General features: G+C 37.3%; 26 protein-coding genes and 1 pseudogene. 17 read left to right on the top strand and 10 right to left on the bottom strand.

Going from position 1 to position 40,473, the window contains the following annotated elements; translation table 11 throughout:
- The 7 genes from AWW78_RS01525 to AWW78_RS01495 all read left to right on the top strand — a co-directional run.
- On the top strand, positions 1 to 970 hold a 970-nt coding region (locus AWW78_RS01525; RefSeq protein ID WP_047133937.1), incomplete at its 5' end, for a carbon starvation CstA family protein.
- A 46-nt stretch (positions 971 to 1,016) separates the two neighbouring features.
- Positions 1,017 to 2,417 carry a tRNA (N6-isopentenyl adenosine(37)-C2)-methylthiotransferase MiaB gene (miaB, locus tag AWW78_RS01520; protein WP_047133936.1) on the top strand — a complete coding sequence of 467 codons (1,401 nt, stop codon included), beginning with the start codon at positions 1,017 to 1,019 and terminating at the stop codon, positions 2,415 to 2,417.
- Complete coding sequence (locus AWW78_RS01515) at positions 2,371 to 3,072, top strand: SPOR domain-containing protein (RefSeq protein WP_047133935.1); 702 nt, start codon at positions 2,371 to 2,373, stop codon at positions 3,070 to 3,072. Before miaB ends, AWW78_RS01515 begins: the two co-directional genes overlap by 47 nt.
- The gene (locus tag AWW78_RS01510; protein ID WP_047133934.1) at positions 3,069 to 3,845 is read left to right on the top strand and encodes an MBL fold metallo-hydrolase; all 777 of its coding nucleotides are present in this window, start codon (positions 3,069 to 3,071) and stop codon (positions 3,843 to 3,845) included. Before AWW78_RS01515 ends, AWW78_RS01510 begins: the two co-directional genes overlap by 4 nt.
- A 7-nt stretch (positions 3,846 to 3,852) precedes the next feature.
- Positions 3,853 to 5,022, top strand: coding sequence for a sigma-54 interaction domain-containing protein (locus AWW78_RS01505; RefSeq protein ID WP_047133933.1), 1,170 nt, complete (start codon positions 3,853 to 3,855; stop codon positions 5,020 to 5,022).
- Positions 4,997 to 5,524 (top strand): LptE family protein, encoded by a 528-nt coding sequence (locus tag AWW78_RS01500; RefSeq protein WP_075426811.1) that lies wholly within the window; start codon positions 4,997 to 4,999, stop codon positions 5,522 to 5,524. Before AWW78_RS01505 ends, AWW78_RS01500 begins: the two co-directional genes overlap by 26 nt.
- A gap of 29 nt (positions 5,525 to 5,553) precedes the next feature.
- Complete coding sequence (locus AWW78_RS01495; RefSeq protein WP_047133932.1) at positions 5,554 to 7,122, top strand: cellulose synthase family protein; 1,569 nt, start codon at positions 5,554 to 5,556, stop codon at positions 7,120 to 7,122.
- Between the two features lie 136 nt (positions 7,123 to 7,258).
- Here AWW78_RS01495 and AWW78_RS01490 read toward each other — a convergent pair whose 3' ends face one another.
- The 4 genes and pseudogenes from AWW78_RS01490 to waaF form a co-directional block, all read right to left on the bottom strand.
- Complete coding sequence (locus AWW78_RS01490; RefSeq protein WP_075426017.1) at positions 7,259 to 11,506, bottom strand: T9SS type A sorting domain-containing protein; 4,248 nt, start codon at positions 11,504 to 11,506, stop codon at positions 7,259 to 7,261.
- A gap of 243 nt (positions 11,507 to 11,749) precedes the next feature.
- Positions 11,750 to 13,536 (bottom strand): annotated as a pseudogene (locus AWW78_RS01480) (glycoside hydrolase family 9 protein).
- A gap of 196 nt (positions 13,537 to 13,732) precedes the next feature.
- The gene (locus tag AWW78_RS01475; protein ID WP_075426014.1) at positions 13,733 to 16,390 is read right to left on the bottom strand and encodes a T9SS type A sorting domain-containing protein; all 2,658 of its coding nucleotides are present in this window, start codon (positions 16,388 to 16,390) and stop codon (positions 13,733 to 13,735) included.
- Between the two features lie 197 nt (positions 16,391 to 16,587).
- Complete coding sequence (gene waaF / locus AWW78_RS01470) at positions 16,588 to 17,601, bottom strand: lipopolysaccharide heptosyltransferase II (protein WP_047133931.1); 1,014 nt, start codon at positions 17,599 to 17,601, stop codon at positions 16,588 to 16,590.
- 56 nt (positions 17,602 to 17,657) lie between these two features.
- Between waaF and AWW78_RS01465 the strand changes: the two genes are divergently transcribed.
- From AWW78_RS01465 to AWW78_RS01450, 4 genes are read left to right on the top strand one after another with little or no spacing between them, the layout of a single operon-like run.
- The gene (locus tag AWW78_RS01465; protein ID WP_047133930.1) at positions 17,658 to 19,172 is read left to right on the top strand and encodes a sigma 54-interacting transcriptional regulator; all 1,515 of its coding nucleotides are present in this window, start codon (positions 17,658 to 17,660) and stop codon (positions 19,170 to 19,172) included.
- 18 nt (positions 19,173 to 19,190) lie between these two features.
- Positions 19,191 to 19,826, top strand: a complete 636-nt coding sequence (locus AWW78_RS01460) for an MBL fold metallo-hydrolase (protein ID WP_047133929.1) — start codon at positions 19,191 to 19,193, stop codon at positions 19,824 to 19,826.
- A gap of 21 nt (positions 19,827 to 19,847) precedes the next feature.
- Positions 19,848 to 20,483 (top strand): flavin reductase family protein, encoded by a 636-nt coding sequence (locus AWW78_RS01455; protein WP_047133928.1) that lies wholly within the window; start codon positions 19,848 to 19,850, stop codon positions 20,481 to 20,483.
- Positions 20,484 to 20,507: 24 nt separating this feature from the next.
- The gene (locus AWW78_RS01450) at positions 20,508 to 21,614 is read left to right on the top strand and encodes a vWA domain-containing protein (RefSeq protein ID WP_047133927.1); all 1,107 of its coding nucleotides are present in this window, start codon (positions 20,508 to 20,510) and stop codon (positions 21,612 to 21,614) included.
- Between the two features lie 3 nt (positions 21,615 to 21,617).
- On the opposite strand, the gene AWW78_RS01445 is transcribed toward AWW78_RS01450, so the two are convergent.
- A complete protein-coding gene (locus AWW78_RS01445; protein WP_047133926.1) occupies positions 21,618 to 22,325 on the bottom strand; it encodes a metallophosphoesterase family protein in 708 nt (235 codons plus the stop codon).
- 63 nt (positions 22,326 to 22,388) lie between these two features.
- Complete coding sequence (ggt, locus tag AWW78_RS01440; protein WP_047133925.1) at positions 22,389 to 24,083, bottom strand: gamma-glutamyltransferase; 1,695 nt, start codon at positions 24,081 to 24,083, stop codon at positions 22,389 to 22,391.
- A gap of 267 nt (positions 24,084 to 24,350) precedes the next feature.
- Here ggt and AWW78_RS01435 point away from each other — a divergent pair, with 267 nt between their 5' ends.
- The 4 genes from AWW78_RS01435 (at position 24,351) to AWW78_RS01420 (ending at position 30,350) form a co-directional block, all read left to right on the top strand.
- A complete protein-coding gene (locus AWW78_RS01435; RefSeq protein ID WP_082357565.1) occupies positions 24,351 to 25,325 on the top strand; it encodes an amidohydrolase family protein in 975 nt (324 codons plus the stop codon).
- 61 nt (positions 25,326 to 25,386) lie between these two features.
- Positions 25,387 to 25,710, top strand: coding sequence for a hypothetical protein (locus AWW78_RS01430; protein ID WP_075458869.1), 324 nt, complete (start codon positions 25,387 to 25,389; stop codon positions 25,708 to 25,710).
- 75 nt (positions 25,711 to 25,785) lie between these two features.
- Positions 25,786 to 27,957: a TonB-dependent receptor gene (locus tag AWW78_RS01425; protein WP_047133923.1), complete on the top strand. Its 2,172-nt coding sequence runs from the start codon at positions 25,786 to 25,788 to the stop codon at positions 27,955 to 27,957.
- Between the two features lie 179 nt (positions 27,958 to 28,136).
- A complete protein-coding gene (locus tag AWW78_RS01420) occupies positions 28,137 to 30,350 on the top strand; it encodes a carbohydrate binding family 9 domain-containing protein (RefSeq protein ID WP_047133922.1) in 2,214 nt (737 codons plus the stop codon).
- A 4-nt stretch (positions 30,351 to 30,354) separates the two neighbouring features.
- On the opposite strand, the gene AWW78_RS01415 is transcribed toward AWW78_RS01420, so the two are convergent.
- The 4 genes from AWW78_RS01415 to AWW78_RS01400 are packed head-to-tail and all read right to left on the bottom strand — an operon-like array spanning position 30,355 to position 37,313.
- A complete protein-coding gene (locus AWW78_RS01415) occupies positions 30,355 to 31,494 on the bottom strand; it encodes a galactokinase (RefSeq protein ID WP_047133921.1) in 1,140 nt (379 codons plus the stop codon).
- Positions 31,487 to 32,509 (bottom strand): GTPase ObgE, encoded by a 1,023-nt coding sequence (obgE, locus tag AWW78_RS01410; protein ID WP_047133920.1) that lies wholly within the window; start codon positions 32,507 to 32,509, stop codon positions 31,487 to 31,489. The genes AWW78_RS01415 and obgE overlap by 8 nt, the downstream gene beginning before the upstream one ends.
- A 1-nt stretch (position 32,510) precedes the next feature.
- Positions 32,511 to 33,644, bottom strand: coding sequence for a hypothetical protein (locus tag AWW78_RS01405; protein WP_047133919.1), 1,134 nt, complete (start codon positions 33,642 to 33,644; stop codon positions 32,511 to 32,513).
- 15 nt (positions 33,645 to 33,659) lie between these two features.
- Positions 33,660 to 37,313 (bottom strand): tetratricopeptide repeat protein, encoded by a 3,654-nt coding sequence (locus tag AWW78_RS01400; RefSeq protein ID WP_047133918.1) that lies wholly within the window; start codon positions 37,311 to 37,313, stop codon positions 33,660 to 33,662.
- 505 nt (positions 37,314 to 37,818) lie between these two features.
- Between AWW78_RS01400 and AWW78_RS01395 the strand changes: the two genes are divergently transcribed.
- Complete coding sequence (locus AWW78_RS01395) at positions 37,819 to 38,184, top strand: response regulator (RefSeq protein ID WP_159421009.1); 366 nt, start codon at positions 37,819 to 37,821, stop codon at positions 38,182 to 38,184.
- A gap of 36 nt (positions 38,185 to 38,220) precedes the next feature.
- The coding region (locus tag AWW78_RS01390) for a cytochrome c3 family protein (RefSeq protein WP_141653874.1) at positions 38,221 to 40,473 on the top strand (2,253 nt) is incomplete at its 3' end.

Raw genomic sequence — 40,473 nt, 5'->3', positions numbered from 1 at the left:
TTTTACAAATGTTCATTTTCTGTATATTGGTCTTGCTAGTTTAGTTTTGGGAATCGTTGGAAGTGGTTTTGCTGGGGTGAGGATTCAGGCTCCATCTTTCAATATAAATTATGAGTCGATGGAGGCTCTTGGATTTGTCTGGCCATTTTTATTTGTGACCATCGCCTGTGGTGCTGTTTCAGGTGCTCATTCATTGATCGCAACTGGGACAACATCGAAACAGCTTGCTAATGAAAAACATGCTCATCTTATTGGATACGGTGCGATGCTTCTTGAATCTTTGCTTGGGTTAGCCGTTGCTTTTACGATACTTGGTGCACTCGATTTTGAGCATTATAAAGAGCTTGTATGGCCTATGCAGGGTGGTCATTTGAAACAAGGAAACGCTCCGCTTGCTTTTGCAGTAAGCGTTGGGAAAATACTTAGCACAGGAATTGGGATTCCCATCTCTTATGGAACCATATTTGGAATCTTAATGCTTGAAGGATTTTTGATAACGACAATTGACACTCTTTTCAGGTTGATGCGATACTTTTTTGAAGAGTTATGGAATGTTCTATTCAAAAAGAAACCAGCGATTTTAGACTCAAGAGTTTTCAACTCAATTCTTGGTATAACTTTAACTGCGTTGCTTGCTTTTACAAATGGATATCAAAGAATTTGGCCAATATTTGGCTCGGCAAATCAACTTTTAGCAGCTCTTACGCTCGTTGCTGTGACAGCATGGTTTGCGCATAAATCAATTAAAGCGTATTTCGCTGCTATCCCAGCTGGATTTATGATTTTGACAACAATAACTTCGCTTTTAATTCTTTTGAAAAGATATATAGAGTCGAAAAATTTAACATTGATGATAACCGATGTGCTGTTGTTATCTCTCGCAATTGGGGTTGTATTTTTAACCTTTAAGTACTTTTTCAAACTTAGAGAGGAGTTGACAAAAGAAAAAGTTCCAGAGCCAGTGAAATGAGAATCCTTGTTTTTCGAGCTATGTTTTTGTAAATTTACATACAAAGATGACTCATCAAAAACCAATAAATTTTCTTCAAGAAATGGCTGAGACAAGGAAAATTTACATAGAGACATACGGTTGTCAGATGAATCTTGCGGATTCTGAAATCGTTCTTGGGATTATGAAAAACCACGGTTATACGCTCACCGATGATGCTTCAAGGGCTGATGTAATTCTTGTGAACACTTGCAGCGTAAGAGAACATGCCGAACAAAGGGTGATAGGTAGGTTAAGTTCCTTTTTAAGATATAAAAAGCGAAACCCGAATTTGGTCATTGGAGTTTTAGGTTGTATGGCGGAAAGATTGAAGAAAAGATTGATAGAAGAAGAAAACCTTGCGGATATAGTCGTTGGTCCAGATGAGTATAGAAAGCTTCCACAACTTGTAAACGATGCGTTCGCTGGTCATAAAGGGATTGCGGTGAGATTATCGAAAGTTGAAACTTATGATGATATAACTCCGCTTAGGACAGAAGGTATAAGCGCTTGGATTACAGTTATGAGGGGATGCGATAAATTCTGCACTTTTTGCGTTGTTCCATTTACGAGGGGAAGGGAAAGGAGCAGACCACTTAAGAGCATAGTTAAAGAGGTTGAGATGCTCTCAGCTCGAGGTTATAGGGAAGTTACGCTACTTGGACAAAATGTTAACTCCTATAGAGATGGAGATTATGACTTTGCAGATTTACTTTCCGCTGTCGCACAAGTTGATAGAAATATGAGAGTTAGATTCACAACATCTCATCCGAAAGATATGTCGGATAAATTAATTAAAACGATCGCTGAACATCCAAACATTTGCAACTATATCCATCTCCCAGTGCAATCAGGTTCGGATAGAATACTTCAGTTGATGAATAGAACTTACGATAGAAAGCACTATCTTGAGCTTGTTAAAAAGATAAGAGAGACGATTCCGGGGGTTAGTTTGTCAACTGATATAATTGCTGGTTTTCCAACCGAAACGGAGGAAGATCACAAGATGACGCTGAGCTTACTTGAGGAAGTTAGATTTGATGGTGCTTTTATGTTTAAGTATTCGCCAAGAGAGGGAACAAAAGCATATGAAATGGGTGATGATGTTCCTGACGAGGTGAAGATAAGAAGATTAAACGAGATAATTGAACTTCAACAGAGGATTTCGCACGAAATTAATCAAGGTATGATAGGAAGTGAGGTTGAAGTTCTTGTCGAAGGTGAAAGCAAACGCTCATCCGAACAATGGATGGGCAGAACGGACACAAACAAAGTTGTCATCTTTCCACGAAGTGATGAAATAAAACCGGGCGATTATATTATTGTCCGCATAAACAAAGCGACATCTGCAACTTTATTTGGCGATATAGTTAAAATTCTCCATGAAAAAAACAATCCTAAAAATATTCCTGCTCTCTCTAATAATTAGTTTTGCTTTCGCTCAGGAGGTTGACATAAGTGGCTACCTTTATCTTTTAAGGGTTGGAAATGTCGACGCAGTTAAAACTGCTTTGGACAGTTTGAAAAAAGTTTATCCTAATTCTGTTAATTTGAAATATCTTGAGGCGAATTTGAATCAAGATGGGGAGCAGGCGATAAAAATTTATTATGACATTGTGCTAAATCATCCTGATAATGAGTATTCTGATGATGCGCTTTTTAAAATTGTTCAATTTTTTTATGCAAAGGGTGATTATAAGCAAGCAAAGAATGAACTTGAAAGATTGAAGACTCTTTACCCAGCGTCCCCTTATGCCAGGGTCAGTTTTCGTTTTCCGGAAGGTGAAACTGTCCCATTTGCCAATAAGCCAAGTGTGAAACCGGCTGATTCAAAGATCAATTGCAATTATTCTTTGCAAGTTGGGGCTTTCGTTGATAGAAAAAATGCTGAGAAGGAGAAAGATTTTTTTGAAAGTAAAGGGTACGGGGCGGAACTTCGCACAAAGTTTAAAGATGGAAAGTTGTTTTACCTTGTCTGGGTTGGATGCTTTTATAATAGAAATGAAGCGGAAGCAGTAAGAATGGAAATTAAAAGACGATTTGGAAGAGAAAGTTTTATCATCTCAACATTAGAAGTAAGATGAGAATTACAATTTTTGGGAGTGGCTCTGGAATACCTGAGATAGGGAAAGTTCAAACTTGTGTTGGGGTTGAACTTGATGGAAAAATGATTTTGTTAGATGTCGGCGAAGGTGCATCATCTTCAATTGCTGGAAGCGGGATTGATGTCAATATGATTGAGAAAATTTTTATTTCTCATACACACGCTGACCATTTCATTGGGTTACCAAGATTACTTCAATATTTCAAGTGGAGAAACAGAACTAAGCCGATAGAAATTTATCTACCTGCAAAACATATTGATGCGGTTGAGAAATTTTTGGCATTTTTATATATTTTCAGGGATAGGTTTGATTTTGAGTATAAGTTTTTGCCTTTGCCAGAAGGAGAATTTTTTGCTATTGAGAATTTGAAGATGAAACTTTTCCCGACGAAGCATTTAAAGAAATATAAAAAATACACTGAACTTTACGGCATTGAGACAGTCTCATATGGTTATTTAATTGAAGAAGTTACAAACGATGGTGTCAACCTGAAAAGCTTTCTTTTCTCATCGGATCTCCATTCTGTGGATGAAGTTAAAGATTATCTTGATGGACTTGATCTTTTGCTTATTGAGTGTTCCCACATTGAAATTGAGGATATAATTGATGTCGTATCTGATTTTTATATCCCAAGGATAATCTTGACGCATGTTTCTCCAGATAAAGATTTAACGACGATGACTGAATATGCTCGAGCAAAGTTTGATATGAATATCCAACTTGCTTATGACGGAATGAAAATAGAGCTATAAATTCGTGATGGTTTTGAAAGAAGACATACAAGAGAAATACGGGATTTATGGAGAGTCGCAGGCTGTAAGAGAAATCATCGCTGTTATAAAGCAAGTTGCTCCAACGGATATCACTGTTTTAATCACTGGCGAGAGCGGTGTTGGTAAGGAGCTTGTTGCTCGTGCGATTCATGGGGAAAGCAAGAGGGCGGATGGTCCATTTGTAATTGTTAACTCAGGCGCTATACCTGAGGGAATCCTTGAGTCAGAGTTGTTTGGACATGAGAAGGGAGCGTTTACTGGAGCAATCGAGACGAGAAAGGGTTATTTTGAGATGGCAGATGGTGGAACAATTTTCCTTGATGAGATTGGTGATATGCCGATCGCAACTCAAGTTAAGATTTTGAGGGTTATTGAGACTGGCGAATTTATGAGGGTTGGTTCATCACAACTAAGGAAGGTGGATGTTAGAGTTATAGCTGCGACAAATAAAAATCTCGATGAAGAAGTAAAGCGTGGCAATTTTCGGGAAGACCTTTACTATCGTCTAAGGACGGTCAACATTTATATTCCACCGCTTCGTGAGAGAAGGGAGGATATACCTGTATTGTTTGAAAAGTTTGTCGCTCAGTTTTGTGAGAGAAATAAAGTTGCTTTTGCAGGGATAACAGATGACGCAATGCAAATTTTGATAAGTTATCACTGGCCTGGAAATGTGCGCGAGTTGAAAAATTTTGTCGAAAGCATACTTGTTCTCGAAAGTGGGAAAGTTATAGATGCGAATATGGTTAGAAAGTATTTGAGGTATGGTTTTAATCAGTTTGATTATAGCAGGAATTTGCCGATAAGATATGGGAAATCGGGTGAACAGGCGGATAGGGAATTGATTTATAGGGCTTTGGTTGATATAAAAAGTGATTTGATCGAAATCAGAAATCTACTTGGCAATTTTATTGAGTTTTTCGCAAGGCAAGTTTCATCACCCCTTGCTTTGCCAGAGGCTAAAATTGATTTAAAAACTGGTACAGTAGTCGAGAACTTTTCACTTGTTGATATGGAAAAGAGAATGATAAAGGCAGCGCTTGAAAGATTTAATTGGAACAAACGACTTGCAGCAAGGGCTTTGAAAATAAGCGAGAGAACACTTTACAGAAAAATAAAAGAGTATGGGCTTGAAGAGGAAAGGCAAAAAAGATAGTTTTCGTTTTAGAATCAAACTTATTATATTTGCTGTTGTTTTAATATATGGTTGTAGGTATTCTTTTACAGGTGCATCTGTTCCGCCACATTTGAAGACGATAGCTATACCTGTTTTTGATGACCAGAGTGGTTATGGCAGAGCAACTCTTAGAGAGGAATTGACAAATAAAATCGTTGAAAGATTTATTTTGGATAATACATTAAAAATTGCCGATAAAAGCACGGCAAGTTCACTTCTTGAAGGAGTTATAGTAAGCGTTCAAGATAACCCAGTTGTCGTCGGCACTGGAGAGAGAGTAGTGAAGTCAAGGATAACTATAACCGTTAGAGTAGGTTTTTATGATATGGTCAAGCGCACGAAGGTTTGGGAAAGAACTTTCTCAAATTGGGGAGAATATGAGCTTGAAGGAAATATACAGAACAATTTGCAACTTGGAATTAAACAGGCTATAGAAAAACTTTCTGAGGATATCTTGTTGGCAACGGTAGCAAATTGGTAAAGGTAGAATTAATTTAAAAGGAGTGATTTATGGAAGCACTTGTCCTTGCAATTTATTTTATTTCGATCTTTGTCCTTTCAATTTTCGGTTCTCATGGCTTCGTGCTTGTTTATTATTACTTTAAAAACAAGAAGGACGAGATTGAGGGTCGGAAGAAAAAATTAAAGCCTAAAACGCTTGAGGAGCTTTTCGGAAGCGAAGAAAATTATCCAAATGTTACGATTCAACTTCCGATTTATAATGAACTTTATGTTGCTCCCCGCTTGCTTGATGCTGTAAGTAGGATTGATTACCCAAAGGAAAAAATGCAAATTCAGGTTCTTGATGACTCAACGGATGAAACGGTTCAAGTTGTTGCTTTAAAAGTGATGGAGTTGAAGGCTAAAGGTTTTGATATTGAACATATACGAAGGGGAACAAGGGAAGGTTTTAAAGCGGGCGCCTTAAAGTATGGGATGAAGTTTGCAAAGGGTGATTTCATCGCTATCTTTGACGCTGATTTCGTCCCGAAGCCAGACTTTTTGAAGAAGACATTGCCCTATTTTTATCTTGATGGAAACATTGGGATGGTGCAAACCAGATGGGAACATTTGAATGAAAATTATTCGCTTTTGACCCAAGCGCAAGCGCTTGCATTAAATGGACATTTCATAATGGAGCAGTATGTAAAAAATGAATCTGGTTTTTTTATAACTTTTAACGGAACAGGTGGAATATGGAGAAGGTCATGCATAGAAGACGCTGGAAATTGGCAAGGTGATACGCTTGCGGAGGATATGGACTTGAGCTATAGAGCTCAACTTAAAAAATGGAAGTTTGTATTTTTAAAAGATGTCGTCTCACCTGCTGAACTGCCATCTGAGATAAATGCTTTAAAGTCTCAACAATTTCGGTGGACTAAGGGCGCGATTGAAGTGGGATTAAAATATCTTGGTGAAATTTGGAGAGAAAATTTGCCTTTGAAAGTAAAGCTTGAAGCGACCTTCCATCTAACAAACAATTTGGTTTTTCCATTTATCTTGTTGACCGCTTTACTCAACCCACTTGTTGTGATGATAAAAGAAAGAGGCGATTACGATTGGTATTATTTCGTCATGGGCGTTTTTGTGTTGCCGTTCTTCGGACCTTTTCTTGTTTACACGCTTGCGCAAAGAGAGATTTACAGCAATTGGAAAGATAAGATAATTTTATTTCCATTATTTCTCGCTGGAAGCATGGGACTTGCAGTTAACAACACAAGGGCTGTTATCTTAGCATTGTTGAGGGAGAAAACTGAATTTGTTAGAACACCAAAATATGGGCTTATAGGGACGGAGGAAAAATGGGAAACGAAAAGATATGTTGCTTCACGAGTTGAATGGGTGACTTATGTCGAAATTTTACTTGCGATATATATGCTCATTGGGATGATGATAAGCGTGTATTATCTTGAACTTGCTGCGTTACCTTTTCAAATGATGTTTTTTGCTGGATTTTCTTTCATCGGAGTTCTATCAGTAAGGCATTCAAGAATTTGGAATGAGTATGTTGGGAAGGTGAAACTAGCATTGAACATAATCAAGAACAAATTTGCGTATAGAACTTTAAACTTGAAATAAAAAACTCACCTTTAGTTCCCCACTCTTTAAGCTTTTATAGAGGGAATGAGGAGTTAGTCAGAAAAAAAACAAACTCACCCCCTTCAATTCCCCCTCTCTAAATTTAGAGAGAGGGCAGGGGGTGAGTTCATATTCATTACTTGATCAAAACCATCTTTCGTTTAAATATTCTATCGTTGGCTTTCAACATGTAGAAATATATGCCTGAGGAAAGCTCGCCAGCATCAAAGTTTACTTTGTACCTTCCAGCTTTTAATTCCCCGTTCAGTAAAACCTTAATTTCCTGACCAATTATGTTATAAACAGAAAGTTTAACTTGAGATTCCTCAGGCAATCCAAATTCAATAGTCGTAACAGGATTAAATGGATTTGGATAGTTTTGAGCGAGATAATAATCAGATGGTATCTCGTTTGGTTGTTCAACTACAGGTGTTGGTCGCTTTATCAATCTTAATCTGCGTATCTCACTCTTTCCGTAACCTTCTCCATCGAATGGAAACACCGCCCAAAAGATATCGATCGTGTCAATATTTACCGGGAACATCGCTCTGAAGATGTAATGATAAATGCTTATCGTTGTATCAGAGGGTGAAAGTGTATCGCTGTACAAAACCGTAACAAAGGTTGGCAGTGATGAAATCTTGAAAACAACATGCGTTATCGTATCAGGTGGGACATTTAGATCATATGGTTTCGACCATGTAAATGTAATCGTGGCGCTATCATGAACAATCCCAAATGCTTGCCTATCATCAGGGGATGTTAAATGTGCAACTGGAAGGAGATTAATCTTTGTAATATCTGTCATAAACCTAGGAATGAGTTGATAGCCAGTATCTTTTCTAGTTGTATGAAATTGTCCTGCAATGCCAACTACGCTTATTGGATATCGTGGCTCAGGGCTTCCATCTATATCTGTATCAGCATCTATTCTTAGAACAATAGGTAGATTCGAATCTTTATCATAGACAATTATGTTTGCATTTGAACCTGCACCGGGCCATGTTCCAGACTTTTTCCACAGTGTGTCTATTTTGATTAACATTCCTTCATATTTTTCAGGGTTTGAAAGGAATTGTGCTATTGAAATTTTAACGGGATTAGGTGGGACGCTATCTGGTTTTAATATGGTTATATTTCCGAATGGATCTAAACTATCTGGAATAATTTCAGTTAAGCCATTGTACTGGAATATCTTTCCTTTAACTTTAACTAAATTTCCGATGTTAAGTTTCAAAGTATCAGGTAGACCATCTCGAAAAACATTAATTCCTCCTGTCTCGTCTTGTATGTAATATGAAATCGCTGGTTTACCTGAGGCAATCGGAACAAAATTAGGAGATGTTACGATTCCAGTGACTGTGACAGTTGAGTCAAGGAGGTCAGGGATGAAATTGTTATCAAGGTCGCGTTTCGCTTGAGCAATTTCCCATGAGACTGGAATCTCAGGTATATTACCCCAGAAAATTGCATATAGATGAACAATTGTATCACCTTTTATCTCGCTAAAGACCACGGAAACATACGATGTATCAAGGTCAGCTGATGGTGTGCTTTTCTGTTTGTAGTGAGTCCATTCACCTGAATAAGGATTCCATTTGGCAACAAACGCGAGGGATTGGGTAAATCCTGCTTGTCTTATCGACTTTGGATAATAGAACCATATCTTTACAGAGTCATAAACTTGATCGGGCGCATCTCCTATTTTGAAATACCAAGTATTTAAAAGCGGATTCTTAGCTCTCCCGGCTCTTCCCAAAGTCGGGTTTTTACCATCAACTCTGAAAGCAACCTTATAAAGACTCGGTGAGTTTAAATCTTTAACCGCCACAGGCAAATATACCGATTTCGTTCCAATTGGTGCAAAAACGGAATCCGGAATTGATATACCAAACTCTAATTCACCTGAGCTGTCGGCAACGACATAACGGTCTTTATTATGTCCCGTTATATTGGGGAAATAGAGATAGAAGTCTTTGTCGTTCAAATATAATTTCCCCTTGACAAATTCAAGCTCGTTGGACGATATATCCTTTGATAAGCTTAGACCCGCAGAATTATTTACAACTAGTTTGCCAATGATATTAGGGATCAAGATGCCGGTTTTTTGTGAAGTTGTCCCATTGAATTCCCATATCGTATTCCATTCAGCCAGGGAAATTTGTGAAGTGGTTATTGTGCTATCAACACCATATGGATTTGCTGTTTTAAATGTAGCATTTGCGTAAAGTGAGAATCCACCAGCTCCAGTAACTTTATTCAAACCAGCATTGAATATTTTGTATACCGTTATCCTAAATGATTCATTTGGAACAGATAAATTACCCGATGTCAATATCAGTGTATCCACATCATGGGAATGGCTTAGTGTAACCCCAGCTGGATTGTTTATCTCAAGATAACTTATAGTAACAGGTAATGAATCGCCTGTTATCTGCGGGCTTGCGCCATTGAAAATATACCTTGCTAAAGAGCTCAAACTCCATGAACCAGTATGAATCAAAGTTCCATTTACACCATTGGGATGTTTTGTTTTAAATACAGCATTATCTGAGAGAACGAAACTACCAACACCTTTGACATAGCCGGTGTCTCCTCCAACTATTGTGCCATTAATCGTAGCTGTTATAGTGCTGTCAAGGTTTAAAACGCCGTTTAAGTAAAGTGTTTTATCGGATTTTATATCAAAGCTTCTTCTGGTATTAAATGTTCCGTCCAAGATAAAGTCACCATTAATATTTAACGCCCCGGTAAATCCGGAGGTCAGCGTCCATGTAACTCCACGGCCAATTGTAAATGTTCCATTAACTGTAAATGGGCTTGAACCAACTGAATTTGTATATGAGTAAGTTGAGTCGCTTGTAAATTTCAAGTTCCAGTATGTTCTACCAGAGATAGTTGGTGTTCCTGAGTCGCGAAATTCAATAGTACTATTTGTATCAATAACGGCATAATTTAACGGTGTTGCAAGCCCTGTTGTTGTGTTATGTATGTAAGTTCCACCGATGCGCCAAACCTTGATCGTCGTGGGCAACCCGGAAACAACTGAAATTGTACCTTTATAATTGTGTAAAGTTCCATTGATATCAAGGTCATAAGTTGCAGGTCCATTTGCTATAGTAAGTGTCTTAGCCGAATCAATCTTTACAACAGCTCCACTTTCAATTGTCGTTTGAGCAATTGTCACATTTATATCAACGTTTACGGTGTGTCCAGACCTTACAATTACATCTCGGCTGAAAAACGAAGGATAGCGTATAGCAGAAGTCCAACCTGAACCTGTGTTCATTTCCCATATGCTCAAATTGCTCCATGAACCACTGCTTACTGTCCTATAATACTCATTTTTAATTGCATAACTTGATGTTATTTTCTCAAATACTCCAGCTGTTGCACTTCTGCTCCCAACTGCAAAAAATATTGAATCGTTATAAGCAACGCCTACAGCTGCATTATCAAGAGCCTCTCCACTAACACCAAAGTTTATTCCAGCATATCTTACGCCAGTTTCAGCATCAAGAATATTAAATGTCCTATTGCTACCATCACCTGCTATTATAAAATTACCCGTGGAGTCTATAAAGTTGAGGCCCATTAATTGTGACACTGTAAAATTATGCGGAATAAAATTGGCATCTTTAACCCAACTCCCGTCAACATAATCAAATTTCTCCATGTACGGGGAACCATTGTAACTCACATAAATTGTATTTGCACCCGGGCGTTTTAGCACAGTCTGAATTGCTATTGAAGAGGTAAACGAAACATTGAACAAAAGCGAATCTTTCCATCCAGCTCCACTTCTAAAAATTACATATACACCACGAGTACCTGTTTTTGAAACCCCATCACCATAGTAGATTTTAGCGTTTTCCCCAGCACCTTCAACTCTTATAAATCTTGGGCTTGCCTGAAGCACAAGATCAGTAGTACCAGTGATATCTTTCAAAATGATCCCGCTTGTTGCTTCTTCACCAACTTTATAACGCGCTATTTTTTTATTGCCGTAAGAGGCAACATAGATATATCCGCTATCATCAATTGCTATTCCATAGGGAGATGCTGTTCCCCAAGAACTACCATCAGGCATTGTTGATGCAAATGAACCATCTGGGGTTGTACTTGGTGTTGTTTCCCTGTCAACTGTGTTTGCTTTATCATAGTAAATTATGCCTATTGTTGTTGCTGAGCTCGTGATGTAAACTCTTCCATCGTATGTGCCACCTTTTACAATGGCTGCATCTCTAAATCTGTAGGATGTCCATTTTTGACCTGCGCCAGTTGTTGGGTTCCATATATTTGATAAGGTCGGCGCTTGTGCCTCAAGGATTGCTGTAATTAAAATTGTAAAGAGAAATATCCCCAAAAGTAACCGAGGTTTCATAACTACCTCCGCAATTTTATTTTTTATTTTGTCAAATTAACCCTTGTCTACAATTGCCCCTCTATTCACGACACATTCGTTCCTCAAAGATTTGCTCAAACTCTCCAAAGTAAATTCACCACCTTCAATTTAATGATCAAAATGGTATTTGTCAAGAATTTTTTATGTTTTTTAAGAAAGGATGAAAAACTATTTAATCAAGCTTAATTGAGGGAAATAGTTAGCCTTTTCAAGGTCGTATAATCAGCGTTGATTGACTTTTCGCTCTACCTCAGGGTTATATAGAAAGGAAAGATACATCACAAGACTTGCTGTGCCATCTAAGGTTGGTTCATTTGTTGAGTAATCTCCGTAATCGTCGTGGTAAACGATGTAATCAGTTTGAAATTCCCCATATTCATCGGGGCGATGTAAAGCAATGCCGATTAAACTTTTATATATCGATGTGTAAACTGGTCCATCGACAAGTCCGCCATTTATGGGGTATCCATAAATTGCTGTGAAAGCCGAATGCGGTTCTTCTGGAAAATCACCCCATTCGGGAAAACCAACGATCATGCTTGTTCCCCAGGGTTGCATCCAAAAAGCCAATCCCGATGAGATGCTTCAAGTTCAAGAAATCTTTTATCTCCGGTTAACTGATGATAAAGTCTAAATTGTGTTAAGATACTTGCAATCAAATTATTTGAACACCAGATGAAAGGTACCCTGATCCTAAAGGGGTTATTTTTTGATTTTGTCTCAATTAGTTCTAATCCAGATTTAATGTAATTTAAAATTTCCTGTTTTTGTCTTCCACGAGAATTTTCAATTAGAAAGAAATGGGCAAGATTAATAAATGGATACCATTGATAGTGGCGTGCTGTGTCCTTCCCAATCCATGGGACGATGGGTTCAGCTCTTAAGTAGTTAATCGCTTCATTGTAATAAGTAGAACCATCCAATACTTTCGCAAGCACGCTTGCTGCTAAAGCCATGTCATCTACATAATTTTCCTCTTCATAGAAATAGGGCGCTCTGCAGGGGGCAGTTTGACAAACGCCCGGTTTTGATTTGGCAAATTCATAAGCATCATTTGACTTTTCAATAAGCGTTGATTTTAATTCATCTGTAAAATACTTAAAAACCACTGTTGCGAAGGCAAAAACGGAGGCGAATTTTGCAGCGGTTGATGCAACGCCAGTAGTTCTGTTCTTATATTTGAATAATCCTTGTGGTTCCCCCGTTACAAAATAAACAGGCCGTTCAAGTCTCTTTCCATAACTAACGGTATCTTTGGTGGGCAAGCGAAATCCTCGATGATCTCGATCGTCGGCAATTTGATGATACATCTCACCCTTTGATGGATTCATCTTCAACAACCAGTCAAGCCCCCATTTTGCGGAATTTAAAACATCTGGAATTCCATCAGGAATTGAATCTCCGTTTGCATCAAATTTATCCCCGAATGCGTTTGGATTTTTGTAATATGCAAACATCAATTGAAAAGTTGCGGTTGCTGAGGTTGTCACATATCTCAAATAATCAGATGCGTCGTGCCAGCCACCGACGACATCTATATGTTCTCCTTCCTTCTCTGGGTGATAAACTATAAAACCATCATGGGTATGGCAGGAATCTTTCAAGAAGGGATTATACCCACATTGCTGTTGTCTGATATGTTGCAGTAAGAAATCGGGAGATCCGTTATAAATTCCTTTGGCAATTCTAAAAATTGGTGATCTTGAGTTCCCCGCCCGAATGTAATACAATCCTTCTTTCTTAAAATTGCTGAAATTTAATCTAAAAGTAGATTTAAATTTTTGCCATGCCCCGGTTCTTTCGATTTTTGATGAGCGATATAAAACTTTATCAGAAATAGCATCAACAATTTCAAATGATTTTATCTTTAAGTTTTCTTCACTTATCAGCACTGCAATTTTAACTGCATCGGGTTCATATCCAAGTTGATTAATTCGAATCCAAGAATCTGAAACCAGTTTGCCAACAAAGCTAAAGCTTGCTAAAAGTAATAGTAGCAAAATTCTCATGATAGATTTTATTATTTTGAAGTCCAAAACTCACCCCCTTAAATTTCCCTCTCTAAAACTTGGAAAAAGGTTAGGGGAGTTAGTCAGAAAAAAAAACAAACTCACCCCTTTAGTTCCCCCTCTCTAAATTTAGAGAGGGGGTTAGGGGGTGAGTTCATGATTCCTTTCTAAAACTTAGAGAAGTCGAAAGGTAAGTTTACTTCACCAACACCATCTTCTTAACATCGACAAAATTACCAGCCCTCAAAATATAGAGATAAACACCGCTTGACAAATCTCGTCCATCAACTGTAAATTTGTGGTAACCCGCTGGCAACTCACCAACAAATATTTCCTTCACTTTCTGACCAGCTGTATTGTAAATTTCGAGTCTGACATGGCTATCAACAGGCAATTCAAAAGCAATTGTCGTCGAAGGATTGAATGGATTTGGATAATTTTGATATAAGACATATTTCTTTGGAACCTCAATGTTGACCTCAATTATATCTAAGTCTCTTCGATCATTTTTGCCCACTGCCTCAATTCTATAATAATACTTGCCCGACTTGCTTAAACCTTTATCTACAAAAACATACTCCGCACCAAATGCAGATGAACCTTTGGCTTTCAATTCAGCATTGCTACTATATGAACCTACGAGAACATATTTGATCCCATCATCACTCCTATAAATGTTGAAGCCAAGAAATTCATTGCTTTCAACCTGAGTCCTTATTCTCAACTTAACGGTGGCACCGCTTACCTCATAGGAAATTCCGACGACCTGAACAGGCAATGAAATATCTTGTTGATTTTGTAATGGATAATTCGTTGAGCTTTTCTCAGCGGGTGAAGTCACATTAACATCACTTGGACTTTCAACTCTCAAAGCTACCCAATGCGATGGATCAGCACTTGGATCTACATCAATTGTGAGAAGAATTCTTAATCCAGGACCAGGCGTGATAGTTTGAGAAGTTGAAAAATTAATCGTTGCCACATTACTACTAAATGTTCCGCTTCCTAACTCCTCCCCGGAGTCTGCTTGGTTATTTCCATTTACATCATTCCATGCTTCAACACTTACCTCAGCGTCACCTGCTAAAGTTCCGCCCGCATTCAAAAACTTTCTAACTGTTAAACCCGCAAGTCTTGCATACCCATCATCAACCGTGAAGTTAATTGCAAGAACTGGATAATTTTGTGCACCTGGATTTGTGCTTGTTCCACCATTATCAAAAACCTTTTGCGCACTTACAATTGGAAGTTGGCCTTCATCTGCGCCTTTAAATGGATAAGTTGAGTGTCTTGTATTGCCATCAATATCTGTTGTTATCCCACTTATCGGCGTACCAACAAGGTCCGGATCTTTGATTGAACTGCCAGAGAGGTGCAAATCTGTGCCCGAGACAAATGTTACATTTTTTGAAACAGAATTTGCGTCTTTACCAGAAGCACTCTGCCAATCGGCTAAAGTTTTTTGATTTGTATTATTCCAAAAACCTGTAAAATTACTGTCGCTAGGTACAAAATAAATATTATTGTAGTCGGAATTAAAAGTTCCGCTAGTTCCAACCCTCCTAATTCCCCAAGTTTTCATAGAGGTTTCATTAGAAATGATAATATTATTTTTAATATTTACTGTTCCTGATGGAGAAGCTTCTGGTGTAGCTGCCGTTGCAAAAGCAATTCCGGCAATAAAAGATGAACCAAAATTTGACATGTCCACCATTTCGGGAAGTACAATTGTATTAAAGTAAATATTAGATGTAGAAGTGCTTATATGTCTTATACCATAAATTTTTGAATTAGAAACCGCAGATGTAGTAACAAACCCGGTTATAAAGTTATTGTAAATATTAACAACTTTGGGTGAGGCTAATTGATTATCAATCGCTATATAACCATTGCTTACGCCAGCGGTATTGTTAAGAAATCTGAGATTTGTGAATCTGTTATTATATATGTTAAACGTACCAGAGGCAGATGTGCCTGTTGATAACCAAATTCCAGCGCCAGCAGCAGATGCCATTTGCATATCAGCACTAATTGTATTTCCATATATGTTAGCATCATTAACATAATTGCACATTATTCCGCGAGTACCCCTATGAGAAATAATGTTATTTGATATTGTAACGCCGGTCATGCCTACTGTTGGAGTTCCAGAATTGCTTAGAAATAACCCTAACCCTCCATTTCCGCTCAAACTTTCTAAAGTATTATTATCAATGGTGTAATAATCTGGAGTGTAATTATTTGTTCCATCATTTCTATTTGTAAATTGTATAGGGGCTGTCGAACTTGCAGATGAACTGCGATTAATGATTATACAATTTTTTATTGTTATGTAATCATTATTTCCAAAAACTCTGATAACAGATTTTTGACCTGAAGTTGCTCCCCCCAAAATAGTTAAATCTTTCGAAGTTCCACCATCACTGTTTGAACCATCTATAGTAACATAATGAGTTGGTATTAATGATGTTTGAACGTTATAATTATTTGTTCCTATAACCCAATGTCCATCAATACCGCTGGATCTTATCTGAGTACTTGTAAAAGATAAAGTACATACTACTCCGTAATAGGGTTTAAAGGTTATCGTGTTAGTTGAGCTTGTTCCATTAACACCTAAGTAAACATCGGTAGGTTCTATATAGGTTTTTGATTGAGTAAAATACATAATTACGGGACCATTAATTCCATTTGCGGTCAGTGTAGAACAAGCGGCAAATAATGTTGTGAATTCTGGGTCACCGCCCCCCGGTTTAGTTCCTGGATCCCCAATGTAATATGTACCACTCATTGGAGTTTGTGTGAAAGAAATTGTGTACAAGAAAAGCGTTAGAAACAAAATAGCTTTTCTCATGGCTACCTCCGTAAATTTTGTTTTTTACTTTTTGCTTGCCCGATTGACCCTCGTTGCTCTCTCCCTAACATCTATACCGATTCTCAAGGCTTGTCAAATGCTCTTCCCTCAAATAAATCCATAATCTCAAAACTAATTTAATAACTAAAATTTTATTTGTCAAGAGAAAAATGCATTTTTTGCCCCCTTCAATAAAATCACTTCATCAGCTCAACGCAGGCGTTGAAAACATCTTCTACTTCTATATCCCTCATACATTTGAAATGTCCCTTTGGGCATTTCTCCCGTCCAATGTGCGAGCAGGGTCGGCATGGGATGTTTTTTTCAACTACGATACTTTGAGTACCGTATGGAAAGAAGCCGAATTCTTTGACGGTTGAACCGAAAATTGCAACTATCTTCGTTTTCATGGCTGAGCCAATGTGCATCAAGCCCGAATCATTTGTGATGAGAAGTTTACACAAAGATAAAACTGCGGATGATTCAAGAAGCGTGGTTTGTCCGCATAGATTTATAGGTTTGTTCTTCATCAAATGTTCAACAATTTCGCATCTTGCTTTGTCCTCTTTTCCTCCGAGCAAGATGATCTTTGCGTTAAACTTTTCTACAAGTTCATCTCCAAGTTGTGCAAATCTTTCAGGCAACCATCTTTTCGTCTCGTGCTTCGCTGATGGAGCAATTGCTATGTAAAGGTCTCGCTCGGAAAAATTAATTTTCTTTTTCATCTTGTCAATCGTATCTTCAGGAACAAATACCTCAAGACCCTGGTTATCATTTTTGATAGAAAACTTTGAAACAGGCTCAATGTATTTTTCTACAGTGTGAATTGCATTTTTGTATAGATTAACTTTAAATTTTACCAAAAGGAACCTTTTGAAAATTCGCTTGTTAATTTTGACTACCTTCGCACCTGATAGAGTTCTCAAAAATAGGCTTCTCAAATTATTGTGAATGTCGATAATTAAATCGTATCTTTCTTTTAAAATCAGTATCTTTAATTTTAATAGTTCTTTGAAACCATTTTTTGAATCGAACTCGATCAAATTTGTCAGATTTGGGTTGAACTTTAAAAGTTCGGAGAATTCTTTTTTTACTATAAAGTCAATTTGAGATGCGGTGAATTTATTTCTTAACACTCTTATAAGCGGAGTTGCTAAAACGATGTCGCCAATGGAACTTAACCTGATTATTAAGATTTTTTGAGGATTCATTTAATCTGTATTTTCGTTTTGTTAAAAAAATTTACAACAAAATTTAACTTCTAAAAATGAAATTTGCGAAAACGATAGGTGAGCTGAAACGCTCTGGATATAAAGTCCTTCCTGTCAAGGAAGAATTGAGAAAGAATGTGATTCAAAAACTCAAAAATAATGAGGTTCTTTTCCCGGGGATAATCGGCTACGATAAAACCGTGATCCCAGCGATAGTAAATGCGATACTTTCAAAGCATGATATAATCCTGTTGGGTTTAAGGGGACAGGCGAAGACAAAAATTGCAAGAATGTTTGTGAACCTTCTCGATGAGTATATCCCGATAATTAAAGGGTGTGAGATAAACGATAACCCTTATAAGCCACTTTGCAAAAGATGTGTTGACCTTGTGAAAGAGTATGGTGATGATGTTGAAATTGAATGGCTTCCAAGGGAAAGAAGATATGGTGAAAAGCTTGCCACGCCTGATGTCACGATAGCAGATTTGATCGGGGATATAGACCCGATAAAAGCAGCAACGCAAAAACTTTATTATTCGCATGAAGGTGTAATCCATTGGGGTATAATCCCAAGAACAAATCGTGGTATATTCGTCATAAACGAACTCCCAGACCTTCAGCCGAGAATCCAAGTTGGTTTATTTAACATAATGCAAGAGCGAGATATTCAAATAAGGGGATTTAACATAAGAATTCCACTTGATATTATGATAATTTTCACCGCAAACCCAGAAGATTATACGAACCGTGGAAATATAATAACGCCTTTGAAAGATAGAATTGGGTCGCAGATATTGACTCACTATCCAAGAACAATTGAAGATGGGATTAAAATTACAGAACAAGAGGCGTGGCTAAATAGGGATTCAGGTAAAAAGGTGATAATTCCATACTATTTTAAAGAGATAATCGAGCAAGTGGCGTTTCAAGCAAGGACAAGTGAGTTTGTCGATCAAAAGTCGGGAGTGAGCGCAAGGTTGACGATTTCATGTATGGAAAATCTTATAAGCAATGCCGAAAGAAGAGCTATAAGGCTTAATGAAGATGTTATTTACCCGAGAATTTGTGATTTAAATTTCATCTTGCCAGGTATAACGGGGAAGGTTGAACTTGTTTTTGAAGGTGAGCAAGAGGGAAGTGTGAAGGTAAGTAAGGCTTTGATTGGCAAAGCGATAAGAGAAGTGTTTAAAAAGTATTTCCCCGATCCATTACCAAAGTCAAGATACCACTCTTACGAGGAAAAAGGGAGGACGCAAGCTCAATCAAGTCATCAAGAATACGCTCAAATAATTGCTTGGTTTGAGAGCGGAAATAAAATAGAAATTTCAGATGAGATGCCAATTGATGCTTTCTATGCTGAGCTTTGTAAAGTAAAGGGTTTAAAAGAAATTGCGAAAAAGTATCTTAAAGTTGATGAAAATGATAAATATGCGATGGCGACGGCGATGGAATTTGTGCTTGATGGTTTGCATCAATTTTCAAGGATAGCAAAGGATGAAGTTGATAACATCAGTTCTTATAAAGATATGGTCGTAAGCATTTTTTCAAGTAGAACAAGGGAAGAATTTTAAAACAAAATTTGGTTCGGGATGATAGTTAAAGCTTTTGAATCAGGTCCACTTTTGACCATTGGTTATCTCGTAATTGATGAGAAAAGTAATTATGCTGTTGTGATCGATGCTCCGAAAGATTCAGCAAGAGAAATTGTAGATGAGGCGAAGAAGCAAGGTTGTGAAATTCTTTGTTTAATTAACACGCATGGGCATTGGGATCATATTGCCGATGATTCTGAAATTGTGCATTTGACTGCAGCTAAGGTTGCTATCCATCGAAGAGATGTTCATTTGCTTGAAGATCCTAAGTCCGTAATTTATGACCTTCCATTTAAGATTGAGGCAATTAGACCGGATATAATTTTAAACGACGGAGATGTGATTGAGGTTGGCAATTTAAGGTTAAGGGTAATTCACACCCCGGGTCATACGCTTGGCAGCATTTGTCTTTATGAGGAGAATGAAAAGGTTTTGTTTAGTGGTGACACATTGTTTGCAGGGACAATTGGGAGAACCGACCTTCCGGGTGGCTCTTATGATGAGATAATAAAATCAATTCAGGAAAAACTTTTTGTTCTTGATGACGATGTTGTGGTTTATCCGGGACACGGTCCCTCAACCACGATCGGAAAGGAAAAACAAACTAATCCTTTTTTAACTCAATTATTGTGAAACAAAGGTAACATAGTTCAAATGAAAATTGAACCGGGAGAACTTTCAAAATCTCAAGCGTATAAACTTTTGATAAGCGCTCTTATACCAAGACCAATTGCCCTTGTTTCAACGGTAAATGAATCGGGAGTTGTCAATGTCGCCCCATTTAGTTTCTTTGGGGGCGTAAGTTCAAAGCCACCTATAATTTACATCTCCATAGACAGGAAAAGAGATGGTGATAAAAAAGATACCTTGAAAAACATTGAACTTAATGGTGATTTTGTTGTTAACATCGTCACTGAAGAGATAGCGGAAAAGATGAATATATGCGCCGTTGATTTCCCATATGGAATGAGCGAAGCCAAAATAGCAGAGCTTACGCCAATTGATAGTGATATTGTTAGGTCCCCAAGAATACTTGAGTCGCCGATAAATTTTGAGTGTAAAGTTATCAAAATTATTGAGATAGGTGAAGCCCCCAATTCTGTTGTGTTTGGTGAAGTTGTGATGTTTCACATTAGGGATGAGCTTCTTGAAGATGGTGTTGTTAATCCAAAAAAATTAAAAGTTGTTGGGAGGCTTGGGGGCAATTTATACACGCTTGTTGACAATATCTTTGAATTGAAGAGATTAAGTTATGAAGAGTTTAAGAAAATTTACGGTCTGAACGATTGAAAATTAAAAGTGAGGTTTAAAAATATGTTCATTCGATATTCTAAATGGACGGATCAGTCGATGACAGATGAACAAAGGTTGCAGCAGTTGCTTTCTCTTTTTAGTTATCTTCTGCTTAAGACGAGCGGGGATGTGAAAGAAGCTCTTGAATGGATGAAGATGATAGGTGAAGAGAATGATTTGTTTGATGAGAAATTTACATTTGATGACTTTGTGCAAAAATTAAAAGAGATAGGCTACATTGATGAGGCGAAGGATATGTTGATTTTGACGACGAAGGGTGTTCAGAGGATAAGACAAGATGCGCTAAATGAAATTTTTAACAGTTTAAAGAAGGGACCTATATCCGGATTTCATGAAACCCCGCACTCAGGTGAAGGTATTGATAGATTAAGCGAGACAAGGCCATATCAATTTGGAGATCAACCGGCAAATATTGATTTGACATCAACCGTTACAAATGCTTTGATAAGGGATGGGGTTGATGACTTTACGATAAGGGAAGAGGATTTACAAGTTTATGAGACTGAGTTTATGACATCATGCGCAACGGTTATTTTACTTGACATAAGTCACAGCATGATTTTGTATGGCGAGGATAGAATAACCCCGGCGAAGCAAGTTTCGCTTGCCCTTGCGGAACTTATAAAGACCAGATTTCCAAAGGATAAACTTTACATCGTCGTCTTTGGTGATGACGCAAAACTTATAACCTTGTCCGAGCTTCCTTTCGTAAGTGCCGGACCTTATCATACAAACACGAAAGCAGCTCTTCAACTCGCCAGACATCTTTTGAGGAAGGAGGGGAATGTGAATAAGCAAATTTTTCTCGTAACGGATGGAAAACCTTCTGCGATTTTTGAGCCGGACGGGAGATTGTATAAAAATTCTTTTGGGCTTGATCCAAAGATAGTTAATAAAACTCTTGATGAAGCAGTCGCATGTAGAAGGGAGAAAATAACGATATGCACATTTATGGTTGCGAGGGATCCGTATTTGATAAATTTTGTCGAAGAATTGACAAAATCAAATCGCGGGCGTGCTTATTATTCCTCGCTTGATAAACTCGGCGAGTTTGTGTTTGTCGATTACATCAGAAACAGAAGGAAAAAGATAAAATACAATCTATAAATTTTACCATCCCACCAGTATCCTTTTCGCAAGCACCTTCGGCAAACCATTTTGAATGATTTTGTTTGAGGCTTTTTCAACATCGTATTCCGCACGAATCTCTTCATATGTCCAGGTATTTGTGTCAAATATACCAAAACATAATCTCCAATCCCCGTCCCTGGGTTGACCTACGCTTCCAACATTAATTATGTATCTTGTGTTTCTGTCAAGTTTTCCGTTGTATGAACCCGTCTCCGGAAAAACTCCAGGCAAATGAGAATGACCGATGAAACAAATTTTTTCCTTGAAATACGGGAATTGAACCTTTGCTTGCACTTCTGTGAAAATATATTCCCATTCCCTGGGCTGAGCTGGAGATGAATGAACGAAAAGCAAGTCTTTAAAAGATATCGTAAATGGAAGCGACTTTAAAAAGTCAAGATTTTCTTTTGTTAAAACATCCCTTGTCCACAGATCTGACTCCCGAGCGTGTGCGCTAAAATACAAGAGTTCATTTGGGTCAACTGCAACTGCATAATCATGATTTCCAATCACAACATATTTGACTCGCTTTTTTATCAGTTCAACACACTCATTAGGATTTGCACCGTATCCAACTATATCGCCGAGGCAAACGATTTCATCAACATTTTTTGTGTCGATTATTTCGAAGGCTTTCGTTAGCGCTTCAAGATTTGAATGTATGTCAGAAATAATCGCAATTCTCAATGTTGTTCAAAAGTTTACCCAATTTTTTTAGTAATTTACGAAAAGATGGAAAAATAAAGAAATTTAATATCCCATTGCGAAACCGTAACCCCTTGGGTCAGCAGCGCCATATTTAACTCCATTTTCATCAATTAAAATTGCTTGAACTTCACCTTGAAATCCGCGCCTTTCTACAAGTTTATGCCCGCGCTTTCCCAAGTTCTCAATCACATCAAGAGGCAATCCTCGTTTTTCATAGTAAACAACATCGGGATACCATTGATGGTGAATTCTTGGCGCGTCAACTGCTTCCTGTATGTTCATTCCAAAATCAATTACATTTAAAATCACCTGTAGGACAGAGGTTATAATTGTTGAACCGCCGGGTGAGCCGAGTATAAGGAATGGTTTTCCATTTTTTAAAACTATCGTTGGGGTCATTGAACTTAACATTCTTTTGCCCGGTTGGATTGAATTTGCTTTATTGCCAAGCAGTCCGAATTGATTTGGGGTTCCTGGCTTTGCGCTGAAATCATCCATTTCATTGTTGAGAAAGAAACCAGCACCGTCAACTGCAACCATTGAGCCGAAATAACTGTTTATCGTCGTCGTAACGCTTACAACATTTCCCCATTTGTCAACAACTGAGTAGTGTGTCGTATGTGAACCTTCTTCAGGTGGTGAAACCGACCGAACTATTTTTGAGCTTGGGGTTGCAAAAAGTGTGTCTATTTCGTTTGCGATCGTTTTAGCATATTCTTTTGATAAAAGTTTTTCAAGTGGAATCTCGACAAAATCTGGGTCACCAAGATATTCGGCTCTATCTGCATAAACTCTTTTCATCGCCTCGACGAGATAGTGAATTGTGTAAGATGAGCCAAATCCGTATTTTTTCAGATCGAAGTTTTCAAGAATGTTAAGAAGTTCAATCAAGCAAACGCCCCCTGAGCTCGGTGGGCCCATCGAGATGATTTCATATCCACGGTAAGTTCCAATAACTGGTTTTCTTATCACGGGTTGATAATTTTCGAGATCTTCATGAGTTATTATTCCACCACCCCTTTTCATTTCAGCAACGATCAAGTCCGCAACTTTACCTTTGTAAAATCCATCTCTACCTTTATCTCTTATCAATTTTAAAACTTTTGCAAGGTCTTTTTGAATGAGTTTATCTCCCTCTTTATATGGTTCTCCATTTTTTGAAAAGTATTTCATCGTGCTTGGAAATTTTTTAAAATGTTCAAAAGCATTTTTAAAAGCATTTGCAAGACCTTCGTTTACAATAAAACCTTTTTCAGCAAGTTTGATCGCCGGATTTAAAACTTCCTTTCTTGACATAGTTCCGTATTTTTCAAGTGCGAGCAACAGTCCAGCAACTGAGCCGGGGACCCCAACGGATAGATGTCCAATTTGGCTTTTTTCAGGTATGAAATTACCATTTTCATCTAAGAACATATCTTCGTGTGCTTTTAGCGGTGCTTTTTCTCTATAATCAATTGTGACTGTTTCACCGTTTGCCATTCTTATGACCATAAATCCTCCGCCTCCGATATTTCCAGCCTGTGGATATGTCACGGCGAGTGCAAAACCAACTGCAACTGCTGCATCGACAGCATTTCCACCCTTTTTTAAAATTTCAATTCCAACCTTTGTCGCAAGTGAGTCGGAAGAAACAACCATTCCGTTGAAAGCTTTGACGGGCTTTTTTGAAGCTGATTCAAGCAATGTTATTTGAGCAAGGAGCAATGAGAAAATTACGATAAGATTAAGTTTTCTCATTTTGCCATGAAATTAGTTTTAAATGTTTTTAATTAAATTTTACGCATTATTTTCTCACTAGTCAAGAGTAAAAGCGAAGGCATCAGGGGTGTAAAGAGGTAATTTTTTATTTCTCTGAAATTAATGTTGAAAACACTTGACAAATAGTTTTGAAATTGTTATATTAAAACTGCATAATCATCCCCGTTTCCTTTCCCGCCGAGATCGCTGGCGTGTGTCCCCGAGCGCCAGCGGTCTTTTTTATTTTTGGGGTCTTGTTGAAAAGAAATGAGAATTTTGGTATTTTTAATTGGATATGAAATTTATTGCAGGAAAGAAATAATGACCGAAAAATTTGAAGTTTGGGATGCACATGTTCACTTCTTTTCATTCAGTTTTTTTAAAACATTGATAAAGATGAAAGGTGGTGAAACATCTGTAAGCGATGAATTCGTTTTACTTAAGGAAAGATATGGTATAGAGACACCGCCAATCAGTCCCGTTCAACTTGCGAAACGCTGGATTGAGGAGATGGAGAAATACGGAATTTCAAAACTTGTCTTGTTTTCAAGCGTCCCTGAAGATACGCTCTCGGTGTCTACAGCCGTAACAGCGTTTCCAGATAAATTTATTGGCTTCTTCATGCTCAATCCACTTGCTGAAAAGATAGATTTAGAGATAAAGCACGCCGTTGAAAATATGGGGATGAGGGGAATGATTTTATTTCCTGCGCTTTACCATATTCATGTTTATGATGAATTGCTTGAACGGGTTTACCTCCTTGCTGAGGAATATCGTTTGGTTGTTTTTGTACATTTTGGAATTTTAAAGATACCAATTCGTGAGATGATCGGCGTTAAAGATCAAATAGATGGAACTTATAGCAATCCCACGGATCTCCACAGAGTTGCTGTAAGACATCCGAATGTTAACTTCATAATCCCGCATTTCGGGGCTGGATATTTTAGAGAACTTTTAATGCTTGGTGCTCAATGTAAAAATATTTATGTTGACACATCAAGTTCAAACTCTTGGGTTAAAATTCTGCCATACAAAATTGACCTTAAAACTGTATTTGAGAAAACGATAGAGATATTCGGCGTTGACAGAGTTGTATTTGGAACGGATAGCGGCGTTTTCCCTCGGGGATACAGGATTGATATACTGAATCAACAACTTGAGATATTAAATGAAATCGGTTTGTCTTCCGACGAAATTCAGAAGATACTCTCGGGGAACATAAAGCGTTTGCTCGGCTTTTAGGGAACAAGGGGTAGTGGTTCCTTTGTTTTTTAATTTTGAGAAACTATTTAAAAGGTTGACATTGAGAAGAAAAATTTACATAGTGTTAACGCTTTTAGTTTATCTCGTTGGAGTTGTTTACATCTGGATTCATTGGCATTTTCACTTAAATTTAGGTGAGAAGCAGTTCGCTGAACACAAATGCATTGGTCATAAATTTCATCCCGATTTAAAATCTGAGTTAGCCTGCGTTATCTCCCGTTTAAATTTGAATCATGTTTTTGTAAAAGGATATAATTTAAGTTCATTCGCTATTTCATCAAGTTCGTTTGCCCTTGGAGATTTAATTTTACCTAAATCCCAATTTTTCTCTCTTGTCTCAAATAGAGCCCCGCCAGTTTCATAATTTCCACACTTGTTTTTTTCACCTGCTTAAAAACATTTAAAAAAATTTTTTAAAAACTAAATTTTGAGCTGTGGAATGCGCATTGCTGTGATTGTTGCATTTGTTTTAGGGCTTTTTACAATTTCGTTTTCCCAAGGGACAACGATAAAAGGTAAAGTCATAGATAAATTAACCCGAGAGCCACTTCCATATGCTGATGTTCACCTGGTAGAACTTAAAAAAGGAACAATTACAAAACCAGATGGGACATTTATCATTAGTGGGGTTCCTGATGGGGAATATACGCTGGAGGTAAGTTATGTTGGCTATAGGAAATTTCATAAGAAGGTAGATGTTAAAGACAATGGAACGACCGAAGTTAACATTGAGCTTGAGCAAACGGTCATTTCTCTTCCGGGGGTTATCGTCACAGGTTCAATATATGAAAAAAGCCCTTTTGAAATTTATCAACCAGTAGCTGTACTTGATGAGGATAGGCTCGGATTAAGACTGAGTGATAATATCGCAAAGACCCTTTCCTATGAGCCAGGCATAAATCTTGAGTATAACGGCTCAGCAGTTGGAAGGCCCGTGGTTCGGGGTTTGACGGGGACAAGGGTTCTTATTCTTGACAATGGGGTGAGAATTGGAGATGCTTCCGATTTGTCGCCAGATCATGCTATTTCGTTTGATCCTATCTCCGTGGAGAGGATTGAAGTAATCCGTGGACCGGCGAGCTTATTTTACGGTGTGAACGCTGTTGGCGGTGCGATAAATATAATCTCCGAAGATATACCGAGGACAGTTCATGATAAACTTAGGGGTTCGTTTAGGTTTAGCGGTTCAAGCGTGAATTCATCTTTTACAGGTTTTAGTGCAATTGATTATGGAATTAAAAACTTTGGTTTCAGAGGTGAATTTGGGTACAGAAAGAGTGGAAATACAAAGACACCGATTAAGACGCTTGAGAATACAAATGATGATAACTTAACATCATTGTTAGGGCTTGCTTATCACACCAAAAATCTAAGTGCCGGGTTAGCTTTTAGAAATTTCAGCGGGAATTATGGTATCCCTGTGGAGGGAGATGAACATCCAAGGTTTAAGGTCAGTAGAAATAAGTTGGTATTTAAATCCGATATAAAATTTGACAATGATGGAGGGATCGAATTGCTGGTTAATCAAACAGACTATGATCATAGAGAAATTGAGGGGGATGAAGTGGCAACTTATATAAAGACCAAAACTACAGGTGCTGACTTGAAGTTTAAACATGCTAAGGTTGGCAATTTTACAGGTATGATTGGAACAAGCTTTTTGTATCAAAACTATAACACGGTAGGTGAGGAGAAATTTTACGCTGATGCTAAACTTTATCTTGCTTCTTTGATTTTATATGAAGAGTTTGGAATTGATAAATTGACTTTGCAGGCGGGTTTGAGATATGATTTTGCACAGGTTAACTCAGAGAAATTTGGAGACTTGCCGGCGGTGAAGAGAAAGTTCAATGTTTTCTCAAGTTCAGCTGGCTTAGTTTATAAACTTTATAATCCAATTGTTTTGTCTTTTAGCTTTTCTCGAGGTTTCAGAATTCCAACGCTTCAAGAGCTTTTCGCTTATGGTCCACATCTTGGAACCCAAAGCTTTGAGATAGGGAATCGGGATTTGAAAGCTGAAACTTCAAATGAATTTGATCTTTCGATAAAGTGGCTCACGACGAGGGCAAATGCTGAAGTCACGGGCTTTTTGAACTACATTGATAATTACATTTATCCACAAGCGATGGGAGAAATTGATTCTGTCTCGGGACTTCCGAAATATAAATACACATCTACGAATGCCCTTTTAAAAGGATTTGAGGCGAAGTTTGAGTATGAGTTATTTAAATATTTAACCTGCACTTTTCTCATTGACTATGTTGAAGGCAAGAAGAGAAATGTGAATGAGTATCTTCCTATGATCCCACCTTTGCGAGTGATAGCTGGTGTTGAGTATAGGACAAGTAAATATAATTTTGGGATTGAAGTCAAAGCTGTTTCATCTCAAAACAAAGTTGCCCCAGAAGAATCAGAATCAAGAACAGCCGGTTATGCTATTGTTAATTTGCATTTCGGGGTTAGATTTGTTGTTGGGGGATTTGCACACGAAATAAATTTAAATGTTGAAAATTTGACCAATAGAACATATTACGATCACCTTTCGAGGATAAAGAATTTCGCACCGATGCCCGGAAGAAATATAAGCTTAGTTTATCATCTTCTTTTCTGATTAAATTGTGTGGTTTGACGTGATGAATTTATTAAGAAGCGGGCTTAATGCCCGCTTTTTTGTTTAAATCCTACCAATTATATTGTAATGTTTCTCGCCTTGTTTCTGTGGCGAAACCATAATTACTTTTATGCGTATTAAATTTTGCGAGTAAAACTCAAAAAACAAGAATCCACGCTATGAGGAGGATAGCTATACTTGCTCTATTTATGCCTTTGTTCCTAATCAATGCACAAAATAATTTTAAAATCAAAGCACTTAAAATCGATGAACCTATTAAAATTGATGGGAAATTAGAGGAAAGTTCTTGGAGTCAAGCTGAGAAGGTCGAGCTAAATTATGAAATTCAAATAACTGATAACAAGCCTGCACATCAAAAAACAATAGCGATGGTTTTATATGATAACCAAAATCTTTATTTTGGTTTTATTTGTTACGATACTAATCCTTCCCAGATAAGGGCTCGTATAACTGACAGGGATAAAATCTGGGAAGATGATTTTATAATTTTGATAATTGATACATACGGGGACAATCAAAATGCATATGAGCTTGCGGTTAATCCTTATGGGATTCAGGGTGATGCCATAAGAGCTGGGAATTCAGAAGATATAAGTTTTGATCTTGTATGGCATTCAGCTGGAGTGGTAACCGATTCTGGCTGGACGGTTGAGGTTGCAATTCCATTTAAGAGTTTGAGATTTCCAAAGAAAGAAAATCCGGAGTGGAGTATATTAATTGCTAGGAATTATCCTCGGGAGAGTAGATTTATTTTTTCGTGGACTCCATTTGATAAAAATAACCCTTGTCTTCTTTGTCAGAGCGGGAAATTAACGGGGCTTGAGGGGATTTCTTCGGTCAAATTTATTGAGGTTTTGCCTTACATTATGGGTTATCAAACTGGGGCTATCAAAAGTTACAGTGACCCTTCGCTTGGTTTTAAAAATGAACCTGTCAAGGCAAGGGTTGGCACAGGCGTTAAGTTTTCTCCAAATCCTGAACTTACAATTGAGGGAGTTTTAAATCCTGATTTTAGCCAAGTTGAAACTGACGCTTATCAAATAAGTGTCAACACTACATTTGCGCTTTATTATCCAGAGAAGAGACCATTCTTTCTCGAAGGGAGCGAAATTTTTCAAACCCCGATAAATGTTTTTTACTCAAGGATGATAAATAACCCAATTTTTGCTTTAAAATTAAAGCAGAAATCGAACAGGTTAACGATCGCTTATTTATCGTCCCTTGACGAGAAACCGCCCTTTCTAATTCCAGGCGAGGAAAGCAGTTCTACTATCTCAACTGAATTGAAATCATTTGTAAATCTTGGGAGGTTAAGATATGATTTTGGTGAGCAGTCCTATGTTGGCTTGATTTTAACTGGCAGAAACTTTTCAAATGCTTATAACTATGTTGGCGGGGTTGATTGGAATCATCTTTTTTGGAAAAATTATTATTTCAGGGGGCAGATTCTTTACAGCATGACAAAGGAAATTAACAATCCAGATTTATTCAGTGAGGAAAGGAAATTTGGCAATACTGGTTATAATGCTACATTTAATGGGGAGAGGTATAGCGGGAAGGGTATGGTCTTCAGGCTCTCGCGTGTTACAAAAAACCATGAATTTAGTATCTCATACCGTGATTTTTCACCGACATTTCAACCACATCTTGGATTTGTCACATCAAACAACAAGAGACAGATTAATATTGAAAATAATTTTAACTTTTATTTGAACAATCCAATTATTGACATCGCAAATGTGATAGTCGAGGCGGGACTTGAGTTTAATTATCTTGGGGCAAGAAAAGATAGATGGGTTATGCTTGGCGTGGGAGGACAGTTTAAAAATCAGATAAATGTTTTTGTTGGTTTTTTGCCTGTTAATGAAGAGATTTTTAGAGGGCATAAGTTCAGTAAAATTACAAGACTTTTTGCAAATTTTTATTCAACACCATTTGAATTTTTAACATTCCAGTTGGAGGGTGAATATGGAAGGAAAATTTATCGGGGTAGCGAGCCGAAGCTTGGATTCGCAAAGGAATTTAATGTTTATTTAAAACTTAAACCCACGGATAAATTTGAATTTTCGATTTGGATTGCGAAAGCACGACTTGAGGATAATAGAACTGGTGAAATATTTTACGACGGTTATGTTGCTGGCCTTGTTGGAATTTATCAGTTCAATCCAAACTTTTTTATCAGATTGATAACGCAATATAATTCGTTTAGCAGATCAATTCAAGTTTTCCCGTTGTTAAGTTTTAAACTCAACCCGTTTACAATATTTTATATTGGTTCGGTTGCTGATATGCTCGATTTCGGTGAGCCGCATGGTGTGAAGCAAACAAACAGGCAATTTTTCTTGAAGTTTCAGTATCTGTGGAGGAATTAAAATTTCATCTTGAACTTACTTCAACTCCATTTTCGGGCGAGGTGACATAGATTTTGGGCTTTCTTCCGAAAGTTTTTTGAAACTCTTCAGATATAATCCTTATCGCCTCGCCAGCTTTCTCTTTTATTGCTATAATGATGGCACCTGAACTAGCACCAAAAAGTTTTGCTCCTATAACCCCATCGATCGTTGCGGATATATCGACGATTGCATCAATTTCAGGTGTGCTGATTTCATAATCATTTCTTAAACTCAAGTGTGAATCGAACATAAGCTTCCCAAGAAGTGAAAGATTACGGCGCCTTAAGGCAATTACGAAGTTAAGCGTCCTTTCGTTTTCTTCAACGATGTATTTAATTCTCTTCATTGAGCTTTTGTCAATGAAGTTGGAATATTTGTTCAGTTTGTCAGTTGTTAAATCGCGAAGTGATTTAACTTGTGGATCAAGCGTTGATATAACATCAGTGGCGTTTTTGCATTCATCTCTTCTTCGCGAAAGCTCAGGCGCGGTAAGTTCAGCTCCTTTTCCCGGGTCAATTATCAAAATTTTTAGTCTTCTCGAAATGGGTGCGTATTCATATTGGAAGGTTTTGCAGTCGATAAGAATTCCAGTGTTATCTCTTGCCAGTGCGGATGCCATATAGTCAAAAACATTTTCATAAGATGAAGTCATATATTTGCCAATCCTCTCACATAAATGGAATAGATCAATATCTTCAATTTCCAGGTTTTGAAGATGTCTAATTCCAAATGACAAAGCCACGACGGATGCGGGTATATCGGCGAGGTTTGGGCTTTGAGGAATATCGCTTGCTATACATATGTTAAGTCCGGGGATGTCGTATCCGTTGTCAAGCAAAGCTTTTATAAGTGCCTTTACAGGTGTTATCCATTTATTCTTTTCAATTTTGCCAAGTGATTTCTTTGTGAAAATTTCAAGTGCAAGAGCGCGATCTGAATAAACAACAAATTTTTCATCAAACCTTGAGGATAAACTAACATAAGTGCGATGGTTGATTGCTATTGAAAAGACGAAGCCAGCACTTTGATATGTATGCTCTCCCATAAGGTTTATCTTTCCCGGTGCGGAACTTACAACTTCAGGTTTTTCGTAAAAAATTGAGTTATGCAATGAGTCAATCATTTTGAACTGGATTAACTTCTTGTTGTTTTATCTCTTGAAGTTTAGCCCACATCAAGTTTATAAGCTCTTTTAATCCCTCACCCGTGATTGCAGAAATTTTTACGATGGGGACATTATCTTCAAATCTTATGCGGTCAAGTTTTTTTCTCAGTTTTGAGTCAGCAAGGTCTATTTTTGTTATCGCAGCGATCCTTGGTTTTTCAAGTAAAACCTCCGAAAAAAGGCGCATCTCATTCAAAAGGGTTTCATAATCTTTTCGTGGATTTGAACTTGTGCATTCAATCATGATGACAAGAAGCTTGGTTCTTTCAATGTGTTTTAAGAATTGTATCCCAAGACCTTTGCCAAGGTGTGCACCTTCTATAAGCCCGGGCATATCCGCGACGACAAAGCTTTTAAATTCATCATATCTCACTATTCCAAGATTTGGTTGAAGCGTTGTAAATGGATAATCGGCGATTTTTGGTTTTGCGGCAGAAATTTTCGAGATCAAAGTTGATTTACCAACATTTGGGAAACCAACCAGTCCAACATCGGCGATAAGTTTTAATTCCAGTTCAATTTCCCTTTCTTCCCCTTTTTCGCCTTTTTCTGCAAATCTTGGGGCTCTATTTGTTGGGGTTGCGAATCTTGCGTTTCCTCTTCCACCTTTTCCACCGCGCGCGACGATGACTTCATCGCCGTCGTTTACAAGGTCAGCAAGGATTTCCCCAGTTTGTGCATCTTTGACAATTGTCCCACATGGAACTAATAAAACGATATCTTCTCCATTTTTGCCGTGTTGATTTTTACCGCGACCGTGTTCGCCATTTTCAGCTCTGTAAAATGTTTTATATTGGTAATCAAGCAATGTAGAAAGGTTTCTGTCGGCTCGTATTATCACATCTCCACCTTTTCCTCCATCGCCTCCATCGGGACCACCCTTCGGAACATATTTTTCCCTCCTGAAACTGACGCAACCATTTCCGCCATCCCCGGCTTTCACATGTATTTTCGCGTAATCTATTAAGATCATATCACCTCATCGCAGGAAAATATCTTCTGTAGACGAAATCGGTAAATTCAACTGCCTCATCCGAATATGGGTCAATTTCATGCTCTATGAAAATTGAGTCAATAAATGCCGAAGCCTCTTTCCAGTTATTTATTGAGTTTAATTTATTTATCGCTTCGTAAAATCTCCTTTCGTCTCGCTTAAAAATTTTCTTCACAAATTTTTCCTTCCTTTTCTCGTCGAGAAGTGAATTCAGATCTAAAAGTTTTATTCCCGGTGCAGATCCTATTTCGATCGTTTCAATTTCTTCCACTGGTTCTTTTGGTTGAACTTCCGGTGTTTCAATTCTTACCTCAGGTGATTGTTCCTCTGTGTATGCAGGGGCTTCTTCCTTAAGGGATGCGGGTTTTAAAACTCGTTTTAAGATAATTTCAAGATCTGCTGGTGTAAGTTTTTGTCTTCGGTGGAGATCTTTTTCAAGCTCAATCTCTTTTACAATATTTTCCAAGCCTTTATCACTATAGTAAATCATCAAGGCTTCCGCCGGCACTGAAACCGAATCGTTTGCAAATTTGAAAAAGTCAAAAACAGGTTCAACTATCGAAAGCAACTCTTTTATTGAGACATTTTTAACAACTTCTTCATCAATTTTGCGCAGCATTCGCTGAAAGATTTCAAATTTTATCTCGTTTGACTGGTACTTCTCCAAAATTTTAACCATTAGATTTTTGTAGTAGCTGTATTCGTTAAAGTTTGAAATGGTTTCATTTATTTGTTCGATCGTCTTTACGGGCTCGTTTTTAAAAATTACTTTTGCCAATGTCCATTCGGGTCTTAACACAAAATTAAGTGCAAATTTCGATGCTTTGTCAAGTGCATCTTCAAATTCAGAGTAGGTGAAAAGGAGAGCATTTTTAAGCGTGTTTATCAAGGTTTTTCTTGCGGAAATAAAGTCGGAATTATTTTGGTCAAAGCGTTTTGAGTAAAGCACATTTAAAAGTTCCTCACTTAAAATTCTCTCTGCGAAGATGTTAAAATAATCTTTCATAGCTTGCGGTATGTCCCAAGCGATTATTTCATTTAGTGAGATTCTATCTCTGCCCGAGACTTTTGATAAAACTTTTTGTTTTATGTTTTCGACTTCTTTTTCAAACATTTTCAACCCCTTGGTTTATTGTCTTAAAATTGATTTAACTCGTTCAATTTCTTTTTGAGCTCCAGCTTTAAAAATCGGATCAATCCCAGGTCTATCAATTATCTGCTGATACATATTTATTGCTTGATCATATTTTTTCATTTTCTCGTAGGATTGACCAGCCATATAGAAAGCATTTGCAGTCCAATCGATCTTCGTTTTCTTGGTGACAAGATATGGAACCTTTAAAAATTCAAGTATCGCTTGTTCGTATTCGCCTTTGTAATAGAGAACTTCACCTATGTAATAGTGTAGCTCAGCTTCAAGGTCCTTATCCGCTTCTTCAAGTAGTTTTTGAAAGTATGAAAGCGCAAGATCATAATTCCCAAGCATTTCATACATAACCCCAATTTTTATCTTCTTATCGATAATATCATCGGCATTTGGGAATTTTTCAATGTATTTTCTCGCTATTCCAATGGCAAGTTCGTAATAACCAAGCTCTTCATAGCAGGCAAGGAGATTATTCATCGCTGGAATTAGGATTTGCGGTTTATCAGCGTTTTCAACAACGAATCTATAAAAGATTGTGGCTGAATCGTATTTTTCGAGCTTGAAGTAGATATTTCCAAGCGATAGATTAACACGCAGTTTTACATCTTGATCAAGTCGATCTCTGTTGAGCTCTAAGAGCGATAGAATTGCAGAGTCAATTTTGCCATTATATTCATCTATTTTTGCGGTCCAATACTTGGCAAGGTGCGAGAATCTCGTGTTTGGATAACTTTTAACAATTTCATCAAAAACCTTTTTTGAGTTTGTGAAGTCTTTGTTTCTGAAGTAATATCCGCCGAGTTCAATTTGGAATTCAGCAAGGTAATTTTTTATGTCAAATTTTGAAAATGATTGTTTAAATGAATTTATGGATTTATTTGCGTTGTCAATATCGTTCATTCGGAAATAGCAGATGATAATTTTCGCTGTGGTTGCAATTCGTTCGCTATCATTTGCTGAAACTTTAAGCAACTTGTTATATCTTTTGAGCGCTTCATCATATTTTTCACCTTCAAAGAGGATCTCCGCTGATTCAAAAGTTGCTTTCTTGCCAAGGGAAGGATTAAATTTTTCAACTTTATCGAAGTAATAAATTGCTTTCTCAGGTATCCCTTCGGTTTTATATATTTTCCCAAGCGTATAATAAGCTTCCCCAGCTGATGGTAGCAAGTTTTGAATGGCTATGCCTGGCGATGGTTTCGGGGTTGAGAGATAAGCCTTGTAATATTTTTTTGCATTTGCGGGGTCTCCAAGATTGTAATATGCAGAGGCAATTTTGAATATAGTTTCGGGTTCTTTTTCTATGTTTTCTCCATCCAAGAGATAGCTTTTATAACCATCTATCGCTTTTAAGTAATCGTTTGATTCGAAGTAAATATCGGCAATTTTTAGTTTAACATCTTCAGCGATATTAGTATAAAAGTAATTTTTCTCAATTTGTCGTAAGGCATCTATTGCTTTGCTGTAGTCTTTCATTTGCTTTAAGATCTGTGCCTTCAAGTCGAGCGCTTTGGCGTCATAATTTGAAGGTGAATATTTTTTCAAAATAAGTTCTATATCCGAGAGCGATTTTTGATTTTCTCCAAGTTTATAGTAAGCGTAGGCTCTTTTAAAAAGAATTTCCGGAACTTGCTCTTGATTAAATTTATCGAAATTTTCCGTTGAAAGTTTTATCACTTCATTCCAATTTCCGTTTGATATATGGTAGTTTAAAATTTCAGTTACGAATAAACCTTGGAATTTTGAGTTTGGATATTTCGTTTTAAATTCTTCGGCAATTTTCCTGCGTGCATCTTGATTTAATCCCGCTATTGAAATTTTGTATAGGTAGAAAACGGCTGTGTCAATTTTACCCTGATCAATTGTTGGGTTTGAACTTATAAAGCGTTGAATTAAATTCCTTGCTGAGTCAGCTTCTATTTTGTTTTGGATGTAAAGATTAAAGGCACAGTTCACTTTTTGATAATTTATCAATGCTATTTTGGAGGGCTCAAATTTTCCTTCGGAAACGGCGAGGTCATAGTATTTCAGCGCATTTGAGTAATCTTTCAGCTTGAAGTTATAAAAGTCTGCAAGTTTGAGAAAAATTTCACTTTTGGGTTTGTCTTTTAAAATGTCACCGATTAATTCAGCAATTGAAGCAGAGTTATCAGTTTGATTAACTATTTGAAATCTTTTTATCTCTTCGATTTTGTTTAGGGCATTTTCATAGAGTTCAGACGATTTGTAGTCGCTTACCAAGATTTCAAGGTTTGATATAGCATCGTTTGTTTCACCAAGTCTTGCATGACAGGCAGCAATATGGTAAATGGCTTCGTCAACATATTTACTTTTAGGGAAAAGATGTAAAATCTCGGTATAGTAATATATCGCTTTTCTGTAGTCTTTAAACTTTTCTTCGTGAATCAATCCCAACTGGAAGAGAACTTCTTGCGTTAATTTGTTCGATGGATACAGCTCGAAAAATTTTTTGTAGTTTTCAACTGCACTTTCAAAATCACCGAGACGAGTGTAATTTCTTGCCAGGGCGAGCAGTGCTTTGGGTGTTAATTGTGAAGTCGTATCGCTATTGATGACCTTTTGATAAAACTCGTTTGCTTTTTGGTAGTTTAAAATTTTTTCAAAGGCGACAGCGATACCGAAATAAAGCTCAGGATTTGATTCTGATTCGGGCAGTGAATTTAGAAGCTCATTGTAAAACTTTATTGCATTTTGATAGTCGGCGATGTTAAAGTAATAATTTGCGAGGTTGAGCAAAACTTTGGGTTTTAGCGTTTTACTCTCTTCTGATGTATCCATCAGAGCAAGTGATTTCAACATATAATTTATCGCGGTGTCATATTCGCCAAATTCTGCTTGAAGTTTTCCAAGTTCAAAATATGCAGATGATATTATTCCGGGGGCAATTTCGGTTTGTGATACGATATTAGTTAAGTAATTTTCCGCTTCTTCACTTTTGCCAAGTGATGAGTTCAACCTTGCGATGTTAAGTAGCGCTTTAAACTTTAGGTTTTTATCATCAACTTCATTAGAAATTTTTCTGTATTCGATCAGTGCCCTTTCAAGGTTTCCTTCCTTGGTCAGGATTTCTGCAAATTTAAATCGTGCTGTATAGAAATATTCGCTTTCTGGATATTCTTGGATGAGGGCGAGTATAACCTTTTTCGCATTTTGAATATCATTTGCGAGTTCAAAATATTTCGCTGATTCAATGAGCGCTTTCGGTGCGATCTGATTTCGGGGGTAAAAGAGTTTTATTCTTTCAAATGCCGAGCCTGCTTCTTTGTATTTTTTTAATTCAACAAAACATTCGGCGGATTTAAGTAGGGCTTCAATTGCTTTGGGGTGTGATGGTTTTGAAAGTGCGAAATCTTGAAATAATGTTTGTGCATCTTCAAACTTCCTAAGTTTGAAATATGACATCGCAAGATAAAACTGTGCATCTGGTGTTTGAGGACTGTTGGGATATGTGTCAATGAATTTTTTTAGCTGTGAAATTGCAAGGTCGTAGAAGCCTTCGTTATACAGATTTATGGCGAGTTTAAATTCGGCGTTTTCTTTTGTATCCTGTGAAAATGCAAAGTTAAAAAGAATCAAAACTAACAGTAAGATAAGTGGATTTGTAGACCTGCGCATCAGAGTGACAGTTTAGTTTTTTCTGAAAAAATTTAACATTTATTTGAATTTTAAGCAAAAAGGTGGGGTGAGGGAAAAGGAGTGGTTAGGTATGTCGTCTATGTCGTTTAGAGATGTGGGGGTTATAAAATGACGAAAAGCAGAATTATTATGGTTGAATTTTAAAATTCATAGTTAGCGTGAAAAGGGAAACTAATAGTTGGGAAAATAAAACTCGGTAGATAGAAATAGAGGATGTCTATAAAGAGATAAGGCTCGGTTGGCTAGTAAGTGTATTGTTATAGGTGGCATCAATGGAGTTTAAAAGAGGCTTCAAAATCGGAGGTTTCATTTCAAAAAGTAGTGTGAGTGGCAAGATTGTTTAATTTTTCCCCTACCTACTTTATTTGTAGCAATTTTGCCACATTATATTTGAAAATTCAAATTTTCGCCATTGAAAATCAATCTCTTTTCTGGCATAATGATTGATGTTTTATTTTTGAAAACAATAAAGAAAATCCAAGAGATGAGGAAAGTTCTTGTGGCAGATGCGGATGAATCAATGAGAAATTTACTTGTAAAGTTTTTGATTAAAGAAGGATTTGAAGTTTGTGTTGCCGTATCGGGCAAAGACGCAATCGAAAAAATGTCGCAGAGTAAATTTGATTTTATCATCATTGATGAAAACATCTATAAATCAAACCAGCTTGATATTAACTCAATTGTCGATAAATTGATGCCCAAGGCTAAAATAATTTATATTGCGCCATTTTATGCTTTCAGCGAAAGGATCGAGATGGAGGGTGATAAGGTTATAAAGTGTGGTGATAAGCTTTTTAAAATATCTGAACTAAAAAACCTGATAAACGAATTCACCAGCTCATCGGGTTAAAATGATAAATTCCCCACAAATTTTTTCTAAGCACCTATGATTAAAAAATTTTTAGCAGTGATGTTTTTAGGTATAGTTTTTGTTTCAAAATTGTTTTCTCAGTCTAACGCCGAGTGTTTTTCTTGCCATGATGATAAGACGCTGACGATGGAGCGTCATGGTAAGATTATTTCTCTCTATGTTGATCCGAAGAAATTTGAGAATTCAACTCATGGGGCATTGAGTTGTGTTGATTGTCATATTGGATTTAATCCAGAGGAAATTCCCCACAAGGGAAAAATTGAACCTGTGGATTGTTCTCCGTGTCATTCCATGGAGGTTTCGGGTTTCAAATCAAGCAAACATTCACTGAAGTTGAAATGCGCCTCTTGTCATGGTGGAATTCATGAAATTGTGAAAGTTTCCAGAGATATTTTTGTTAACAAGTGTTCTTCCTGTCATAAGAAGGAGTTTGAGGATTTTAGGACAAGCGTTCATTTTAGTTTTAATAAAGGTGCTGATTGCATTGCCTGTCATGGCTCTCATTCAATAAAGTTCGCTTCTTCGGATGTTTGCTTAAGGTGCCACTCGGACAAGAAAATTGTCCATGAACATCAGGAATTTGTCTTGAAGTATAAGGAAAGTATCCATGCTAAATATATCAATTGCTCGGATTGTCATACGGGGCATAAGGTTTTGAAAGCAAGCGATCCGAATTCAACTGTTGCGAGGGCGAATATTGGTAGGACCTGTGAAAAGTGTCATAAACAGGTTGCGTTGAATTATTTTGAATCAGAGCATGGGAAAGCTTTTTTAAGTGGATTCAAAAGTGCCCCTACTTGCACAGATTGTCACGGGGAACATGATATAATGAAAGTTACGAGTAGTGAGTCAAAAATTAGCCGTGCAAATGAGATAAAGGTTTGTTTAAAGTGTCATCTTGATGATCCAGATGTCAGGAGTCGTATGACGCATACATCAGCTTTTATTGCTTCTTATGAGAAAAGCATTCACGGTAGGTTATATCATAGCGGTAACCAAGATGCGGCGGTTTGTAGCGATTGTCACGGAGCTCATGAAATGATGAAAGCGAGCGATCCAAATTCGAGAGTTTATAAATTTAATGTTGTCTCAACATGTGGAAATTGTCATGTTAAAATATCAAATGAATTTAAAGAAAGCATTCATGGTGTTGCGCTTGCGAAGGGTAATTTGGATTCCCCGACCTGTACCGATTGCCATGGGGAGCATTTAATTCTTGAGCCCACCGATCCACGCTCACCTGTTGCCCCAAGGAATGTTGCTTTGCAACTTTGTTCAAAATGTCATGCTTCGGTAAAACTTGCAGAAAAATATGGGTTGCCATCCGATAAATTTAGAACTTTCACAGATAGTTATCATGGCTTAAATGTTAGATTGGGTAATGTTGAAGCTGCAAATTGCGCAAGTTGCCACGGTGTGCATGATATTTTGCCTTCATCTGATCCAAGGTCAAGTATTCACAAAGCAAACCTTGTTAAAACCTGTGGACAATGTCATCCTGGGGCAAATGAGAATTTTGTTAAGGGTAGAATTCATGTGACAGTTGCAAGCACGGATGAGAAAATTATTTATTGGGTTTCGACAATTTACATCGTTTTGATAGTCTCAGTTGTTGGCTCAATGTTTGTTCATAATCTCCTTGACTGGATAAGGAAGACGATTGATAAGTATAGGCAAAGGCACACTAAGTTAGCTCATCCGCCAAATGAACTACCTCGAAAGACAAATCTTTATCTCAGGATGACGCTTGAGGAGAGAATACAGCATTTTGCGCTTGTTATAAGTTTCTTTACGCTTGTCATAACTGGATTTATGCTTGCTTTTCCAGATGCATGGTGGGTTGTTGGTATAAGAAACCTCGGTGGTGAAGCTATCTTCAAATATAGAGGATTAATTCACAGAATTGCGGCTGTTATACTTGTCCTTGACTCAATTTACCATTTATACTACATTATTTTCACGAAGAGAGGGCGAGAGTTTATAAGGGACATTATGTTTAGGATGCAGGATATAAGGGATATGGTTCAGGTTTTGAAATATAATCTCGGAATCTCAAAGACGAAGCCGAAATTTGGAAGGTTCAATTATATTGAAAAGAGCGAATATTGGGCTTTGATTTGGGGTACTGTGGTTATGACAGTTACGGGTATTGTTCTATGGTTTGAGAATCATTTTATGGGATGGTTTTCAAAGACATTCGTTGATGTCTGCAATACGATTCATTACTTTGAGGCGTGGCTTGCATTTCTTGCCATTATAGTTTGGCAT

This window comes from Candidatus Kryptonium thompsonii (assembly GCF_001535985.1).
GTDB lineage: Bacteria > Bacteroidota > Ignavibacteria > Kryptoniales > Kryptoniaceae > Kryptonium > Kryptonium thompsonii.
The sequence above is the reverse complement of the archived record's forward strand: the minus strand, read 5'-3'. Positions and strand labels throughout refer to the sequence as shown.

Excerpts from the sequence above, each read along its gene's own strand:
- miaB (WP_047133936.1), top strand. The coding sequence starts at position 1,017 with ATGACTCATCAAAAACCAATAAATTTTCTTCAAGAAATGGCTGAGACA.
- AWW78_RS01515 (WP_047133935.1), top strand. The coding sequence starts at position 2,371 with ATGAAAAAAACAATCCTAAAAATATTCCTGCTCTCTCTAATAATTAGT.
- AWW78_RS01510 (WP_047133934.1), top strand. The coding sequence starts at position 3,069 with ATGAGAATTACAATTTTTGGGAGTGGCTCTGGAATACCTGAGATAGGG.
- AWW78_RS01505 (WP_047133933.1), top strand. The coding sequence starts at position 3,853 with ATGGTTTTGAAAGAAGACATACAAGAGAAATACGGGATTTATGGAGAG.
- AWW78_RS01495 (WP_047133932.1), top strand. The coding sequence starts at position 5,554 with ATGGAAGCACTTGTCCTTGCAATTTATTTTATTTCGATCTTTGTCCTT.
- AWW78_RS01490 (WP_075426017.1), bottom strand. The coding sequence starts at position 11,506 with ATGAAACCTCGGTTACTTTTGGGGATATTTCTCTTTACAATTTTAATT.
- AWW78_RS01475 (WP_075426014.1), bottom strand. The coding sequence starts at position 16,390 with ATGAGAAAAGCTATTTTGTTTCTAACGCTTTTCTTGTACACAATTTCT.
- waaF (WP_047133931.1), bottom strand. The coding sequence starts at position 17,601 with ATGAATCCTCAAAAAATCTTAATAATCAGGTTAAGTTCCATTGGCGAC.
- AWW78_RS01465 (WP_047133930.1), top strand. The coding sequence starts at position 17,658 with ATGAAATTTGCGAAAACGATAGGTGAGCTGAAACGCTCTGGATATAAA.
- AWW78_RS01460 (WP_047133929.1), top strand. The coding sequence starts at position 19,191 with ATGATAGTTAAAGCTTTTGAATCAGGTCCACTTTTGACCATTGGTTAT.
- AWW78_RS01455 (WP_047133928.1), top strand. The coding sequence starts at position 19,848 with ATGAAAATTGAACCGGGAGAACTTTCAAAATCTCAAGCGTATAAACTT.
- AWW78_RS01450 (WP_047133927.1), top strand. The coding sequence starts at position 20,508 with ATGTTCATTCGATATTCTAAATGGACGGATCAGTCGATGACAGATGAA.
- ggt (WP_047133925.1), bottom strand. The coding sequence starts at position 24,083 with ATGAGAAAACTTAATCTTATCGTAATTTTCTCATTGCTCCTTGCTCAA.
- AWW78_RS01435 (WP_082357565.1), top strand. The coding sequence starts at position 24,351 with ATGAGAATTTTGGTATTTTTAATTGGATATGAAATTTATTGCAGGAAA.
- AWW78_RS01425 (WP_047133923.1), top strand. The coding sequence starts at position 25,786 with ATGCGCATTGCTGTGATTGTTGCATTTGTTTTAGGGCTTTTTACAATT.
- AWW78_RS01420 (WP_047133922.1), top strand. The coding sequence starts at position 28,137 with ATGAGGAGGATAGCTATACTTGCTCTATTTATGCCTTTGTTCCTAATC.
- AWW78_RS01415 (WP_047133921.1), bottom strand. The coding sequence starts at position 31,494 with ATGATTGACTCATTGCATAACTCAATTTTTTACGAAAAACCTGAAGTT.
- obgE (WP_047133920.1), bottom strand. The coding sequence starts at position 32,509 with ATGATCTTAATAGATTACGCGAAAATACATGTGAAAGCCGGGGATGGC.
- AWW78_RS01405 (WP_047133919.1), bottom strand. The coding sequence starts at position 33,644 with ATGTTTGAAAAAGAAGTCGAAAACATAAAACAAAAAGTTTTATCAAAA.
- AWW78_RS01400 (WP_047133918.1), bottom strand. The coding sequence starts at position 37,313 with ATGCGCAGGTCTACAAATCCACTTATCTTACTGTTAGTTTTGATTCTT.
- AWW78_RS01395 (WP_159421009.1), top strand. The coding sequence starts at position 37,819 with ATGAGGAAAGTTCTTGTGGCAGATGCGGATGAATCAATGAGAAATTTA.